The following is a 56805-nucleotide window of genomic DNA, read 5'->3' on the forward strand; positions in this document are numbered from 1 at the left end:
ATGGCACTTCCTTTGTTAGCAGTTGTATTATTGGCTAGTGGTGACCATTGGCAGTTGAACGGTTCGAGCAGCGAGCTGACGATCATCGCAGTAAACCTGCTGTTCCAAGCCTTTTTCCCAGGATTGCTCAGCATGCTGCTTTACTATAAAGGTTTATCTTCTACGAAAGCGTTCTTTGCTACGCTAGCCGAGCTTGCCTTCCCTGCAGTTGGTGTATGTATGAATTGGCTTGTATTTGGTCAAAAGCTGACCTTAGGTCAACTGCTAGGGTTCATACTGATTTGGTTAACACTATGGTTTATGAGTCGGCAGAGTCAGTCTGGTCAGCAGAAGAATTGATGCAATAACGAGAAACCTCTTTTTAAGGTATAGGGTTAAAAATTTGCACTAGTCAAATAATGGCAGATGATTTAAGCTTGACTCATTGATGTGATGAGGAGGGCTTTATAAGATGGAAATCAAATTATTCAAAGCATTGTGGGGCATGGATGGATCACTGGAGTCCCAATTCGAGCGTATTGCTGCAGCAGGTTATGACGGAATCGAAGCACCCATGCCGACTCTTGCGGACGAGGATCAGTTCCGGAAGCTATTGGAATCGTATCAAATGGACTACATTGCCATGGTCTTTACCGCTGGACCTGATCATATTGCTTCATTTGGGGAGCAAGTATCGCGCGCGGTTTCCTTTCGCCCCTTCAGCATAACTTCACACAGCGCTAAGGATTCGATGCCCTTTGAAGAGCAAGTCGCATTCTTCCGTGAAGCAGCTGAAATCGAGAACAAATATGGGATCGCGATTGGCCATGAGACTCACCGCGGCAGAGCGCTCTATAATCCTTGGGAAACCGGAAGGCTGTTGGATGCCGTTCCAGGGATCAAGCTTACAGCGGATTACAGCCATTGGTGCTGTGTAACCGAGACCACCTTGGAGAGTCAAGAGGAGAATCTGCGCAAATCCTTCCCCCGTGTTCAACATATTCACGGCCGCGTAGGCTATGCACAAGGACCACAAGTGCCAGATCCAAGGGCACCGGAGTATGCACACGAATTACAACGGCACATGAGCTGGTGGGACAGCATTGTTCAAGCGAAGCAGGACGCAGGCCAAACGACGATCACCTATACACCAGAGTTTGGACCTCCGGGTTATTTGCACACTTTGCCATTTACGAATCAACCGGTTGCCGATTTATGGGATGTATGCCTTTGGATGGGAAAACATTTCAAAGGACAATATAAGAGTATCTAAACCTATTACTCTCTGTTGAAGGTACAATCATGCTTAGTAAACTACAGAAAATGCCTGCCTCAAGACTTATTGTTATCGCTTATATGATCGGTATATTGCTTATTGCCGTCATTCTGAAATTACCTATCAGTTTACAATCGGGCGCCACAATCTCCTTTGTGGACGCCCTCTTTACTTCCGCCAGTGCAGTCAGCGTGACAGGCCTTACAACAGTAGGCATTAAAGACACGTTAAGCGGCTTCGGCATAGGTGTACTGATCATTGCTTTTCAATTCGGTGGTATCGGCGTCATGACGCTGGGGAGCTTTTATTGGTTGTTGTTCGGGCAGGAGATCGGATTGCTGCAGCGCAAGATGATTATGATTGACCAGAATCGCAACAACCTATCTGGATTGGTTCAGCTAATGAAGCTAGTGCTGGGCTTTACGCTGATTCTAGAGGCGATTAGCACACTGGCATTTGGCTTGTATTTCTATTTGGCTGGTGAATATGGGTCGATTTGGAGCGCCTTGTACTATGGCATGTTTCATACCATTTCGGCGTTTACGAATGCAGGTTTTGATTTGTTTGGCAATTCACTGCTGGATTATTCGGGAGATTATTTCGTACAGGTGCTTACGATCATCTTGATTGTATTAGGCGGGATTGGATTTCCAGTCCTGGCTGAGCTTCGAGAATATTTGTGGGGCGGGCATAAGAATTTCCGATTTTCTTTGTTTACGAAACTTACTATCGTAACGACATCGGTGTTGTTACTGTTCGGTGCGATTGGATTTTGGGTGACGGAGCGAACGCATGCGTTGGCAGGGATGAGCTGGCATGGGAAAATACTCAGCGCACTCTTCACGTCTGTCACATCTCGCAGCGCGGGACTTACCACGATTGATATGTCTACAATTACAGAAGCAAGCTTGCTGCTAGTATCTTTATTAATGTTTATTGGTGCAAGCCCCTCCAGTATGGGGGGCGGTGTTCGAACAACGACCGTAGCCGTTATTGTACTGGCCCTTATTGCTTATGCTCGCGGGGAGAAGGAGCCGAAGGTGTTCGGCCGGATGATTAGTCAGGAGGACTCCCTTAAGAGCTTTGTATTTTTCTTGACGGGTATTGCACTGCTGCTCGGGGGGATATTTGTGCTTCTCTTGGCCGAGCCGAATCGCTGGGGAGTGTCCGCCATCTTATTCGAGGTTGCCTCGGCATTTGGAACGTGTGGTTTATCCACAGGAATCACAGGAGAGCTTGGCAGCGTTAGTAAGATCTCGCTGATTGTGCTTATGTTTATCGGAAGGATCGGATTATTTCTGTTCTATTCCTTATTTACCAACGGAAAGAAGAAACCTCTAATCCGGTACCCAGAAGAAAAGTTGATCATTGGATAAGCAGCTAACCCCATAGTAACCGAGGTGGATCGTAGTAGATCTGCCTCGGTTTTTTCTGCTTTTGTGCTTGGTGTTATAAGCCATCATGTTAAGTGTTTTTGGGTACAACTTTGTTGGTTTTGGATAAATACTTGCCTCATCCTGCTCGGTATAATGGGATTTATTGAGAGTGATCATCCCTGACAATGAGGGGAAAGAGGAGGCAAATACCAGATGCAATATACGAGTTTTGCGAGTTCAAATGTTCAGGTATCACGGCTTGGCTTTGGAGCGATGGGCTTAGGCGGATCATTCGGTACATATGATGAATCCTACTTGATTCAAACTGTACTGCACAGCTTGGAGCAAGGTGTCACCTTGATTGATACGGCGCGTGGCTACGGGGAGTCGGAACGCATTGTTGGTCTGGCGCTGAAGCAGTGGCGGGGGGAACGTCCTTTTGTCACCTCGAAAATACAATCCTTAGGGCCGGGATCGATCGGATGGGGAACGCATATCCCTGTAGAAAGCGCTTACCCACAAGGCTGGCTGCGCGAATGCACCGAAATCTCCCTCAAGCAGCTGGGGCTTGAAACGATCGATCTGATGCAGCTCCATCAATATTGGCCGCAGTGGGATAAGAAGGACTACTGGATGGAAGAATTGCTTCGTCTGAAAGAAGAAGGAAAGATTCGTTTCATCGGAATCTCTATCCCCGATCAACGTCACGATATCGCGCTCACGCTTGTTCAAAGCGGCAAGATTGACGCCGTACAGACCGTATTCAACATATTCGATCCACTACCGCTTGATTGCTTAATTCCTTTCTGTGAGGAGCATCACGTTGCTTTCCTAGCTCGTTGTGTGTTGGATGAAGGCGGTCTGACAGGCTTCTTAACCACGGATACGCAATTTGACAGTAAGGATTACAGGAAATCCTACTTTGAATACGTGCCTCGCGAAATGTATATTGAACGGGTCGATCGTTTGCGCAAGTTCATTCCTGATCACGCAGATAGTCTTGCTGAGCTAGCCATCAAATTTGTGTTGAAGCATCCTGCTGTGACGACAGCGTTAGTTTCCATGCACGTGCAGGAGCAGGCGACTCAGAACATCGCAGCACTTGCGAAAGATCCGCTTCCAGATGACGTATTCGAAGAAATACGTAGATATCATCGTTGGGTACGCAACTTCTATGACACGAAGTTCTGGTAGGCCCATGAAAGTGCTATGGTCAGAGCTGCTCCCTTATGAGTTTAAGGAGCGATTAGCCGCCTGTCCCATCGTCTATCTCCCACTCGGTCTTTGTGAACCTCATGGGCAGATTAGTGCATTTGGATTGGACACACTGAAGGCGGAGTGGCTCTGTGTGGAAGCGGCTCAGCGAGCCGGAGGTATTGTGGCTCCCTCGCTGGGCTACCACATTCACGAGTCAGGCTATCATGCCCAGTGGCTGGAGGAAGTCGTCGGCGAAGAGCAAGCGCATATGACCGCAATGCCACCGCATGTGTTGCTGCACTTCTTCTTGTACCAACTGCGAGCTTTCGCAGGAGCGGGTTTTCGATCCATTGTTGTCTTAACCGGACATGGTGGCGGGAATGAACTCGACTTACGACGAGTAAGTGATGCGTTCACTCGTGAGACGGGGGTAGCGGTTATGGTCAGCACGGATGCTCAGCTTGTTCAGGATCATTATCAGGGGGATCACGCAGGAAAATATGAGATTTCACAGCTCATGTTTCTACGTCCAGAACTCATTGATTTCGCCCAGCTTGAGCGACAAACTGAAGCAGGGGCAGGAGGGCGGCTAGCTCTTGGTGAAGATGCTCTGGAAGCTAGTGCGAAGCTCGGTGCCGACATTATGAAGGTATGTTTAGCGCAGCTGTGCGAGCTTGTTGCGATGCAAGCTGCAGCGTTGCAGCCTAGCGAAAGCTCTTCACGGCCGAGCTTGCTCACTTACGAAGAAACGGAAGCCATATGGCAGAAGGCAAAGGATCAAGGGCCTTGGGCCACATCATTTCCACGAATGGGACAGAAGGCAGTGTCAGAAACGTCCCAATGGAAATCTTTTGAATACCATAAGTTGTAAAATGTTATAATAAGAAGAACACGCAGCCTAGGATCGTCCTGTGGCTGTTTTCTTTTTGAAATCTGGGGGATTTTGACTACTAAAGTCGAATTCACAAATAATTTACCCAGGAAAGTGAAACGTGATTGAATTTTATGCGTATCAGATAAGGGAGTTCACTAAAACAGGTAAGCGAAGGGAGGTGACCTCGTTGACAATTAGTTTAGTCAAAGGTCAAAAGATCGATTTAACAAAGGGTAACGCAGGTCTTTCTAAAGTTGTGGTTGGATTGGGTTGGGATCCTGCTGTTGTTGAGAAGAAGGGGTTCTTCGGCTCAAAGAAATCGGCAGTCGAAATTGATTGTGACGCTTCAGTAATTTTACTGGATGAAAAGGGAAGAATAACGAATCCGAAGCATGTGGTTTATTTTGCTAATCTTCAAAGTCCTGATGGCTCGGTCGTTCACTCCGGTGATAACCGTACGGGCGATGGCGATGGCGATGATGAAACAGTTTCCGTTAATTTAGGACAAGTTCCCGCTGATGTGAGCAAAATTGTGTTCGTTGTAAATATTTATGACTGTGTGAATAGAAAGCAAGATTTTGGGCTCATTCAATCGGCTTACATCCGTGTGTTGAATGGTTCTAATCAACAAGAGTTGGTGAAGTTTAATCTAACCGACAACTATTCAGGTTTGTCCTCCCTTATTGTTGGTGAAATTTACCGACACAGCGGCGAATGGAAATTCAGTGCCATTGGTGAAGGCAGTACAGACACAACCATTGGACAATTAGTCAAAAGATATCAATAAATGGCACAGCCAAATCTTATATAAGAGAGGTATTTCAGATGTCAATTTCATTATCTAAAGGTCAAAAAGTTGATTTAACCAAAACAAACCCAGGCTTGACGAAAGTTATCGTTGGCTTAGGTTGGGATACGAACAAATACGATGGCGGTAAGGATTTCGATTTGGATGCTTCCATTTTTGCAGCGAATGCTGCAGGTAAAGTTAGCAACGAATCTGATTTTATTTTTTACAACAACCGCAAAAACGCAAATGGTTCAATCGAGCACAAAGGTGACAATCGTACGGGTGCAGGCGATGGCGATGATGAAATTATCAGCGTTGATCTTAGCGCAGTACCGGCTGAAACAGAGAAAATCGCTTTCTGTATTACGATTCATGACGCTGAAGCAAGAGCGCAAAACTTTGGACAAGTTTCCAATGCTTATGTGCGCGTACTTAACGAAGGATCTGGCGCGGAATTGATTCGTTTCGATCTTGGCGAAGATTTCTCCATTGAAACAGGTGTTGTGATTGGTGAGCTTTACCGTCATAGCGGTGAGTGGAAATTTAGCGCAATCGGCAGCGGATATAAAGACGGGCTAGCAGGTTTGGCACGCGATTACGGTTTGCAAACTTCCTAAGATCGAAGTTAATAGGGTGGTGCTTTCTGAGCATCACCCTCCCTACTCTTCTGAATCAATTCGACTCGAGAAACGGTGTTCAAATGACCAGCATTGATGCGTTATGAATTGGAAATCAATGATCCGAGGCGACGAAATTTGTTATCGGAGAATGATATAGATAGGGCTAGTTCTTGTAAGTATGAACAGCAAATAAAACAGGGGGTCCACCTTAATGTCAGACTTTTTTCAAAGTTTTGTAGACAATTTTCTTAATTTTTTTAGCTGGGACGTGCTCTCGGCCACACTTACAGATCCCGTAAACTGGGGGATTATCGGTACACTCGTCATTCTAGAGGGATTGTTATCTGCAGATAATGCACTCGTACTTGCTGTGATGGTGAAGCATTTACCGAAGGAACAGCAGAAGAAAGCATTATTCTACGGATTGCTGGGTGCCTACATATTTAGGTTTATCGCCATTGGTGTTGGTACATTCCTAGTACAGATTACCTGGATTAAAGTTCTTGGTGGTGCGTATCTGCTCTGGATTGCTTACAGTAATCTCTTCATGAAGAAACACGATGAAGGCGGAGAAGTCAAAAATAAAGGTCTTTCTTTCTGGCGTACGGTACTCGCGGTAGAAATTATGGATATTGCGTTCAGTGTCGATAGCGTACTTGCAGCGTTCGGTGTGAGCGACAAGGTTTGGGTATTGTTCTTAGGTGGTATCTTAGGCGTTCTCATGATGAGAGGCGTGGCGCAAGTCTTCTTGAAGCTCATTGACAAGATACCGGAATTGGAAAAAACAGCGTTTATTTTAATTATCGTCATCGGTCTTAAAATGATTGCTGGCGCATTCGGTTTCCACATCTCACATGTGATCTTCTTCTCCGTCATTATTGCCTTGTTCGGAGGAACGATTATTCTAAGCATGCTTCGTAAAAAGGACAAGTCTGGATCAGTTAAAGAATCATAAGACAAGTTATTGGACAATCCCTCCGTCAAGTCAAGGAGGGATTGTTTCTTAAAAAGAGGGAGGAATCGGCATGCGATATTTTAATTATTTAACTGCGGATGAAGAGAAAGCTTTATTTTACTTACCGCCGAATTCCTTCCATAATCATTCGCACAAAGACATTTTAGCTCATTCCGTTGGTGCTGCCTTGTACATGCCAGCGACTCGTCGTACGTTCGCAGAAGATATTGCCTTTGGTAAAATCGAAGGTTTGGTTTCAGTTGTTCTTGATTTAGAAGATGCCGTTGGTGATAACGAAGTGCATGCTGCGGAAGAATCGCTGATTGGGCAAATGAGCCAGATTGCCCATTGGATGGATGTTGGCATTTTAAGTTCTGAGAATCTGCCGCTGATATTCGTTCGTGTTAGAAGCGTGAATCAATTGAATTATGTGCTGGAGAGGTTGGAGGACAATGTCGCCCTGCTAACTGGCATTGTGTTCCCGAAATTTACTGTGGAAAATGGCGAGGATTATTTTCAAGTTTTAGAAAATTACAATGATGAGAAATCGGAAAAAGCACCAACCTTGTACGGATTACCGATTCTGGAATCTGCCTCGATTATTTATAAAGAAAGCCGCACTTCTACTTTACTTGCGATTAATGAAATTTTAACGAAGTTTAAAGATTTGGTTTTGAACATACGGATTGGTGCTACAGATTTCTCAAGCTTATTTGGGTTGAGACGAAGTATGGACAGAACCATTTATGACATTGCGCCTATAAGGGATTGTGTCGCTGATATTATTAATATCTTTGGGCGTATGGAGGCTTCCAATGTGATCTCTGGACCCGTATGGGAATATTTCCAGGTAAAAGGGCTCCTACACGAAGTCATGCTGGATAAGGAAAATGGCATGATCGGCAAAACCATTATTCATCCCACGCACATTAAGCCGGTACAATCGCTCTATGCGGTCACGCATGAAGAATATACAGATGCCACGAGTATTCTGATGAATCATCATGGCGACCTCGGTGTGATGAAGAGCGCCTACGGTAATAAGATGAACGAGTTCAAACCCCATTTCAATTGGGCGAAACGCATTCTTTTACGATCACAAATATATGGGGTGCTGCATGAACAACAATCCTTTGAAGGACTATTCATCCAACCAGACCGAGCGTACGTATAAAATCGCAGGCGATCTGGAGCTTCACGTTACCGTGACCTCAAACCCTCATGACATCCCTTTGGATGCGTTATTTGCGATGGCGGCGAGGATTAATAAGAAACGATCCTTTTTGTTTGTAAGCAAAGTGCTGGGCAAACATATCCCTGTGAATCCTTACACTTCACTCTTAAGTGGAACTACACTGGCGTTACTGCTGCAGCAAGCTTTACATGGAACGAAGTCAGACGAGAAGGTGCAACACGCTATTGCGGGGCTCGTATTTCCGGAGCAAGCGGAGAAGGCCTATAAAGCGATTATGTCAGAGCGCATTCACTTGCAACAGCCCATCGCATTCATCGGATTTGCTGAGACTGCAACTGCAATTGGACATGCGGTGTATGAGGCATTTGGGCAGGGAAGCCACTATTTACATACGACACGTGAAGTGATTGATGAATCACCGACCATTCTTCAGTTCGAAGAGGAGCATTCGCATGCCATGGCACACTATGGCTATTCCGATGACCCTGCCATGTTAGCACAGCCCGAAACTCTCGTACTCGTCGATGACGAGATTACGACAGGCAAGACCTCACTCAATATTATTCGCGATTTGCAGGGGAAATATCCCAAAAAGGTTTATTATGTGTTAGCACTGCTTGATTGGCGGACAGATGAAGATCTCTTGCAATTTGCTCATTTGGAGCAGGAATTGAACGTGAAAATTCATGTGATTTCACTCATTCGCGGAAAGACGAAGGTATACGGCTCAAGCGAGAGCTTGTCCCCGCAAACGCCTAGCCCATTGCAAGAAGAGCGTGCTGGTGACTTGCAAATTTCCTATGTGAATCATTTATTCTCACACGCACCTTTTGCAGGTACCCGCCCTTATTTGCAGCATAGTGGCAGATTCGGTCTTACGCCTCCCAATAATGGACAATTGGATCGTTCTATCACGCAAACGGCTGAGAAATTAAAACGTATACGTACAGGGATCAAGACACTCTGTGTGGGTACGGGTGAGTTTATGTATATCCCGATGCGAATTGCAGCTGAGATGGGCGCTGGGGTGTCTTATCAGTCCACAACTCGCAGCCCTATTCATATCATTGAACACGGTGACTATGCGGTAAAATATGGCCATGCTTTTCCTTCACCAGAGGATGAACAGGTCGTGCACTTTTTCTACAATATCCCGTACGGCAAGTATCAGGAGCTCTTTCTTTTTATGGAAAGAGAAGCATCACCATCATCTATGGAACCGATCCTGCGAATCCTTCAAACAAGGGGGCTGCATACCTTGCATATCGTCTTCTTTTCACCTCAAACGGTCGATTGGAAGGAGGTTAAGGTATGGAAGCTTGGCGATCCAGAAGAATAGATGATCCCCAACCGATGGGCAGTTACCCGCCTGCTGATGTGACATTTCTACTGAAGGATATCAGTGAAGTGCAGCTGGAAGTCGCCTTAGATGCTAGAGAACGGGCAATTCAGTCCGGCACGCACTATTCGGAAATGCTTCCCCAAGAGCATCTGCCCTCCTCGGATTATTTGAACCTTTATCAAGAAACCCTGAAGCTCTCAGCTGAGAAAGTAGCTGTATCCGTGGGTGCGGTAGCCGAGATTATTCGTGCAAAGAAAGGACCGAACACAGTCCTTGTTTCCTTGGCACGGGCGGGTACGCCTGTTGGCATTTTGATCAAGCGATATTTACAAGGCATCCATCAAATGAATTTGCCGCACTATAGTATCTCGATTATTCGTGGTAAGGGAATCGATGAGAACGCTCTCTTGTATATGTTGCAGAAGCATCCTGGTGCCAGGCTGCAATTCATAGATGGGTGGACAGGCAAGGGAGCTATTCGTAAGGTACTTACCCAAGCTTGTGGCAAAATGGCAAAGGAATACGGGATCATCCTGGACGATGATCTAGCGGTGCTTGCCGATCCGGGCCACTGTACGGATATGTTCGGAACCCGTGAGGACTTTCTCATTCCGAGCGCATGCCTGAACTCGACAGTTTCTGGTTTAATGAGTCGTACAGTGTTGCGCGACGATCTGATTGGGCCCCATGATTTTCATGGCTCGAAATATTACAAGGAATGGCTGGATCACGATCAGTCCAATCATTTTATCGAAACGATCGTGCCTTATTTCAGCAAGGTGACCAGGGAAGCTCAGGGGATTGCACAAAATATTTTGGCGAATCCACCGGCAATATCTTGGCATGGCTTGCGAGATATTGAAGCGATTCAGGCAACCTACCAAATGGCAGATATCAATTTGATTAAGCCTGGGGTTGGAGAAACGACCCGTGTCCTGCTTAGGCGAGTACCGTGGCGAATCTTGGTAGATCGCATGGATAATCCGCATATTCGCCATATCCTGCTGTTAGCTGAAGCACGCGGTGTTCCAGTTGAGGTATATCCCGGGCTCACGTATTCGTGTTGCGGCCTCATACAATCCGTGAAAGGAGATGCCGAATGATTTATGCCAGTGATTTAGATCAGACCTTAATCTATTCCCAGCCAGTTGATCGTGCGGAGCATTGGGGAGAGCGTATCATGGTCGCCGAACTTATTGAGGGTAAAGTAAGATCATATATGTCCTCACGTACGTATCAACGCCTGCAAGAGCTGATGAATGAACTTATTTTCATCCCTGTGACAACCCGAACCATCAAACAGTATGTGCGGATTCATCTGATCAGTGAAATCCTGAAACCCCAATACGCCGTGACAAGCAACGGGGGAAATATGTTGATCGATGGCAAGGTGGATACGGGTTGGAGAGATCTCGTTAGAACTCGTGTCAGCGAGACGAGTTCTCCTGTCGAGGATGTACTCCCTGTGATGCAAGAGGTGCTGAATCCGGATTGGGTGATCAGCTCTAGTTTTTGCGATGAGCTATTCTACTCCCATATCGTTGATCGCGACCGTATGCCGCTGCAGGAGATAGCCGACTTGAGCGCACAGTTGAAAAAGATGGGCTGGCGCACTTCTATTCAAGGAAGAAAGGTGTACATCGTTCCCGATGCTGTGAGCAAGGGAGCAGCGGTTGTACACTTGAACGAGGTTCTAGGTGGACGAAAAGTCATCGCTTCCGGAGACTCCCTTTTGGATCAGAGTTTGTTAGACATCGCTGATTTTGCCATTGCTCCAGGTCATGGAGAGTTATTCCGACAAGAGCAAATGGGACAGTCAGGCAAATATAGATTTACCGAGGAATCCGGTATTTTTGCAGCGGATGATATTACGTCATTTGTACATTCCACACATAGCGAGCACAAAAAGTTGCTCATAAAGGAGCCCTCATGAAAAAAGTATGGTTTAACCGCTGGTTCTCTGTCGCCTATCATTACATGAACAGCATTCGTGACAATGAGGATGGGGTTCAGTTCAAGATGTATGCTACGCATCCAGATCGCAGTCACATGGCGCTGAGAGCAGCAGATTTTGCGGATACCGAGCCTGTTCTCGGCGACGATGATTATGTGGAGTTCGCGCTGGGCTTTTGCAAGCAGCATGGTATTGATGTATTTATCCCTAGGCTGCATATGTACGCCATCGCCAAGCATATTGATGAATTCGAAAAAATAGGTACGAAGGTAACCGTTTGTCGTGACCTAGAGCTTTTGGAAAGCATTATGGAAAAGCAAAAGTTTTACGAGCGCATTCGCCCGCACAATATCGTTGCGATTCCAGACTACCATGTTGTGAACACAGCGGAGCAGTTTCTTGGGGCCTATGAAGCGCTAACAGCTGCTGGACATGGGGTCTGCATGAAGCCAACAAATGGCGAAGGCGGTAATGGTTTTCGGATTATCAGCAATAAGCGGAATGCGCTGGGTGATATGTTTGGACCGGTAATGCCGTATCTCACGAAAGAGCAAGTGTACCAGAACTTATCGACAGTGGAACGCTTCGATGACGTCATGGTTATGGAATTACTCAATGGCTATGAGTACAGCATCGATTGTTTGGCTTCCGCATCGGGCGAACTGCTTGCCGCTGTTCCTCGTCGCAAGGCGGATGGGCGCTTGAGGCTGTTAGAGGAAGTTCCAGAGCTGATTGAGCTTGCTAATCAAGTAGCTGCTACGTATCGCATACCTTTTAATTATAATATTCAGATCAAATACAGTCAGGGTGTGCCGAAGCTGTTGGAGATTAATCCCAGAATGTCGGGTGGTTTACAAGTTAGCTGCTTGTCAGGCATTAATTTTCCATATTTAGCAGTGAAGTCACTTCTTGGTGAAAAGGTTGACGTCCAAAAGCCTAACTTCGGGATATTGGCGAGTCATCTGGAGCAATATGTTATTATGAATCTCGGTGAATAATAAGTGCCGCGCATCATATCTTTGATAATAGATGATCATTCGTATCAATCAGTCAAAGAGGGTGCGCTGTATGATCGTAGGCGGGATTATCTTATTCGGAATTATTGTAACGCTAATTGTGATTGCAAGTGCAGAGAAAGCGGAATATGTGTCCAATTTTATCGATAAATAGTCATCTTTGAAGCCTGAAAAGGTTTCTTTTTTTTGCTTTGATTTGGTAGAATAGTAGATAGGTAGTTTCATTAGTGAAGGAGATTTAACATGCTGCAATTAAGCGATAGTCAACTTGCAACAATGTGGAGTCAAGGAGATGCGAAAGCGTTTAATCGACTTCTGGAGCTGTATAAGGACAGAATTTATCGATTAGCTTTTCGTATGCTTCGTAATAAATCGGATTCCGAGGATGTTGTTCAGGAGACTTTTTTGCGAGCACATTTGAATTCACATCGATTTGACGCTACCAAGAATTTCTCCAGTTGGATCTTTAGCATTGGCAAAAATGTCACGATTGATTTGATGCGGAAGAAGAAGAAAGAGCTCTCCATGGATACGAGTGCGTTTCCTTCTCAAGATGAACGCCCATTGATTGAGAAATTGGTGAGTCATGAGAAGACACCGGAGCTTCAACTGATCGAGCAGGAAACGTATAGTCAGGTCGAACAAATGATTCAAGATCTACCGGATAAATATAAAGACCTCATTGTTTATAAATATTATTTGGATATGTCCTTAGAAGACATCAGCCGAGAAGTGAATTTACCTGTTTCTACGATTAAAACTAGGCTTTTCCGTGGCCGGAATTATATCAAAAGAAAATGGGGATCCTTATTCTTCATGCTGCATAGCTTAACTTCTGTTATTATTTTTTAGCGGTAAGCCGATAAGGCTTATTTTTTTGCCCATCACCTTATTATAAAGGAGCTTCTTATGAGTAATCCTAAATTAGATGCACCCAAACTTCCTAAAGAACTACCCGTCATTACCTTGCAAGAAGGGAAATTTGAGCCTGAAGATAGCTTTCATACCGGCATTATTAGTGATTGCGTGATTGATAATCAGTCCGCCTATAAAGTCGCGTTCGATAAAATTATTTTCCGCAACGTGACCTTTACACGGATCTCGATGAGAGAAATTGAGCTAACGGATGTTATTTTTGATCGATGTGATTTGTCGAATGTGAACTTTACAGAAGCGACGATTCACAGAACCGAATTTAGAAATTGCAAAATTATGGGCATGGATCTTACCGGGGCAACGTTGCGAAACATCCTTTTTCAAGATTGCTTAGGGGACTTCGCAACATTTCGGATGGCTAATTTCAAGCAGATTTTGTTTCATTCCTGTTCTTTAATCAGTTCTGATTTTTATGAGGCTACTTTGCAAAAGCTACAATTTGAGGTTTGTCAGCTGGATCATGCACAATTTACAGGTGCTAAGCTGGAAGGAATCGATCTAAGCACCTGTGAGTTTACAAGCTTAGGTGTAAGCATTGAGGATTTGCGGGGAAGTATCATTTCTAGAGAGCAGGCCTCGGTATTTGTAAGTCTTTTTGGGATCAAATTAAAGGAATAGAGGCTAGGTGAATGGAGGGGTAGATGGTGAAGCTTGGATTTGATATTGATGATACCCTCATTAATCTAAGAGAGCATGCGTTTCATATTTATAACCAAAAGCTGCAGAAAAACATTGAGCTAGAGGTGTTTCAAGCCCTGCCAACGATGGAAATTCACAGTGCGTTTGGATTATCCAAGGAAGAAGGAGGGAAGCTGTGGCACAGTCTGCGCGATGAGATTTATTATTCGGATTGTGCGACATTCCCCCATGCGCGTGAGGTATTGAATCAGCTGGTGGAGCAAGGCCATGAGGTGTACTACATCACTGCTCGAGCCAAAGAGCATACAGAACGCACGCGGCAATGGCTGCTGGACCATGGATTCCCCGTAGCAGAAGGCCATTTTTTCTGTGGGATGAGTGATTCCGAGAAAGTACATATTATAGAGGCGCTAGAGCTGGATTATTATTTTGATGATAAACCGACGGTTCTGGAGACACTGTCTCACTTGCCTGTCCGCATTTGTGTGAAAGACAGATCCTATAATCGACATCTGGATTTGCCGCGGATTACGTCTTGGGATGAGCTTGCTGAGCTTTTGAAGGGTTAAAAAAAGAAAGGCGCTCTCATCGTTACAAAACGATTCGAGTACCTGGCTGAAGGGAGAGCAGATCTTGCTTTCCCTTTTTTTCAAGCTGTTGGAGCAACTCATCGGTATCACGTTTCGCCTTCGTCTCCAAGCCACATCAAGTCTAACCCCAACCCTCCGTCCCCAACCCCAACCCCCGAACCCCTATTGGCACTATCCCCTTAGCTCAGAAAGAAGAACCAGATAGACTTTTTGAAGAAGTCTCAAATAAGACAATATAGGCATTACTTTGAGGCGGAATGGCTGGGAGTCAAGTAAGTACTGGTTGTAGATAGCTAGGTGCGTCTTCTACTCAAACTTTAGCCATCGCTTTACAAACGTTACTACGAGGATAACAATGCAGAGTTCTGCTTCATTGAGGAAAGTGTACCACCTTGATAATGATGAATACAGCTTTTGATAAGATGTTCAAAGATCGGAATATTGCACCTAATGAGATTAGTCCGATAGCAGAATTCGTCTAAATAGCTTTGTAGATGACGCGCACCAATACCGTGGAAGGTTGCATTTATCGAAGCGCTTGCTTGTTTTGCATTTTCAAGTAAGGGGCGTTGCCTTTTTGGCGTGTAAAAGCCAGTAACCATGTGAATTCCCTGCACGGTAGGATCGATATGGCGCTGCTGAAAGGCGGATGTGTCGACTTTCGTTATATGTTTATTCCTAGGGTGTGAGGGTACAACATGTTTAATTTTGATATAAGTGGGTTCACCGGAAACATGGAGTGAGGCGCCTACGAGCAGGAGATGTTCCTGAGGGTGCTTGTGGACAGTTGAATTGAAGGGTTTTCCATAGATGGCAGAGTTAATTTGAACTGTACCTGTCATCAGACTATGGTTATCTATTTGCGTAATGGAGGTGCGGATTTTATGTAGCATTAACCAAGCTGTTTTGTAAGTAACATGAATAAGTCGTGAAAGCTCCATTGCAGTTGTACCTACATGTGTGCGCGAAATCAGAAAAATTGCGAGTAACCACTTGCGCAGCTCGGTTCTGGAGCCTTCCATAATCGTGTCCGAGAGTAAGGAAACTTGGTGACGACAGCGGGAACATTCATATAAAGGTAAACGCCGAGTTGTGGTGATATAAGCATGACGATACGCACAACGCGGGCATCGAAAGCCCTGTGGCCATTTCGTTTGAAAAAGGAAGTCGATGCAGATCTCTTCAGAGGAAAAATGGGTTTGAAATTGTTCGTAGGACAAGTTTGAAAAATCCATGTATAATCTCCTCTGTTGATACAGAAATGGAAACATTTGTTCTAATTTCATTATACCGAACATACGATCCTGTTTCAACAAGTCCTAAGAATTAATTGGGCTATTTTTCCTGAGTATAGGGGATAGTGGCGATAGTGTTTGCCTGAGTAGAAGTAGTGGGGAATAAGAATAGGGGGAGGGGGTATAAAAAGTGTAACAGGAGTATGGCAATAGCATAGAAAGGGGAAGGCGTGTGGAATCAATCTTCTTTTTCATATCATGTCCGCATAAGGTAGTACTAAAGAATTGTGGCGTATCAAATAGAACTGGGCAATAGAGAAAGGGGGAACAGAATGCTACAGAGACGACGATGGAGAAGCAGACCAACTGTGAAAACAAGCCGAAAAAAAGTACTTTGGATTGGTCTGCTCATCTTTGTCTTGTTTTGCATACAGTTTTTTATTTTCGTAGAACGAAATCTTAGACCTCCTTTGATGAATTTGGCCAAGGTTAGAGTTAAACAGATTGCAACACAAGCGATTAATAGTGCAATTGCCGAACATGTGGCAGGAGGAACGAATGCTGAGCAATTGATTGATTGGAAAATGGATAAAAACAATAAAATTACAGGTTTCATGTTGAATTACAATGAGCATATGAGGATTACTTCAGAAGCTATTAAAACGGTCCAAGGTGAGTTGAATGGTTTAGAAAGTATTTCTGATCATATTCCCATCGGGCAAGCGATGAATAGTGCGATTCTCGCTTCTTTTGGACCCGATATTCCGATTAGATTGCTTCCTGTAGGAAGTGTGAAGGTGGATTTAAATACACGTACGCAAAATGTCGGCATTAATATGGTTATGTTCGAAGTCTATGTGCACATTGTTGCTGAGGTTTCTGTGATTATTCCATTTGATTCGGAAACGGAAATCGTAGAAACGGAAATCCCAATTTCCTACTCGCTTGTTGTGGGGGATGTTCCTACTTATTATTATGATAATAAGGGTAATCCAGTTGGAAGTTCGAAGGAAGGCAGTCCGCCAAGTATAACATTACCAACAATACCCAACTCAGGGGCTGCGAGTTCTACTCCCCAAGGGGGCGTTTCCAAATAAAAAAAGAAGTAAATCCACCCGAAGGGGTGGGTTTACTTCTTTTTGCTTCGATCTTCGCGCTCCCATCTGCGTAAGGACGGATAAGGGTCATAGCTCCATTCTGTTGTGCCATTATCACGATATAAACCAAAATGGAGATGAGGCGGAAATTTGCCTGATGTACCTGGTTTTCCATAACCCGAGCTGCCAACCCAACCAAGGGTTTGTCCAGGTTTGACAATATCGTTTATCTTGATTGTTTTTTGAAAGCCAGATAGGTGGGCGTAATAGTGATAAATGTTGTTTAGATCGCGAATGCCGATTCGCCATCCACCATAGGGATTCCATCCTTTAATTTCAACGATGCCATAGCAAGTGCTTCTTACAGGAACACCATAGCCAGCGAAAAGATCTGTGCCTTCATGGGTCCGGTGCCCGCCCCAACCGCGGCTATCCCCCCAGGTGCTACGATAGGAGTAGTTGGATGTAACAGGTAGAGGGAAGGCATGAGTATTAGCTTCTAGGCTGCCCAAAGACTCATAGATCGCAGCGAATTGCCGTATGCGTTCTACACTTCGTGCGTTTTGATAATAATTCCAGAGATTTACCTGTAAATTATCAATTTTCGTTCCATTGTTGCTTAAGATCGCAGCCATAGCCGCTAGTACATCTAAATCGTTGGTACGGTCAGCGATGCCATCTCCCGATCCATCCCGCCCTAATCCATGGAAAAAGGAAACACTTTTCAAATTTGAATCTTGTGGATCTGGATTGAGCATCCCCGCCCAAACTAGCTCAGAAAAATAAATGTTCGTGATACCTTGTTGAACTGTTCTTTTTTTGACGGTGTTCATCGTTTTTTCATATTGATCTACAGCAGCTAGGTACGTCCAAGGGATACCCGAGAGTAAGCCGATTTTTTCAAAAAGCTCTTTTCGCTCCGCCTGTGAAGGTTTTGTGGGTTGGGAGCTTGGGAGTGGAGTCATTTGGTCATTTGCCATAGCAAGTGATTCATCCAGATGTGTAAAAGGCGGTAATGTGACTGTTGATAGGAGGAGGCTAAGGACGAGAACCTTTGACCAAAATGCTCTGCTTTGCATCTCTATCATCCTTCCTGAAATGTTAGTTCTTAGGATGTACGGATGTCTTGTTGTTTATCCTTCGATCTTTCGTTGTTGAGGGATATTTGCTATGATGCCAATAAGAGGTGGGAATAGTGACTTTTAACCATAGAGAAGAGCACGTTGACGATCACATGTTGTTAGTTCAAGCTAATTTGGATGATATGAATCCTGAATGGATGACTTATGTGATAGATAGGCTTTTTGATGCAGGAGCCAATGATGTATACATGGTGCCCATTATTATGAAACGAGGACGTCCCGGTACCATGTTGAATGTACTTGTGGACGAGGAACGACTCTCTTCCATTGAGGAGATTATTTTTAATGAAACAACTACGCTTGGGATAAGGTATCTACATGCTTCTTGTCATCGATTAGCAAGAGAATTTGTACACGTTGAGACACCTTGGGGGCCTCTAACTGTAAAGGTTGGTTACCACGCTGGTAAATTAGTGCAATTCGCGCCTGAATTTAAGGAATGTGAACAAGTGGCAAGGCTGCATGAAATTCCGCTGAAGATGGTCTACGAAGAAGTCAGGTTGTTATTTTTGCAACAACAAAGAAAAAAAAACGCTCTTCCACAGTGATGGAAGGGCGTTTGTCATGTATATGCCTATTGTGGGGTGCCAGGTATGGCATCGCCATGGTGCGTGTGTGTTTGAGAGTGACCATGATGATGGTCGTGGTGATGATCGTGTTTATGATCATGGCTGTGTGAATGGTCATGATGGTCATCGTGCGTGTGCGTATGTTCATGATGGTGATGATGGTCATCGTGTGTATGTGTATGTTCATGACTATGATCATGCGCTAGATGTTCATGACTAACTTGCCACTTCCCAATAAACGGGTCAATCTTACCAACTACTACGCGTAGAACATTAGGCTGTTTCGGCAAATCTCTAGTGCCTGCGCCATAGCCTATATGATCAACGACCATGGGTGGGAAGCTTTTGGAGAATTCATCAACAATGCCAGAAATAATACCGGCTCCAGTTGGCGTTGTCATTTCTAAGCTATAGGGAGTTGATGCGATTGGTAAACCTCTCATCATTTCCAGTGTGGCAGGAGCGGGTACCGGATAAATACCATGATCGATATGTATCGTTCCAGATCCTAATGGTACAGGAGAAGAGAAGATACGCTCGATTTGTAAGGAGTCGATGGCTAATGCCACACCAACGATATCAACGATGGAATCAATGGCACCGACTTCATGGAAATGAACTTTTTCAATCGGTGTCCCGTGAATCTTAGCTTCAGCCATCGCAATTTTTTCGAAAATAGCTAAGCTAAGTGCTGTAACTCGCTCATTGAATTCTGCTTTTTGAATGACATTAACGATTTCTGAATAATGTCTGTGCTGCTTCGGTGGATGTTCAGGATCTAGAATGACATCCAGCTTTAGAGCGGATATTCCGCGTTTCATAACGCGCTTCCATTCCAAGGTGTAAGGCTCTAGTTTGATTTTGGAAAGCTCATCCTCAATATAAGCACGATCTGCTCCCGCATCTACTAGAGCGCCTAAGGTCATATCGCCGCTTATGCCAGAAAAGCAGTCCAAATATAAAATGCGCATGGTTGTTATTCACGCTCTTTTCGACATATTTTTGTTAATGAGTCCCGCATAGTAGCCTGCGCCAAAGCCATTGTCGATGTTGACGACAGATATGCCGGGCGAGCAGCTATTCAGCATGGACAGCAGCGGTGCGATACCTGCAAGGTTAGCACCGTACCCAATACTCGTCGGCACAGCGACGATGGGTTTAGACACAAGCCCGCCCATAACGCTGGCGAGTGCGCCCTCCATGCCGGCCACAACTACAATCGCGTTAGCACCGCGAATGAGTTCGAGCCGGCGGAAGAGCCGATGGATGCCAGCGACACCCACGTCGAACACGCGTTCAACGTGGCTGCCTAGGCATTCTGCCGTAAGTGCTGCCTCCTCCGCCACGGGGAGGTCTGAGGTACCTGCGCACACGACGGCGATATAGCCGTCGTGGACTTTGAGCAGCGGGCGCTTAAACCAAGTGAGCGCCCGCGCTGTCTCGTGGTAGGTGACACCTGCCACGTTGGCAACGACATGAGCGGCTTTGGCCGCATCGACGCGTGTGGCTAGCACGCGGTCGGTATGCTCCATCAGCCGCCGGAAAATGGCCTCGATCTGCTCGGGCGTCTTGCCTTCCCCGAAAATGACCTCGGGAAAGCCTGTACGCTTCTCGCGATCGATGTCGAGCTGCGCAAATCCAAGATCAAGGTTGGCGGGACCTGAGCCGCCTTCCTTGATGATTTGCTTTTTGGCTTCTTCTATATCCAGATCACCGGTCTGGACGAGTTTTAAGATCTTCTCTAAGTCCATCATAAGGAAGCTTCTTTCACCTTATCTTTCGTTTCTTGAGACAGCACTTCATTCATACTGCCCGTGCGGTAGCCTTGCAGGTCTAGCGTGACATACGTAAAGCCAAGCTTGCTGAATTTTTCATAGATCGCATCGCGGTGTTCAACGACCTTATGAATTTCATCTGGCATCACTTCGATCCGAGCAATCTTCTCGTGATGACGCACGCGTACCTGATAGAGACCAAGCTGGGAAAGGAAGTACTCGCCTTCGTCCAATTGGTCAATCTTCCACTTCTCAATTTGTGTGCCGTACGGGATACGAGAGGATAAGCATGCAAAGGAAGGTTTATTCCATGTGCTCAGACCAAGCTCTTTGGAAAGCGCTCGGATCTCGTCTTTGGTCAAGCCGGCTTCTTGCAGCGTACTGCGGACACCTTGTTCATTCTTCGCTTGAAGACCTGGTCTGTAGTCGCCTAGATCGTCTACATTGGAACCATCTAGGATATACGGATAGCCCAGTTCTTTCGCGATATCTTGCAAATGGGAATAAAGCCCCGTCTTGCAGTGATAACAACGGTCAGGATTGTTGGCAACGAAATTCGCGTTCTCCAATTCCTTTACCTCTGTTTTGTGCAAGCGAACGCCAAATTGTTCGGCTAGTTGGGCAGCGGCATCGAACTCCCTCGTGGGAAATGTTTCAGATGCAGCGGTTACGGCAAGGACTTGGTCGCCAAGCTCTTGCTGTGCACGTTTAAGGACGAATGTACTGTCAACCCCTCCAGAGAAAGCGACGATGACACGGCCCATGTTTCTTAAAATTTCGCCAAGCTTGCGATCTTTCTCGCGCGTTACTTCTTGTATGCTCATGTTTCTATCCTCCCATACAGCCTTTATGTAGTAAGCTGAGCTGTTTTGGTCCATCTAAACAAGTGTATCACAACTGACCCCCAAAGTGGATTGTTTTGTCAGTCATTCATGTTATAATAACATCATTGAGAAACCAAATAAAAAGGCGGGAATTACAGTGCCTAGAAAAGTATTAGAGAGAAAACCAGACTGGTTAAAGATCAATCTCAAAACCGATGAGAATTTCAAAGAAATTAAATCCATGATGCGTTCCAAGACGTTGCATACCGTGTGTGAAGAAGCCAAGTGTCCGAACATTCATGAATGCTGGGCGAATCGGACAGCGACTTTTATGATATTAGGCGATATTTGTACGCGCGCTTGTCGCTTTTGTGCAGTCAAAACAGGTCTCCCTACGGAGCTTGATCTGGAAGAACCGGAACGTGTTGCAGACGCAGCGCTGCAAATGGGTCTTCGTCATTGTGTTGTTACTTCTGTGGCACGTGATGATTTAACAGATGGCGGTGCCATGATTTTCGCAGAGACGATCAAAGCGATTCGGCGTAAGCTGCCATTATGCACTGTTGAGGTGCTGATTCCTGACTTCCTAGGTCGAGAAGAGTCACTGGCTACTGTGCTGGAGGCAAAGCCTGATATTCTTAATCACAATATGGAAACGGTTGAGCGGATGTCAGATCGTGTCCGTTCCAAAGCGAAATATCGCCGTTCACTCGAGCTGTTGCAGCGTTCTAAACAGATCGCTCCGAACATTCCAACGAAATCCAGCGTCATGATTGGTGTAGGGGAAGAATGGGACGAGTTGCTTCAAACGATGGAAGACCTGCGCGAAGTAAACTGTGATATTATGACGATTGGTCAATATTTGCAGCCGTCCACGACGCATTTATCTGTATCCAAGTATTACACACCTGAACAGTTTGCGATGCTGAAGGAAGAGGGTATGAAGCGCGGCTTTAAGCACGTGGAATCAGGCCCATTGGTCCGCAGCTCCTATCATGCACATGAGCAGGTTAAAGCCGCATCTAGCGTCTAGAATTCATTGAACGGATCATAGAAAGGAGAGCTTCCTACCACCATGATTCATATTGCAAATAAAACATACGAGCTTGTTACCGATCACAAAAATGGTTGGAATTTTGAAGTGTTCAAGGAACGCTTCAGCGAAGTGTTAGAGCGGTACGATTATATCGTGGGCGATTGGGGATATAGTCAATTGCGTCTGAGAGGGTTTTTCAAAGAAATTCATCCAAAGGCGACCAAAGAATCCTCCATCGCGGCTCTTCAAGATTACTTGAATGAGTATTGCAACTTCGGCTGTGCGTATTTTATTATCGAAAAAGTAAACGCGCCTAAACAGCAAACACCAATAGAAGTGATCAGTTCAACAACTGTTTAATCCGCATGAACCAAATAACGCCATCTGAACTCCAATAATTATGGAGAGCAGATGGCGTTTTGTTATGCCGGTGTCTGTTTTGTTGTTCATTGTCCTACTTCACTTCGAGACCAACGAATGCCTCGCGAACACGATTCCAGAAAGGAAACGGACGGAACCGAGCAAATTTTACTTTCACATTGGAAGCAACACGACAGCGAATGGATACGACATCAGCACGCTGCATATATAAATGATCCAACGACAGGAGCATATTCTGTTGTGCTTTCGGGTAAATGTCACAATGGTGATGCTTTGGCAAAATCATCGATGAACCTAGTGTACGGTATACACGATTGTTAATCGACGCAATCTCGGCAATTTGAATAGCTTCTAGTGATGGATGGACCATGGCTCCGCCTAAGCTCTTGTTGTAAGCGGTACTGCCTGCAGGAGAAGAAATGCAGATGCCGTCTCCACGGAACATCTCGAACATTTCATCGTTCACGTGAAGTCTTGCGACCAGTGACACTTCAATCCCGCGAATTGTAAACTCGTTAAGTGCCAGGTGCGTTTCCACACCCTTATCCGTTGTAATCTCGATCTCGACAACGGGGTATCGCACGACTTGCAGCTCCTCAGGTGTTGCCACATTGAACATAAGTGAAGCCAGATGATCTAGCTCGTCAGGCTTCCAATCCGCAAAAAAGCCAAGATGCCCCGTGTGTATCCCAACGAATGCGATATGATCTAACTTGTCCACATATTTATGAAAAGCTTGAAGCATCGTGCCATCTCCACCAATGGACAGGACGATATCGGGATGTTCTTCATCCCTTGGCATACCTTGCTTAGCGGCGAGGGCGTGGAACCGTTCGGTTAGCCCCTTGGAGATGTCATCGCCTCGTTCAATGACGTTATATTTCAATCTTGTTCCTCCTAAGAGTTTTCGTAGAATTGTCTTCTTAATAAGTTGAGCAGTAGGCATCGATTTCTTGGAGAATGGATTCAGGTGTATGCCGGAATTCCGCGGCAACGCGATAGCTATCGTTGCTGAAATGCGTAACTCGTATTATTTCGCCATAGACCGTGATGGGTTGGTTGACATTCGGGAGAATAAAGCTGAACTCCAGAATCAAAGGAAAGAAAAGTCGGTTGGATGTGACAAAGGATAATCCACCAACACTAATATCGAGGAGTTGTCCGGTAAAAGCGACACCCTTCTGTGCAGATAAGCTTCGTATGCCGGCGACACGCAGAGTAATCGGTGTACGGAGGGTAAGCTTAGCACGAGGATATCGTCTGTTTTGATGCTGAAAAACTTCCTCAGGAAGCGATAAGGTTAGGGAACAGATTGTCTTTTTGAGTTCAAGCTGAAGCAAATCGACATATGCGTAATATAAAATGGCACCGTCTTTGAAAGAAAATTCAACGAATGAAACATGTTCAAGCTTGTCGAGTGGGTATACGCCCAATTGTTCAAGACATACCGTTATCGAATCTTCACTTATTTTGTCGATAGTAAAATTATCTTCAAAACAGAAAGGTTGTCCATCTTTACTTTCACCAACAATGATAATATGACAATCCTGATTTGGCGAAAAGGAAGCCAATTCTAGTACCTTATTCCAATCCATAGCATCACCAAGTCGTTAGATTTACATTCACATCTGCCTGTACATCCTGTAAATTCTCCTTCTCATCATAATTTATCTAAGTCAATAAGAAAAGCCCCAAACGGGGCTTTATCTAAGGTTTTACGATTTTATTGTTAAGACAAGGTGCTCGTAACAAGAGAGAGTTCGAACGAATGAGCAAAGTTAGTTGAGATGGGGCGTACACGAATCGAGAAGTGGGGTCCATGAACAAGATGTGATGGAATCGTCGCTTGGAAGCGCTGCGATTGATCGATAAGTTCCCCAATAGGAGCCATGAGGATGATTTTCTGCTCCCATGTTTCGCCATTTTCTGCATAATAAATGACTTCTACTGCCGTATCCTGCGGCCAAATAGGTCCGAAGTGTATGTGTGCCGAAATCATTTTCGTTGAGGGTGGAATCTCATCTAAGGGGACGTCGGACGTCGATTTATTCGCGTGATCATCAATACTCATAATTCGGACCTGATGCCAATTCGTGCGGATGAACTGCTTATAATCGGCAACCTTGGTAGCCACATCATAATGGTCAGCTACAAAAAGTCGAGCACGTTTGGCGGTGGGAACATACGTAAGATTCGTATAATCCTGCACCATACGGTGTGTATTATAGACAGGTGTTAATGATTGAACAGACCGCTTCATGCGTCCAATCCACTGGTGGGGGATCTCGCCTTGATTGTAGTAGAGAGGAATAATCTCATTCTCTAAAATGTGATAAATCGCTTTCGTGTTTTCTTTTTCCTGTGCTGCCCAGTCCGCGGTTCCCGTGGATCCGATAGCCCAACCATTCATGCCGTTGTAGCCTTCTTCCCACCAGCCGTCCAGCACACTGAAATTAAGGACGCCATTCATGGCTGCTTTCTGGCCGCTGGTTCCGCTAGCCTCAAGGGGTCTACGAGGGTTATTTAGCCACACGTCTACACCTTGAACGAGATACCGAGCCATATTGATATCATAATTCTCGAGTATTACAATTTTACCGAGAAATTCTTTCAACTGTGAGATGCGGTAAATTTCGCGTATTAAATCTTGACCTGGGTAATCAGCAGGGTGGGCTTTACCCGCAAAAATAAATTGCACGGGTCTCTCAGGATCATTAATTAATTTCTTGAGCCGATACAAATCGTTGAAAATTAGATTCGCCCGTTTGTAGGTCGCGAAGCGTCTCGCGAATCCAATTGTAAGGGCTTTAGGATTTAAGTAGTGTCGAACCTCTTCGATCCGTTCTTCGGATTCTCCGTTACGTTTGCGCTGCTCCATGAGACTATTGCGAGCATAACGTACTAAATCTTCCTTCAAATGCTGATGAACCTTCCAAATGGATTCATCGGGAATGACCTCGATTTGAGCCCATTGATGCTCGTTGGACTGCTCTGTTCGCCATGTGCCAGGGAGGAAGCGATCGAAGAGCTCTTTCCAAGCAGGTGCTGTCCAAGTATCCAAGTGAACACCGTTCGTGATAGAGCTGATCGGGACCTCGCTGGCATCGATATGTCCATGAAATTCTTTGAACATTTCGCGTGAAACCTGCCCGTGCAGCTTGCTGACACCATTACGCAGCCCCGCCGTATTCATGGCCAAATGTGTCATATTGAATTGACCGGACTTATGATCAAGTCCTAACGAAATAATGCTTTGTTTATGCTTAGGCAACTCGCTGAATAAGTGACCCAGATAGTGTTCCACCATCCCGACAGAGAAGGTATCGTGACCCGCGGGAACGGGGGTATGTGTTGTAAATACCGTGGCGGAGCGGACAGTCTCTACGGCAACGTGAAAAGGAAGGCCTAAGTGAAGCAGTTCCTTCAAACGCTCTAAGGTAAGGAAAGCGGCATGCCCTTCATTGATATGGTAGACATTTGGGTAAATGCCTAGCGCTCGGAGTACCTTGACTCCACCGATACCCAGCACCATTTCCTGGGCTATCCGCATATCTTGATTGCCCCCATACAACTGTGCAGTCAGTGCTTTATCTGCGTCATTATTGGCTTCATGGTCGGTATCCAACAAAAAGACCAGATTGCGGCCTACCCGAGCAGCCCAGACCAAAAGGGTAATACTGCGACCAGATATATCTAACGAGACCGTGAGCTGTTGGTCATTTTGAAGAACGGGACGAATCGGTAATTGCTTGAAGTCATAGGGGAATAATTCACTTTGTTGACTTCCGCTTGTATCAATCTTTTGTGTGAAATAGCCTTTTTTATAAAGAAGGCCAACTCCTGCAAGGGGTATTCCTAGATCACTGGACGATTTGATATGGTCACCAGCAAGGATCCCAAGCCCACCCGAATAAATCGGGAGTGATTCATGAAAACCAAATTCTGCAGAGAAATAAGCAATTTGCACAAAGCCTTCGTCTGAATGGTTGTTCTGGAACCAGCCGGGTTCATTCATATACGTATCGAATCTCTTCATGACATGGAGATAGCGTTCGATAAATACATTGTTCTGACTAAGTGCCTCTAGTTGTGATTCGTCTAGTTCATGCAGCAGTCTTACGGGATTATGACCGAAGGCTTTCCATCGATCAGGGTCGATGCTTTCAAACAGCTGCAGGGCATCATGGTTCCAGCTGAACCATAAATTATAGGCGAGCTCGCTCAATCGCTCAATCGCCTGCGGTAAACCTTTGGCCTCTTGGGGGACGGCTGCTATCATATCTGAATATTCTCTCCCTTTATAAACATGATCGTAGTTTCCCATATTATCTTGTTCCACCAACCTTTTCATACACCAGTTTAAGTAAGGAATATGCGAGGAACAGACCCATGATGACTGTAAAAGCACCAACAAAGACCATCGCACTTATCGGGAAAATAAGCTTTAAATAGCTCATAATGGGTGCTGTTGCATCATAGTGAGGCGAGAATACGGCTTGTGGACTTCGAAATCGCTGCATAGGCTCCCAAATCAGGAGAACAATACCAGCAGAGAGAAATCCATGAAGGAGGCGGGCAAAAAGAAAAGGAAGATAGCGCATGTTCGTATGACTTAGCAAGCTGACAATTTGAGCATGGACGGACATTCCTGCCCAGGAGAGGATGAAAGCGCCTATCGCGACTTTGCTGGAGAGGGCTAGATCAGCCGGGGCACCCCCTGCAGCCTTAGCACCCAGTGTAACTTCGAATAACCCATTCATGACAGCTTGCGAGAGCTCGTGAGGTAACCCTGTGATGGTTAAAAGGGACGTGATCAGCATATAGAATACATTCATGACCTGGGCAGAGGTGAGGACCTGTAGAACGACGGAGAAGAAGACAACAAGTCCACCTACAACAAACATCAACCGGAGAGAGTGGAGAATAGATTCACTTAACAAAATACCTACAGATCTTCCATCCCTTATTCTCGCGTTATGCATAGTCTCAAAGGCTTGTTCCCATACAGGGCCCCTCTCCCTAAGTGGTTGAGGAGTAGGTAAGGCTTTCCTGCCGTGAAACCGCATGATGAGGCCAATCATGAACGAGCCACCATAATGGGCAATGGCCAAAATAAAAGCTAAGGTGGCGTCATGGAAAAAGCCAATTGATACAGCTCCGATTAGAAATATCGGATCTGAGCTTGTTGTGAAGGCAACAAGTCGTTCGCCTTCTTCCCGATTAACCAGCTTCTGTTCCCAGAGCTGTGCAGTTAGCTTAGCTGCTACGGGATATCCAGCAGCGAAGCCCATCGCCATGACGAATCCGCCGATGCCAGGAATACGAAAGACCGGACGCATCATGGGATCAAGCAGCGTGCCAAAGAAGTGAACAATACCGAAGCCCAGCATTATTTCGGAGATAACAAAGAATGGGAATAGGGCTGGGAAGAGCACATCCCACCAAATGGAAACGCCGCGCAAGGCAGCTTGAAACCCGTCATGCGGGAAAAGAATTAAGCATACAATGATGCCAATAATTACGAATGACATAAGTAAGGCTGGGGTGAAGTTTTGCTTCGGCATAGACGATAGATACCTCCTCTTATTCAACTATATGAATAAGCTTGGACATACATGCCGTCCCGAATTTCTTATAAAAGTAGGTTGTATACGTTCCGCAACTTACATTTGCTTTATTTCTAGATAAACGTCTACGTCCAAGTAGGACTGTGTAGTCGTTTATTTTGGTCCATGGGACTGTTCAGTCCTTGTTTTTATGGTAAAATAGAACTAGTAAAACTTAAATCCTATACATCGGGAGTGATTCAAATGACAGGTGTCATTGCCGGATTGGTTGTCTGTATGTTCGTGTTTGTCATTCGAGAAACGCTCATGCACGCAGGGGATGAGGATTTAGAGAACTATTGAATATGAATTGCGAGGTTCCTTTGTATGTCAGAGAGCAAGAACAGAACAATTTTTGAGTTGATGGGGGGGGCGGAGACGGTAAGTCGTTTGGTAGAGGCCTTCTATCCGAAAGTACAGCAGCACCCGCTACTTTCGCCGCTCTTTCCAGCTAATATAGCACCAGTTATTGAGAAACAGAAGCTGTTTCTTACCCAATTCTTCGGTGGCCCAACCTTGTATTCCGATAGCCACGGTCATCCGATGATGCGAGCTAGGCATATGCCATTTCCGATCACAAGAGAGCATGCGGATGCATGGTTAGCTTGTATGACAGAAGCGATGGTAGATGTAGGCCTGCCGGAGGACTTAAAGGCTTTTCTCATAGAACGGCTTAGAGGTTCTGCGTATCATTTCATTAACACACCTGAGGAAGACTAGTCCGTTCTTCCTAAACCACATTAACTAGGGAAAAAGGCGGGATTTGAAGTGGTCGAACCCTTATATGAGATATCAGTGACTTGCACTTACTGTACCAATTCGTTCAAATCGAAGAAGGTTCGACCAAGCTTCAAAAAAGCGAGTAAATCAGATACGGATTTCTGCCTTCACTACAAGGATATTAATCCCGATTACTACGTTGTACGGATTTGCCCTTTTTGCGGGTATGCACATACGGAGAACTTTTCGGATAAATGGACTTCGACGGAACGAGTCATGTTCCATGAAAAAGTAGCTCAGAACTGGTTGATGCGCGATTATTGCAGGGAGAGAACGTGGGAAGATTCGCTTCAGTGCTTCAAACTGGCGCTTCTAAGCGCGCAAATCAAAAACGAGAAGTCGCGAGTGGTCGCTGGTTTATTGCATCATTTGGCTTGGCTGTACCGGGTGAAGGGTGACTGGGAACAGGAAGAACGGTTCCTTTCATTTGCATTAGATGCTTATATCAATGTATTTGAAACGGAAGGCATGGATTTGAATAATGCGAAGCTTATGTATCTAATGGGAGAACTGAGCCGAAGATTGAAACGTTTTCCAGATGCGATTAAATGGTTTTCACGTATCATTAATGATCGCAAGATTATGGATGCCGGGATGATTAGAGCTAGTCGTGAACAATGGGTAATAACGCGAGAAGATATGCTCGCTATGCGTCTAGAATTGCCGGATGAGATGAAACAAGCTACTTAAAGGAAGTATGTATAAGCAGGTAAATAAATGAACGCTCAACCATGATACGGTTTTCAGCCGAATGGTTAAGCGTTCATTTTTTGTTCGATAACTTGCGAATGTGTATAAAGAGTGGGACGGTTCTTGCCCATATGCTTGGACTGATAGAGCGCGTGATCAGCTTCTGAAATTAGTGTTCTAAGATCTATGTGCGGGGATTCAGCCGTTGAGATCCCAATTGAAATGGAGATAGGTGCTGCTTCCAGCCCATTCTTCTTATATAGAAACAATTCCGCAATCGAGGTACATAAGGTTTGGCCATAGCTGAGGACTCGAGCAGGATCTGTTTCTGTACAAAGCAGAATAAATTCTTCTCCACCATATCTGGCCAGGTAATCTTGTTCATGAATCAAATGACGTAGAACCGAACTTACTTCCTGTAGGAGTTGATCGCCTTCCAAATGCCCGAATCGATCGTTGTACAACTTGAAATTATCGAGATCAATCATCATGATAGACACTTTCCGCTTATGTAGGGCACTCTGTGCGATGGGCATAAAACTTCTCAAATTGGGCAACTTGGTTAAACCATCTTGATTCGCTTGCAGTTCAAGCCTTCGTTGCAGTCGCCAATTGTTATTCTCGTCATTCACCATAATGATGATCATGAAAAGGGTGGCAGAAGTAAGGGAGAACATGAATAATTGATCAAGGGTATAAGACCAAGAAAAGCCGCGTGTCAGGAAGCTGTGTGTAACTAGGCGCAGAATGAATACGAACCCACATATTTGAAGGGCAAAACGAATAGGAATGTCCAAGAAGCCGTTGCGATATTCTTTGTTATGGAAAAAGGAGCTAATGAAGGCTGGGGCAATGAGGTCTTGTGCGATGATGAACCAGGCTTGATTTTCATGTGAGATGAGACTAGAACCAGCAGGCAATATGGTCGAAAAGAGGGCAACAGGTAATCCATACCGCAATCCGGCCATGAAGATGGGTAACGAGCGAAGATCAATTAAACCAAATGTCTCTGGCAGAGGAACCAGCATCATGATGATGCTGGCCAAACCAGTGAGCAACGATGCAAATAGATGTTCGTGCGAATCGATTAGCATTTTGCTATGAACTTTCAATGCTAAATAATTTAAGGTCACTAAGGTACATGCGCTTGTCAAAGGAATGAGGTACTCATTCATAAAGGTTCGTTTGCTCCTTGCAATGAACTACGAATTATGTTTGTTTCGTACCGCGGTGTCCGCTAATAAATAATCTCGATCCGTATCCACAAGTGTCAGCTTGTTATGACAACAAGGGAAAACGAGGAGTTTCTTTTTACCTTCGTGAATGGAGGTGAGTTCATGAATCTTGAGCGGCAGTAAGACATTAGAGCTTAGACAGAATGGACATTGGGCCACGTAAATGTCCTTCATGATGATGTCGTAAGGCCACGTATTGGCAAAAGGTATCAAGGGCTACTTCGTTTCCGGTTCGCTCGTGTTGGAGGAAGAACTTTTCGCGAGCTCTGCTAACTTCTGCAGAAGAATATGTTGTGGCATATGCATGAGGTGTTCTAAAGGTACTTTAAGCTGTTCAGCTAACTTCACAGCTGTTTCAGGAGAAATTTGCAACGGTTTCATAATTGTGAAATCACCCATCCTGTTCCGATTTAGTCCGAAGGAACTATACATAATTGAATCATACTTTTTGAAGAGAAGCAATGAGGAAGATGAGGATAGTTGGCGAATGGCTAGCGGATATGATTTAATTATAGAGGAAAGGATAGGTGATCGCATTGTTAACATTACCTCTTAATCAAACATGGAATCTTGAAACATTTTTCCCTGGAGGAAGTGACTCTCCTGCATTCGCTGCACACCTGAAGAAGCTTCAGGAATCCATTGCATCTTTTCAAGAGCAAGTACGTAAGACAGCTTCTCCACAAAGTCTAGAGGATACCTCGGCGCTGGCACATTTGATTGACTTGCTCCAGCACAATGTGATGCATATTCACGAGGCAGATTCCTTCGTAGGTTGCTTGCAAGCGGACAATCAGAAGGATAAAAAAGCGCCTGTGCTAAGTGGACAAGTGAAAAGCTTATATGCCGAGCATTTATCTTCACTCACACATTTTGATCAGATCCTTACAGGGGTGCCAGATCAGGTGTGGGAAGGGATACTGCAGCAAGAGCCTTTTCAAGCTATCGCCTTTTCGTTGGATGAACGTCGCGCACTGGCTAAGGAGAAACTCCCGCCTGAGCAAGAGGCATTAATTAATGATTTGGCCGTAGATGGCTATCATGGGTGGAGCGATTTGTATAATTCGACCGTAGGTCAATTCAGCATGGCTGTTGAAGTCGATGGCAAGCAGGTTGAATTATCCGCAGGCCAAGCCTTTAATAAGCTGCATACGGAGAATCGTGAAGAACGATTAGACCTATTTGATAAATGGGAACAAGCTTGGACGGATAAAGAAGAATACTGTGCAGAAGCATTGAATCACTTGGCTGGCTTCCGTCTTCAGGTTTATAAAGCAAGAGGCTGGAAAAGCATACATAAAGAACCACTTGCGATTAATCGCATGGAAGAGAAAACATTGAATGTCATGTGGGACGTCATTGACCGCAATAAAGGTCTTTTCGTGGAGTATTTAAATCGAAAAGCGAAGCTGCTTGGCGTTGACAAATTGGCATGGGTTGACGTGGATGCGCCACTTGGCGATTCATCCAAGAAGATTTCCTACGACGAGGGTGCGAGTCTGATCATTGATCAATTCAAGCGCTTTAGTCCGAAGCTAGCTGCCTTCTCTGAGGAAGCTTTTGAGAAGCGCTGGATCGAAGCGGAGGATCGTCCTGGTAAGCGCCCTGGCGGCTTCTGTACCTCATTCCCGCTAGCGGGTGAGACACGTATCTTCATGACGTATGGCGGGACGCTGAATAACGTCTCTACGCTCGCTCATGAGCTAGGCCATGGTTACCACCAGCATGTCATGACGGATATGCCGGCTCTTGCGCAGGAGTATGCGATGAATGTGGCAGAAACGGCTTCGACCTTTGCTGAAATGATCGTAGCCGATGCGGTTGTGAAGAGTGCTTCGACAGATGATGAGCGCATTGTATTGCTTGAGGATAAAATTCAACGAGCTATCGCGTTCTTCATGAACATTCATGCGCGGTTTATTTTTGAGACGAACTTCTATGCTGAACGCAGTCAAGGCTTAGTCAGTGTGGAGCGCCTTAACGAGCTCATGGTTGATGCACAAAAGCTCGCTTACAAGGATGCCCTAAGCAGCTATCATCCGCATTTCTGGGCTGCAAAGCTCCATTTCTATGCGACGGATGTGCCTTTCTACAATTTCCCCTATACATTCGGATACATGTTCAGTGCCGGCATTTATGCAAGAGCCGTGCAAGAAGGGGCAACCTTCGAAGACAAGTACATCTCACTGCTTAGAGATACAGGCAGCATGAATGTAGAAGAGCTTGCGCAGAAGCATCTCGGCGTTGATCTGACAGAGCCGGATTTCTGGCAAAGTGCCGTCGACATGGCAGCGCAAGACGTGAAGCAGTTTATGGAGCTAACGGAAGCTAAGGTTCGCGCGTAACCTGGTGGCAGGGAGTCTTCCCGCATTGTCCCGTAAGAGCACATTGAACAAAGAAACAGCCCCTCTGAAGTAGGGCCTCAGAGGGGCTGTTTCTGCTTTCGTTAAAGCTTGAATATCTGAATCGTCTGCTGCAGCTGGGTCACAACCCGCGTCATTTCTTCCGCTTGCGTAACGATACCCTGCACAGTTGAAATTTGCTCATTCATGGAAGCGGACACTTCTTGCGTACCAGCCGCGGATTCTTCCGTAATGGCTGAAATATTTTCCATGGCAGCAGCAATTTGTCCCGAGCTTTGAAGCATGCTTTCGCTTTCTTCAGCGAAGCGTGTAATCTCTTCTGAAATGAATCCAACACTGCCAACAATCTCAGCAAATACAATTTCCGTTTGATCGATTAAGACGGTTTGTTTCTTAACGACGTCTTCATTAACTTGAATGCTGCGAATCGCATCCTGAATGCCTTGCTCAATACTCTTAACGAAGCCGAATACTTCACGCGTTAGGGAGGTGGATTCTTCAGCAAGCTTACGTACTTCTTGCGCTACGATCGCAAAGCCTCGTCCATGCTCGCCAGCTCTAGCTGCTTCAATAGACGCGTTGAGGGACAATAGGTTCGTTTGTTCAGCAATCTCGGAAATGGAACGAGTAACATTCGTAATACCAGCGGCTTGGCGAGCGAGCATGTCAATCGTATCGGAAACCTGTCTAGTTACTTCGACATTTCGTTTCATACCAACGCCTTGGCTCTCAACCGACGTACGTCCCTTTTCAACAAGGGTCATCATTTGATCCGAACGGTTTTTCATTTCTTTAGCGGATCCAGCATAATTTACGATTTTCACTTCAATATCTTTGGAGGTGATGGAAACGCCTGAAATCTCCTCGGAGATTTGTCCCGCACCAGCAGCCAGCTCATGGGCAGAAATACTCACTTGCTCAAGAACGGTACGGAAGCTCTCATTTTTCACATAGATATCACGGCTTGTCTGGAAAACTTGCTTCGAAATAGTCCCTGTATCACGTAAAATATCGCGGAGTTTGTCAATCATCTTATTAAAGGATTGGCCTAGTTGACCGAGTGAATCGTCACTCGTGATCGCAACCTTCTGGGAAAAGTCACCTTTGGAGATGTTAAGCGCAATGCGGGAGATATCTGCAATGGGCTCTGTAAGTTGTCCTTCAAACCAACGGATGAACGGTAAGCTTCCAGCTAGGATGATTATCAGGAAAATAATGCCAAGTAAGCGGTTCCAGTCTGAGGCAAAAGTTACAATTAACATGAATAGTGAGTTTAAACCAATTAGTGCAAAACAACCAAGTTGTAGTTTCTTTCTAAACGATAAGGATGAGATTTGTTCCAATCCGATCGACTCCTCTGCGAAATTTGTATACTTATGGAGAAAATAATTGGTGTATTTGAAAATTATATCACCGAACATGGAAACATTCTACATTTTTTCGACAATAATCGTTCGGTGTTTACAAAGAAAATTGACATTTATATTATTTGAATATAAAGAAAATAGCGAATTATTCAAATATTGGAAATAAACTGTTGAATTATGTAAATTGTATAGGTATAATAGGTCTAGAGTCACAAAATTAACATAATTAGTAAATTAGAGTAATTTAAGGAGGGGGCGTACAATGTTGGAACAGTTTACACTCGCGAGACAAATTGATGTGGTATTTCGTAAGATCAAGGAAGAGCTTTCTCATGTGAACTCAGGCACAGTTTTTGTCCATATTCGCAACAATGAAATTGGGAAATTTGGCATTAAACACCTGCCGTTTGAAAGCTCGGAGGGCGCATTGCCTGCAGCGGCTAACGCGGGGCTGACTGAATTACAATTTCAGTCTTTTCGTCAAATGGCGATCGAATCATTGAAGCGCAAGATGAGCTGGACGCACGGGGAGATTTTGTTCGACTTCGCGGTAAGAAAGAATGTCATTTCAATTAGTATCATGTTTGAGAGCAATTACAATATGGCTACATACGCACGAACGATTTAGCACTTATACCTATACTATTTAATTAAAAGAACCCCGATCACAATTGTGATTGGGGTTCTTTTTGCAGCAAAATGCGACCCTTGCCGTACGGGATGCACATGGGGGTTCCAACCACAAATGGGAAAGTTGTCCTTGAGGGGGAAGCGTGGGTTATCAAACAGTCCCAATCTAATTGTCCAATTTTGAGTAGAATTTACAATACTCCAGCAGTTCCGTGTAATTGCCGAGCCTGACTGCCGGTCCTTGCTTAGTCGCGAATTCGTAGCTTCTTAGACCAGTGCTTACATGAAATGTACTCATTCCTAACTTATTCCCGCATTCTATATCGATTTCACTATCTCCTATGATCACATCGTTGCGTCTCGCGATATTCATTAAAGCTCGCTGCTTTGGATTTTCTCCCTTAAGTGGCGTAACAACGTAAATATGATCGAACAAGTCATAAATCCTTAGACGTTTAAGTTGAAGATAGACATGTTCATTATGATTTCTTATCGTAATCAGAGCAAGATGGTATTTCCCCTTCACGTTGGCGGCAAAGCTGGGGAAGTCTTCTATCATCGTATCCAGATCTAGTAAGTCCTTACTTTCCAAGCGGTTGCTTTTATAATGCTTATAGCGCTGCATCGTGTCCTGCTGGTTGGCAACTAGCTTACCATAAATACGATGGACGATGGATGTATCGTCGGTTAAAGACAGCTTCAACCGCTTATAATCCGCCAAGGAAGGGAACGGCAGCCCCGTCTCATTTTCAAAAAAGGAGCTCATGATGCTATAGTATCGGTGCCATACATCAATGATCGTTCCATCGAGGTCAAAAAATATGGTCGGCTTCATGAAGGTTCCTCGGTGAAATATTCTTGAAAATAGCGGTACATCGTTAATTGGTCCTTCTTGTACTTGATATGCTCATCGATGGGGTCGCCCAGCATGAGGCGAATCATCAAATTTGGAATATCATAACCGGAAGCGATTGTTAACGGGAGCCCTCCGGAAGCAAATCGGGTATTAAAATCGATAATAAACGGCTGATTATGCCTATCGAGAATGTACTGGAAATTGACGGGGCCTTCCAAATGGATATGTTTAGATATGGAGCGAATGTAATCTCTTATTTCCAGAGGATGCTGATTTTGGCAGATGACAGCTCCTCCGCCTAACGTTTTCAATCTTTCTCTTTGATTGCAAACAATCAACAGTCCCTTCTGATCAAAAAGGCAATCCACCGTGTATTCCTTGCCGCTGATGTAATCCGTAACGACATAATCTTTCATTTTTACACTCCAATAGTCGAGGTCCATACGATCTTCGAGCTTTCGAACCTCTTTGCTCCCGCTGCTTTCGCATTTTTTGATGATAGCCGGATAAGTAACGGCTTCTTTCGTCTCAAATACCTCGGGAACGGGCAGCCCAATGTTCTTCATAAATAGATACATCTTTTGCTTATGGTGAAGTATTTCATGGGTGTTCACATCGCAAACAAGCAACTGAACCCCCTTTTTTAATAAGTCCGCTTTGTGTTTGGAGTAAAATGGCGTGTCATATGAGGTGGTTGGAAATATGATATCAACGTGTTCTTGTTCGACTAGGGAAAGAACAATGTTTTCGTAACTCGGGTCACTGCTGGCAGGCACTTTATAAAACGAGTCGACCACATGTTTAGCGTACACGTATTCGCTGCTATCCACAGCTACGATATGATACTTATATCCTTGAATGGGATGTTGCAATAAGTGTTTTATTAAGAACGTTCCAGTTAGCCCTCCTGCTGAGGTAATCAATATGGTTAAGTTTTTAATCATCGTCGCTCAGCCTCCCAGGTTAAAACTAACCATAAAATGCTTTGACTTCTCTTTCAATCTGAGGCCATACTTTAGCAATCGTGTTTTGGTAGGAAGCCTGTTCGCGTACATACTTTAATCCGTTTGCAGCCTTTTTTTTGCGTATATCTTCGTGCTCCAAATAATATTTGATTTTTTTGATTGTTTCTTCCGGTGAGCTTGAGACTGCACAATCATTCTCCGATGACAATTTGGCCCGGACTCCCGGACTGTCCGATGTCAGCAAAAAACCGCCTGATGCCAAAATATCGTAAGTGCGGCTGCTGATTTGGTCCTCAACGGTTTGCACGCTAATATTGATCTTGGCCGAATTATAAACTTGAGGCGTCAGGTGATAAGGAATACTACCTTGCATCATCTCGCTTCGCGGCGATACGCCAAGATAGTCTTTCATCTCATGCCAATCGCGCCCCCATATTTTCGTATGAAAGGGAGCGTCCAATAACGGAGCCACCAAGTTCATGATGCTTTTTCGGCGAAAAATATCCCACATGAACTGCCCGTTCACGATCACGGAAACATCACATGCATACTTTGGATTGGGAGGCATGGGGCGGTGAAAATGCGGATTGCAGCCCACGTCTAAATATTCGGCTTTTATCCCCATTGTTCGATAAGAAGAAATTTTATCGGCGCTACGGGTCATTACAAACTGGGGGGATGTCTTGGAAACATACGGTTTGGACCAACGTTCAAAATGAAACCAATCCTCTTCCGCGAAATATAAATGAAAAATACGATGGCGTTTTAAAAACTCCGCAAAAACATCTGTTTTAGTATGCAGCACATCCCATCCGATCGTTACGATCATGTCGGGTCGAAATGTGTGAATCGCCTGCTCCAGCAGTTCCTCACTAATATCGTTGAGATGGTATACCTGGTGACCATTTGATTCCAGTGCCCATCCGAATGTCAAGCGGAACATATCCAGAGTCATTAGTGAAAGTATTTTCATAACGTTATCCCCTCTCTTACAAGCTGTGATTTTGGTGACGCAGCCATTGATAGGTACTATCGAGGCCTTCCTGCATGGAGTGTTTTGGACACCATTGTAAATCATTCATGATAGCGCTTATATCAACAGAACGATGGCTGACATTGTCGATCACTCTCTTCTGTCTGTAAGTAATCGGATAATTCGGACGTCCCGCGACGTCGGATATCATGGTTGCGAGCTGACGGACAGCTGTTTCCTTTCCTGTGCCAATATTATAAAGCTTCCCAAGGCTGTTTGGATGAGTGATGGAAGCAAGCAAAGCTTCTATAGCATCTTCAACATACGTAAAGTCCCTGGTTTGTTCCCCGTCCCCGTATATGTCCATCGGCACATTGCTCTCCAACGCTTCAAAAAATCTGGCCACGACACCGCAGTATGGATTAGATGGCAACTGACCGGGCCCAAAAACGTTGGACAACCGTACCGTCGTGACGGGGAAACGATACATGTGATAAAACACTTCGCAATAATGCTCGACGGAAAACTTGCTGGCGGAATAAGGCGTAGTCAGCTGATACCAGTGTTCGGGTGTAGGACGAACGGATGCATTTCCATAGACAGAGGCTGTAGACGTATAGAGCATCCTTTTTAAATGGGGACAAAGCTCTTTCGCTTTATGAAGCAGTAAAAAACCGCCGTAGAGGTTTGTGTGGAAATCTTCATGCAAATTCAGGACAGATCGAGTAAGACTGCGGCATGCCAGATGGAAAATCCATTCCACTTTAGGGAGTACTTCTTCCAACAATTTTTCATTTGTAATGCTATCCTGATAGAAAGTGATTTTGTCGGAATTCATAACGGAATTTCGGTTCCCGGCGGACAAATCATCGATGACATAAATATGTTCTGAGATAGGCTCTAATTTGCGGACGAGCTGCGAACCGACAAACCCAGCCCCTCCAGTTACCAAGACATGACTAAAGCGCATTAACAACATCTCCCTTCGTTTATGAGAGTATGCGAACAGAGTTGCAGATGTTTGTACGATTACCTAAATCAAAGAGAAAACTGGAAATTGCTGCACGAATAGCCGTTGTCCCCCCATCTATTAGGCTAACAAGGGAGGAGATATGTCCATACGCACTAGCTTACATTGACATAAGCATATACAGAGTGAACTAGGTTTTTAGTTAACGGATATCTTTTGATAAAGGAGATGAAACATTTGAAGGTCATACATTGTGCTGCCGAAATTGGGGGGCAGATGGAACTATTCATGAAAGGATTAAAGAATCTAGGACACGATGCTTCAGTTTATCGAGCTGAGGATCTGCGGCATCTATTGAATGTCGCCAATCAGACCGCCGACATTTTTCATTTTCATAACGGACTGTATTTTTCAGAGCAGCTAACCGGCCCAGAATTTGAAAAGCTAGACCATGCAAAAAAGCTATTTCAATACTGGGGAAAAGATCTTCGATCCGAAGAAAAAGCCATCATTCATAATCCTTATATCAGACTCGGATATGATTTTGAGGATGAGAAGATTAAACAAACCTTGGATATGATTTCGAAAAAATTCCCCGCTTGTATTGTCAAAGATTATGAATTACAAGCCTACGCATCCAAGGTGCACGATCGGGTATATGTTCTCCCGCTTGCTGTAGACTTACAAGAAATAGACAATCTGGCCCCGTCCACATCGGCGCATAGAAGCGAACCGCTTATTATCCATGCTCCGATGGAAGGCAAAGGAACTGAATATGTTGAGGAAGTATTGGACCGGCTTCGCAGTGAAGGATATTCCTTCCATTATGAACGAGTTGAGAGTTTGAACAGAGGTGAAGCATTACAGCGATATCGGCAAGCCGATCTCATTATTGATCACCTGTTAAGAGGATCATACGGTTTAGTGGCCATCGAAGGGATGGCTTTGGGAAAACCGGTTATTTCCTATATCAGGGAGGATCTTAAGCATCGTTATCCGTCAGATTTGCCGATTATTTCCGCCAATCCTGCCAACCTATACAATGCTGTAGCCTCTTTGCTTCAGAATCCTGCGCTTCGTAAGGAAAAAGGTAGAGCAGGAAGGGAGTATGTCGAGAGAGAGCATGCGCTTCCTGAAGTAGCCCGCCAACTGGACCGAATTTATGAGAGAGAGCATGCGCTTCCTGAAGTAGCCCGCCAATTGGACCGAATTTATCAAAGTGAAAGGGCAACGATTCCGAATAAACCAAAGACCAATACTATTTCTTTGCAACCCAATCGATTTTTTACGAGGAAAGGAAAGATGAGGGTGGCATCATATTTTTCCTTTAATTTGGCACAAGTCCCTTCATCCGTGTCGATCGTAAATGCTGTTATGCATTTCCCCGTCATAGTCGGCAAACAAAAAAACGTATCGGTATTTCGCGTAAAAACAGGTTGGGACCGCAAGAGAATTCCTTATAAACGGCCGATGCTATATCGAAAGCCTATAAAAAAATTGATCGCTCAGCGCGGAAAGAAGAAGTCTATTCGCTCCGTTGTAGCTTGGGATTGCACTCTTTTAACCAAAAGCTGGCACAACGGCCAATTGAGAAACCACGGTGTCTACATTTCAAAAAAATTGTGGAGACATCCTTCTCTTATATTAACTTTGGCTGATTAGAAAGTATTCTGACACTAAAGCGGTGAGAGAGCCTGTATCGGCAATCCCACCGCTTCTCTTAAAACGTATTTGGTGTTTTCGGTCCGGTATCTTTCATCATGTTTGTCGAAAAGGAATCTATCGGTAATGTTTGAGGATTACCTTTAATGGATGATATATATTGCGCGAAAATGATTTCAAGAGCTCGTTTCCCTTCGATAGCATCAATCAGAGTCGGATGGTTTTGTGCCAACACAGCATCAATGAAACTTTGATACATATATAGATGTTCATCCGTATCGTCCATTAGTTTCATCGCTTCATCCGTACTGATCGCGGCCTCTTCCATGTGCCACCGTTCCAGCTTATTCAAGGAAGTGCCGCCGATGCATATCGTCCCTTTTTCGGCAAATATGGATATCGAATTTTCCAGATTATTGGGAAGGGTAACGGAATTCGCCTCGATGATCCCTTTCGCGCCATTTTCAAAAGTAAGGATGCCCAGAGCAATATCCTCCGTCTCTTTTCGGATATTTCCATTAGACAATTCTCCATAAACACACTGAACACCGCCAAGAAACCATTGAAGCAGGTCGATGACGTGGATACCTTGATTAAGCAGCATTCCGCCATCCTGCGACCATGTTCCCCTCCAGGAAGCCTCGCTATAATAGTTGGATGACCGATTAATTCTTAGCGTTGCCGATCCCATGTAAATCCGGCCAAGAGCACCGGTTGCAATGATCTCCTTAATCTTTTTCATGATCGGCCGATATCGGAGCTGGTGGCATACTTGGACGAAGCGATGCTGAGCGGCTGCCAGTTCAATAATTTCATCTGCGTCCTTTAGTGATAACGTCATGGGCTTCTCCAACACGATATGTTTGCCCATAAGAAGTGCCGCTTTGGCCATTTCCGCATGCATTCCTGATAAAGTGGAGATGATGACGGTTTGAACGGAGGGATCGGCAAGCAGGACTCGGTAGTCGGTCGATTTTGCCAACGTAGCGCAGCTGTCCGTCGTTTGTTGCCACAATGCTTCTGCCTGTTCCATTCGTTCCTCGGCGACATCGCTTACCGCAATCAGCCTTGCCTCCTTGCAGCGGGCGAGCGTACGAAGGTGACGTTCGGCGATCCTGCCGCAGCCGATGATGCCGAAGGTCACGCTCATGTCGCTTCACTACCATAGCTTTTCAGTACAGAAATAATGTAATCTTGTTCACTTTCCTGTAAGAAGGGGCTCATCGGGATTGCAAACAACTGGAGTGACAGCTTCTCTGCCACTGGAAAATCATCTTTCTTGTAGGAAAGATGAGCGTACGCCTTTTGCAGATGAAGCGGACAAGGATAGTAAACACCCGTTTGTATGCCAGACTGTTTGAGCTTAGCGGTGATCGCTTCCCGTTCTGCGGACTCTATACAATAGAGATGATAAATATGCGTGTTGTCGTCATTTTCATACGGTATCCGTAGATATGACAGATTTTCCAACCCTTCTCGATAGCGAGCCGACAGCTTCCTGCGCATGCGGTTCCATTCATCGATGTGGTCCAGAGCGACGTTCAGAATCGCAGCATGCAGTTCATCCAGGCGGCTATTGTACCCAAGCATATCATGATAATACTTCATGGAACTTCCGTGTTGGCGCAGCTTGCGGATTTTTGCGGCAATTTCCGGATTAGACGTGGTGATCATCCCGCCATCTCCGATCGTTCCCAAATTTTTGGTAGGAAAGAAGGAGAAGCAGGCCGCATCACCCAGGCTTCCTAGAGGCTTTCCTTTATATGCTGATCCAAAAGCTTGGCAAGCATCTTCAATGACGATTAAATGATGCCGCTTTGCTACCTCTATCAGTACGTCCATTTCGGCGGGTTGGCCGAATAAATGAACGGGTATAATCGCTTTTGTTTTCGGTGTAATGGCCTTCTCTACCCTCAAAGGATCAATGTTATAAGTGAGTGGATCAATATCAACGAACACCGGCTTGGCGCCTAATCTGGATATGGCCTCAGCGGTAGCGAAAAAAGTAAAAGGAGTCGTGATTACTTCGTCCCCTTCCCCGATGCCATACGCATCCAAAGTCATGATTAAGGCATCCGTTCCATTTCCTACGCCTATCGCGAAGGCTGTACTTGTCTTTTCCGCAATCCGCTGCTCTACTTGCCTCACATGATCACCGATTATATATTTGCCGCTGTCGATCACGCCCTCCATTTGCTGCAGTAATTCTTTTTTGATGGATTGAAACTGGCGAGCGAGGTCCACTAAAGGAATCATCCCCCATTCACTCCCTTTTGTTTTCTAAATTCGTACAATATGATCGCCCTTATAGGAGGCCGTTACATTTCTCGTATCGATCACGCACCGGCTATGGTTGACTACATCATTCCATTTGATGCAAGAATGATCGACAAGCACTACGATGGCGTCCAACTCCTGTAACTTCAATTGCTCTATGTGAAGGATAGGCAAGTTAAAAGGGACGTTCCCCTGATAGACCGGATCATGAACGGAGACTTTCATTTTTTTATTGAGCAAAAGTTCAATCACCTTCATGGAAGCCGATTCTCGAATATCGTTTACATCTTTTTTGTAGGTGAGGCCGATGATACCAATATTTGCTTGCTGGGCGGAAACTCCTCTTTCCGAAAGAATCTGCGTGATCCGTTTGACTACAAAGTGGGGCATCATTTCATTCACAATTCCAGCCTGCTGAATCATTGTTAAAGGAAATCCCTCCTGCATGCCAATCCATGTTAAGTAAAATGGATCGACAGGGATACAGTGCCCGCCGACTCCTGGGCTGGGATAAAATGGGGTAAAACCGAAAGGTTTCGTGGATGCCGTTTGAATGACTTCCCATATATTGATTTGCAGCAAGTTTGCCAGCATGTTGACCTCGTTGATAAACGAAATATTAATAAGCCGTTGGCTATTTTCTAAGATTTTTACGAACTCCGCAATACGAGGGGAAGATACAGGAACGATTGTTTGGAAAACGTCTCTATACAGCTTTGCTACTTTCTCGAGACAACAATCCGTCACCCCACTCACAATTTTCGGAATTTGCTCCAGAGTAAACTGCATGTTGCCCGGATCAATTCGTTCCGGAGAATATCCAAGAAAAAGATTAGAACCTATTGTAAAGCCATGGTTTTCCAAAAGCGGCTTAATGATATCCTCTGTAGTTCCAGGGTAAGTGGAGCTCTCGAGTACTACTAATTGTCCCGGCTGCAGATAAGGTGCCATCTGATTAATAGTTGAGTACACATAAGATAAATCCGGCTCTTTATTTCGCAGGGGAGTTGGTACACAGATAATAATATGATCCGTTTTACTTAGAACAAGGTAGTCCGTTGTTGCTTCAAATTTTTTGCAATCTATGAGTCCTCCGATCTCATCATCACTTATGTCAGAAATAAAGCTTTTTCCATTACGCAATACCTCGATTCTCTTTTCGTTAATATCAACACCGAATACCTTGTAGCCTTTTTTAACAAAAGCAATGGCGAGCGGCAGCCCCACATAACCTAAGCCAATAATGGCAACAGTTTCCCTATTGTTGGACATAAGTGCCAGACCTCCTTCAGGACGTTCTCATTGTAGTACAAGAAATATCTAAAAGTGATGAAGATGAAATTTCTATTTATTCAATTATTTTTACTGGTCATTGAAACGGGGACAGCCATCCAATCAAAAACATACAGGATAACACTAAAGGCGTGTTACTTCCGAAGTGAAGGCGTCAATAGTCTATTTCAAACTGCGAGACGGAAAGCTCATGGTTACACATCAAGAGAACATCGTAGTTATGGTCATCTTACTGGCTGTCAACAACACCATAACCTACTCCGCTCATATTTACTCATTCCTCTCAGTAAGTGAATTTTCATTACGGTATAATTTACGCTCGGTACATAGTGATTGCTTGGACATAAGTCAGGCTGCATATAAAATAAACCGTCGTTTTTGCCTTTCTGTCCAATAGATGGAGAGAGGGCGATTGTGGCCGGAGATCCTGCTAGGAGATCAGGAATAATTTTGGCAAAATGCCCAATCGCTAAAAGCTTTGGAATCAGTACAGCACAGCGGCTAGGGGAGGCGCTGCAACTATGTCCAGACGCTATCGTAATGCGTCCGCACATGCAGCGGTATATTGATGTTTCACTAGCGATTACAGACATTTACAAGGAGTATACGGATCTTGTAGAGGTGTTTTCAATTGATGAACAGTTCTTGGACGTGACAGGATCACTTAATCATTTCCACACCACACCAGAAGAGTTGGCAGTCATGATTCAAAAAAAGTTGCAGCATCCATAAACATACGTGTCCGCGTGGGTATCGGGCCGACTAAAATACTTGCAAAGCAAGCGACAGATAATTTTGTAAAGAAAAATGCAAACGGTATTTTTACACTTGGTAAAGAAAACGTAGAACGCGATCTATGGCCTCTAACCGTGGATAAGATGTACGGGGTGGGATCTAGGATGACGAAGCACTTTGTGGCGCTTGGAATGACGACGATTGGTCATGTTGCTAGAACTCCTCTTGCCGCCCTCAACCAGAAGTTTCGAGCTCGCTTTGGTAAGCAATCGGACATACAAGCAGAGGTTATGTGGCGGACTGCCAATGGTCTCGACGATAGTCTGGTTACGCCAGGGACATTTAACGTAGCACCAAAGTCCATCGGCCATGCAATGACGTTGCCGCGAGATTACACGACAGCGGAAGAAGTTGATATCGTTCTCCTGGAATTAACGGAAGAGGTGTGCCGCGATGCGAGAACTAAAGGATTCAACAGCGGAACCGTCCATGTATTTTGCATGTGTTCACCTTACGATGCCCCTACAGGATTCAGTCAGCAACGAAAAATGCCTTACAGTACGAACAATACACTTAAAGTTTTCGGTTCAGTCCGCGAGATATTTCACCGCAATTGGAACGGTCTACCAGTCCGAAAAGTTGGTGTCACACTTGGATCAATTGAAGATGAGGAAGTGACACAACTTGATCTCTTTGAAGACATAACGAAGCTTCGAAAACTTGATAGCGTTCTTGATGGGATTAAAGACCGTTTTGGGAATACAGCAATTATTCGCGCTTCGAGTTTAATGAAAGCTGGTCTAGCTGCGGATAGAGCTGGAAAAATTGGAGGTCATTATAGATGAGCAAGAAATTAGAACTGAATGGTCTCTGGGAGTCCAGTCGGATGATGCTTCCCCAACATAAAGAGTCAGCAATTAGAAATCAAAAAGAAAGCCAACGAATCTCGCGTCCTTTACATGATGAGCAAGAAATACTAAATATATCAGCGGTGCTGAGTCTGTCACAGATGTACAAGAAACCGATCGAGCTAACATTATATGAAGAATTTAAGACTCGCTCAATTACCGGTATCGTAGCGCGTAGCAAACATGGAGAATTTCGATTAGACACTGTTGAACCGTTTAGTGGAGCAAAGGATTGGGAATGGATTGGTTACAGAGATGTTCTGAAGGCAGAGTTAAGTAAAGAATGGACCGAGGATGAAATGTTCGATCCTTGAGACCAAGGTTGCTAAAACTGCCAGCCATTATCACAACCTTAAAAGGGCAAAGAAAAACGACCTCTTGTTTGGGGATGTACCCTACCCCCCATATCTATGGATATAGAGCAACTATCCAGACCACGTGACAACATTCAAAAAATATAAATGGCTTACGCGAGAGTCCCCTTCCTAAAAAATTCACAGGGCCACTTCTACTTGACCCCCTCTTGCATCAATATACGTCCATATAGCCGCTCTATGGCATTATAAGAACTTATCCCGTAGGTTGCTATATTAACGAAAAACGCTTGTACGGGCTTTCTAGAGCGCGCCTAGAAGGCAAGCCTGTAACAAGAGAAAAGAGAGCCCCTAAAAAGGCTCTCTCTTTCTTTATGTCTACGAATGTAGTAATTGTGACCACCAAGTTTGTTTGACCAAGTAATTGACCACGAACTTAAAATTATCAAGTTGATTTCATCGTACACAAAATACAAAAAGCTTGATTTATAAGGAATATTCAATACTCATTGTATTTATAAAACCCCAACATTAGTTTGAGAGCAATTACAATATGGCAACATACGCACGAACGATTTAGCACTTATACCTATCCTATTGAAAGAACCCCGATCACAACTGTGATTGGGGTTCTTTTGTTAACAAAATGCGACCCTTGCCGTACGGGATGCACATCGGTGTTCCGAAGATCGGATCGGTCGTCACCTGACAATCCATATCAAACACCTCTCGCAGCAAGGAGGCATTCACGATGTCTTCTGGCTTTCCTTCAGCATAAATAGAGCCCTTCTTGATGCTAACGATGTGGTGCGCATAGCGACAAGCTAGATTAATGTCATGAAGGACCATGACGATTGTGCGCTGTTCTCTCTCGTTAAGTTCGAATAATAAGTCCAGCACCTCAATCTGATGAGTAAGATCGAGATAGGTGGTAGGTTCGTCTAGGAGTAAAGTAGGAGTGTCTTGAGCTAAGGTCATCGCAATCCACGCGCGTTGGCGTTGTCCGCCAGAGAGTGAATCTACGGTGCGATCGGCAACTTCTAGCATATCGGTAAGCTCGAGCGCCTTCATTACCTTGCTCTCATCCTCTTCACTCCACTGCTGCAGCCAGCTTTGATAAGGATAGCGCCCTTGTTTGACGAGTTGTCTGACTGTGAGGCCTTCTGGCGCTGAAGGCCCTTGAGGCAAGATGGCCATTCGTCTGGCGACCTCTTTCGTAGAGAGCTTAGCAATTTCATTGCTGTCCAATAGGATGCTGCCCGAGTTTGGCTTCATTAGACGGGCAAGTGAGCGCAGCAGGGTGGATTTTCCACAGCCGTTGCTGCCGATAAATACGGTTATTTTCCCCTTGGGGATTTGTAGATTTAAGCTTTGGAAAATCGTTGTATCGCCATATGTCAATTGAAGCGATTGGGCCTCGAGTGCTGGATCTAAGGTTGTCATAAGCTCATTCTCCTTTGTCGTAGACATGGGTAGGTTAACCGCGATTTCTACTGCGATATAGGACGTAGATAAAAATGGGCGCTCCGATAGCTGCCGTGAAGACACCTGCTGGAATATCAAGCGGCTTGAAGAGGAAACGACCTGCTAAGTCTGCAAGCAACAGCAGTAGGGAGCCAGTGAGTGCAGAGACAGGAATCAAAGAGCCGAAGCTAGGACCGACCAGTTTACGTGAAATGTGCGGGGCCATGAGCCCGATGAAGCCGATCGCTCCGCCAAATGCGACAGCAGCTCCCGACAAGGCAACACTAAGCATGATTAACAGAAACCGTTGACGTTGGACACGACTGCCGACACTCATCGCGATATCCTCGCCTAAGGATTGAACGGTAATATGCCGCGCGCAGAAGAAGATGACCGGGATTAAAACAATAACCCAGGGTAACAAGGGATAAACGGCTTTGGTCCATGATACACCGTAAATGCTGCCCGTCATGAAAGTAAGTGATTGTTGAGCAAGCACAATAGGGCCCGTAAGCATTAAGAGATATGAGATTGCACTCATCGCAGCTGTAAGCCCCGTTCCAATAAGTACGAGTCGCAGCGGGGTTATGCCATTTTTCCATGAAAAAATGTACACCAGTAAGGTTGCAACGAATGCACCTAGAATGGCGGCGACTGGAAGCCAATGGATGCTGAGTTTGTCCGCGAAAAAGAAGAAAAACGAAACAGCGCCAAGCGATGCCCCGCCTGTTGTCCCAATCGTATCCGGTGAGGTCAGAGGATTGCGCACGATCCCTTGGAGAATCGCACCAGCGACGCCTAATGATGCACCGATGAGGACTGCCATGATGACACGTGGAAGGCGCAAAGTTCGCACAATCATCGTACTAGAATCAGTTCCATACCCGAATACGGCCTTAACAACATTCAAAGGTTTAATCGTAATACTGCCGACACCTGTGCTTATTATCATCATTAGGATGACAGCAATTAACAGAGATAGTGTGATGATGATGGCTTTTTTGCTTATTAAAAAGGAGTAACTTTTGCTTCGGATCGTAACATCTCGCTTGGAAGTACTCATTTTAAGAGTCCCCCTTTGCGCGCAATATAAATAAAGAACGGAACGCCTAGAATCGCTGTCATAACTCCGACATGAACTTCCTTCGGCATAATAATGAATCGAGCACCAATATCTGCGCTAACCAAGAGGATACCACCAAGCACGGCGCAATAAGGAATGACCCATCGATAATCAATGCCTACAAGGAAACGAACGATATGAGGAATCATGAGTCCGATGAAAACGATGGGACCCGCAACAGCGACGGAACCGCCAGCAAGAATGACGATAATAATTGCAGTGATTACTTTTATGTAAACAGTTTGTTGTCCAAGCCCTTTGGCAATGTCGTCACCCATCGATAGAACATTAATATGAGGCGATAACACGATGGCTCCGATCCAGGCAAGCAACATATACGGATATACGGATTGGAGCATGGCCATTGTACGTCCTTCTACCGAACCAACAAGCCAGTACAGAACTTGCTCAAAAGCTTTGCCATTACCAAGAAGAATCCCTTGTGTGAGTGAAGCGAAGAATGCTGTCATCGCTGCACCAGCGAGCGTAATCTTCATGGGTGTTAAGCCGTCGCGTCCTAGCGATCCAAGCCCATAGACCAATGTAGCACTCACGGCAGCACCGAAAAAAGCAATCCATGTAAATTGCGTAAGGCTAGATGTGTTGAAAAAGCTAACAGCTATAACAATCGCAAACGCAGCTCCGGAATTAATTCCGAAAATACTTGGCGAAGCGAGTGGATTTCGAGTCATCGCTTGCATGAGGGCACCGGCAACTGCCAAACTGCCACCAACGAGTGCGGCAATCAAAGCTCTAGGTATGCGTACAGTTTGAATGATAATTGATTCATTCGTTCGTATGTCAGAAGGATTAAATGAAGTGATGATTTGATCCCAGGAATACGTTTTGAGGCCAAATCGGACACTGCTGAGTATTAAGGCAATGAGAACACAAACGGCAGCTAGTAATCCGATACTTTTGTAAATATGAGAGAGTCGTTCTTTTGTTGATGTATTCATGTTGGTTGTCTGCTTCCTTCCTACCTTCTCGCTTAGTTTATTTTAAAGTTTACCGTAGTTGAAGTCAACGATTATGAGAATCATTATCAAATATATTGACAAATCTAGTTCAATTCTAGTAGTATGTGTTAGAGAATGAGAATCGTTATCATATTTATAGTCAACTAAGGGGGAACACGAACATCATGGTAAGTAAAAAACGTCGTACAATAGGAAGAGCTTGGGCTCTTATTGCATGTTTATTCGTATTGAGTATGCTTGTAACAGCTTGTGGAGAGAAAGCAGCGTCGACTACGACTGCTTCTACGGCACCGCAAGAAACAGCGAAATCGGATGCTCCGCGTACAATTAAGCACGCTATGGGAGAAACACCAGTACCTGCTAATCCAAAACGTGTTGTCATTTTAACGAATGAAGGAACAGAAGCATTACTCGCACTAGGAATTAAGCCAGTTGGGGCTGTTGAATCCTTTTATGGCAATCCTTGGTTTGACCATTTCAAAGCGGACATGCAAGGTGTTACAACAGTCGGTGTTGAAGGACAACCGAATTTGGAAGTCATCGCATCACTTAAACCTGATTTAATTATTGGTAATAAGCTTCGCCAAGAAAAAGTATATGAGCAATTAAAGGCGATCGCACCGACTGTATTCTCAGAGACACTTCGTGGTGAATGGAAGAACAACTTTAGTTTGTATGCTGACACATTGAATAAGAAAGCTGAAGGCGCCAAAGTTATCGGGGATTACGATAAACGTATTGAAGATTTCAAATCCAAGGCTGGCGACAAGCTTAAGGAGAAAATTGCTGTTGTCCGTTTTATGGGTGGTAAGTCGAGATACTATTACGGTGATATGTTCTCTGGGGTTGTTTTCAAACAACTGGGCTTCGCACGTTCGGATGCTAAAAGTGATGAGAAGTCTTTCGAAGACATTACCAAAGAACGTTTAACTGAACTGGATAATGCTGATCGAATTTTCTACTTTACGTATGAAATCGGTGATGGCAAAGGAAATAAACAAGAGCAAGAGTGGATGAATGATCCGCTTTGGAAAAATCTTAAAGTGGTGAAAGATAACAAAGTCATCAAAGTAAACGATGCAACTTGGAACACAGGCGGCGGAGTTAGATCGGCTAACATCATGTTGGATGATTTGTACAAAATCTACGACATTAAATAATGTGTGAAAAAAAAGGGCTTTCTCCGAGTATCTACCCGGATGAAGGCCCTTTTGTTGCTTAAGTATTTTGGATCGAAATTATCTGCTGAATTTATTGCTTGTACCAGCAAGTTGTTGCTCAGCAATTTGAACGAGACGACGAGTGATGCTGCCTCCGATAGAACCTGTGTCATAAGACGTCATATAACCGTAGTAGCCATCTTGAGGAATTTGGATGCCCAATTCTTGAGCAACTTCATACTTCAATTGGTCTAGGGCTGATGAAGCTTGAGGAACTACTAAGGAGTTACTGCTGCGAGATTGTCCTGTAGCCATCTGATATCACCTCCAGTAATAGGTAGTATGAACAGTTTTGTTAATATTACTCATTTTTTTATTGGAAATTTTAACCTTTTTTAAAAAGCGTAAAAGCAGGAATGTTTCGACTTTGTTATAATGGAAAAATGACGTCGGGAAAGCGGGGAGAAAGCATGTTTGAACTAGCGATTAAGGGCTGGTCCTTAGATAAAGATTTACAAATTATTCAAGCGGATGTTCATTTGTCTGTGGATGATAGTCTAATTATAGAAGAACCTCTATGCATTGATGTTGGCCTGCCTGCTATGTTATACAGCGCGTTGCATGATACAGCACCGAACCGCTTTGCACCCGCCGATCAGTGGGAGCGAATGCCGTTCTTCGTTTGCGGCTGCGGTGACCCGGAGTGTCGAGGCTTCTCATTCGTTGTACGACATTTGGCGGATGAACAGCTTGAGCTTTCTTCTGTAGAAGAGAGAACGAATGGTACGTACCGCGAGCTTGAGACGCATGTCATTCCAAGTCGTGAATACCGCCAGCAGCTTGTAGACATCGGTGAGACGTATCTGCGATTTGTCGCTGATCTGGATTACCGACCGTATTTTCAGGATACGGTGAAGGTCGTCGAAGATCTGGTTGAGCAATTACATCTTAAATTACGGAGTGAATGATATGGCTGCAACGAAATTTTATGTGGTTTGGGTAGGGCACAAGCCAGGCGTTTACCGTTCATGGGCCGAATGCCAAGCGCAGACGAATGGGTATCCACAAGCGAAATTCAAGTCTTATGAATCTGAAAATGAAGCGCGTCAAGCACTTGAGAAGGGCTGGCAGAAGTCTCTTAATTTTGCAGCTAAAGGAACTGGAGCTCAGGGTGCTGGTAAAAAGTCAGCGACTCCGGAGTCTGCGCCAGAGGTCGATTATGATAGTATTTCTGTGGATGTAGGCTGCTCAGGAAATCCAGGAATTGTGGAGTACAAGGGCGTAGATACGCGGACTGGCGAAATCATTTTCTACCAAGGACCGATTTCGAAGGGAACGAATAATCTGGGTGAGTTTCTAGCTATCGTACATGGACTAGCCTATTTAAAGAAAAAAGGAAGCAAACAAACCATTTATACCGATTCGGTTACTGCTCTGAGTTGGATTCGCAGGAAGGAAGTTTCGACAAATCTAGTTCGGGATGCATCTACTGAAGAAATTTGGACCATGGTGGATCGGGCGTTGAAATGGCTGCATACGAATACGTACACGAATAAAATCATGAAGTGGGATACGAAAAAATGGGGCGAGATTAAGGCGGATTTTGGCAGGAAGTAAGTTGATGGATGCTGCTCACGTATAGCTGACAAGCTGATTTACACTTACTTTGATGCGTTATCACACTAAAGGGAGAAATATTGCGAGAAGTGTGGTATGATAGTTTCATTGTTTTCATAACAGATATGAATTCTAGGAGGAATAAAGAATGGCACATCCAAAACAGCGCAGTGATATGATTAAAAAAGGTTTCGACCGCGCTCCGCACCGTAGCTTACTACGTGCAGCCGGCGTTAAAGAGGAAGATTTCGGCAAGCCGTTTATCGCGGTTTGTAACTCTTATATAGACATTATTCCTGGACATGTTCATTTGCAAGAATTCGGTAAGCTCGTGAAAGAAGCTATTCGCGAAGCAGGCGGAGTTCCTTTCGAGTTCAACACAATTGGGGTTGACGATGGTATTGCGATGGGTCATATCGGTATGCGTTATTCTTTGCCAAGCCGTGAGATTATTGCGGACTCCTTGGAAACTGTAGTAAACGCGCACTGGTTTGATGGTATGGTCTGTATTCCTAACTGTGATAAAATTACACCTGGTATGATCATGGGTGCACTTCGCGTTAACATCCCAACGATGTTAGTAAGCGGTGGACCGATGAAAGCTGGTAAAGATAAAAACGGTAAATCCATTTCCCTTTCATCCGTATTTGAAGGCGTTGGTGCTTTCCAAGCGGGTAAATTGGATGAAGCGGGTCTTGAAGAGCTAGAACAATACGGTTGTCCAACTTGTGGATCATGCTCCGGTATGTTCACAGCGAACTCCATGAACTGTCTGGCTGAAGGTCTTGGACTGGCAATGCCAGGTAACGGTACGATTCTTGCTGTTGCGGAAGAGCGTAAACAATTCGTCAAGGATTGTGCGAAACAGCTGATGGTTCTAATCGAGAAAGACATCAAGCCGCGTGATATCGTAACGATTGATGCAATTGATAACGCATTTGCTTTGGATATGGCGATGGGTGGTTCCACGAACACAGTTCTTCACACATTGGCTATCGCGGCAGAAGCGGGTATCGAGTATCCGATCGCTCGTATTAACGAAGTGGCTGAGCGTGTTCCTCACCTTGCAAAAATCGCTCCAGCTTCCGATTACCACATTGAAGATGTGCATTTGGCAGGCGGTGTGAGTGCAGTAATCAATGAGTTGCTCAAAAAACCAGGTGCTTTCAACGGTGACTGTTTATCCGTTACGGCACAAACACTTCGCGAGAACGTGGCTGGTTGTGAAATTCAGAACTTTGACGTGATTCGTCCACTTACAAACCCGCACAGTGAGCGCGGTGGTTTGGCAGTTCTTTTCGGAAACCTAGCTCCTGAAGGCAGTATCGTAAAAGTTGGCGCTGTTGATAAGTCCGTTGGTGGACGTCACGTAGGCCCAGCGATTTGCTTTGACTCCCAAGACGAAGCATTGTATGGTATCGCAAATGGTAAAGTAAAAGAAGGACACGTTGTTGTCATTCGTTACGAAGGACCGAAGGGTGGACCTGGTATGCCAGAAATGTTGGCACCAACTTCCCAAATCGTAGGTATGGGTCTAGGCGCGAAAGTTGCCTTGATTACAGATGGACGGTTCTCCGGCGCATCCCGCGGCATCTCGCTTGGTCATATGTCACCTGAAGCTGCTGAAGGTGGACCACTTGCTTTCGTACATGATGGCGACATCATCGACGTAGACATGGATGGACGCAAAATCGAATTGCAAATCAGCGATGAAGAGTTTGCAAAACGTCGTGAGACTTGGACAGGATTCCAACAGAAGATTACTTCTGGCTACTTGGCTCGTTACACCAAAATGGTTACGAATGCTAGTGCCGGTGCGATTTTGAAAATCTAATTGATATAAGACAAAAGCCCTCCTCTCATGCAACGGAAACGTTGGTGAGAGGAGGGCTTTTTATGTTGTAAGAAATGGAGCAATCATCATAATTGCTAAGCAAGGAATAGGCGCATGAACAACAATGACCCTGTGAGCACTGTTATAGCGACGACAATGGAAAGCGTCAATACAAAGCGGGCCTTGAAGATCGAAAGCATCATAAGTGTACTCTTCACGTCAATCATAGGACCGAATACTAGGAAAGCAAGCAGGGAGCCAGGTGAGAACGACTTGGCGAAGGAGAAAGCTACGAAGGCGTCTGTCGTTGAGCATAAGGAGAGCAGGTAGGCGAAGCCCATCATGAACACATGGGAAACGAAGGCGCCTTGCCCGATGGCGCTCAGACTGTCCTGTGCCACGAAAGTTTGAATCAGTGCTGTCAGCAGTGCGCCTAGCATTAAGTACTTACTCATCTCGAGCAGCTCGGAGGAGCCATGGCTGACCATCGTCAAGACGCGACTATCGCCGTGGGAGTGGTTGTGACCATGATGATCATGCTGATCATGGTGATGTCCGTGGTCATGATGCACATGAGCGTGCTCGTGTTTGTGATCATGATCATGATCATGGTTGTGATGGTGGCCGTCATGGTGGCCATGGCCACTTGCCATGCTTGCAGCGGGCTCAATCGGGTGCCGTAAAGGATTGCTTTTGATAAATCGCGTGAGCAGGAAGCCGATCACTAGCGCAACGCCAAAAGTGAGCCCCATGCGTGAATAGGCCATGGCTGGGTTGCCGCGGAAAGCCATCCAAGTGGAGGCAAAGACGATGGGGTTAAGGATAGGTCCCACCAGAATGAAAATGACGGCGATGTAGACCGGCATTCCTTTGCGCATCAGCCTGCGGACGAAAGGGATCATGCCACATTCACAAAGGGGAAACATAATTCCCAGTACACAAGCAAATAACACACCACCGAGGGGGTGTTTAGGTGTCATTCGCTGGATAACGCCTTCAGGAATGAAGTTTTCTACGATCGTAGACAGCAGCACGCCGAGAACCATGAAAGGAAGGGCATCTAAGAAGATGTCCATGAAGGCCATGAATACATGGCTGATTGGATTCATGATCATCCCCAGTGGGGGGAGTTGTCTTGTTGTCACGATCAAAAACAGGAGAAAAACGCAAATCACCGTGGAAACGGGAAGGCTCCATCGGTATAGAGTTGAGGACAATGCATTGACACCCCTTTGCCGAAAGGATTGGTATGTATCTATCCTATGTACATGCTAGGCTATCTAGGACAACGTCCTCGATTGACATTGATCTTTAAGGGTGTATAATTATAGGAAATCAATTGCGATGATAGGAACAAGTACGTTTGTCTCCCGTTTCTCAGAGAGCCGGTGGTTGGTGCGAACCGGTGAAACAAGCAAACTGAATGGATCCTTGAGCTTGAAGCTGAACACTGTGTAGAATCACCGGAACCTAGGCCGGATTAAAACCACAGTTAACTATGCTAAACGGTAGCTCTCCGTTATCAGAGCCTGAAGGTTTACATGCGCTTAACTTTAGTTAGGCAGGTAGACAAATTAGGGTGGTACCACGGTCTCTCGTCCCTTGCGGAGGGAGGCTTTTTTGTTGTCTTTTTTAGCAATACGAATTGGAAATAGTGAAATTTATAGGAGGTTTTTAAAATGAAACGAGTACTTTCCGGCATGCAATCCAGCGGTCAGCTGACGATTGGCAATTATATTGGCGCACTTCGCAATTTTGTGAAGCTGCAAGAACTGCATCGCTGTTATTTCATGGTGGTTGATATGCATGCGATCACAGTGCCGCAAGATCCAGCAGCGTTGCGGGAACAAACGGAGTCCATTGCTTCGCTATACATTGCTTCTGGTCTAGACCCGAACAAGGCTTCTGTCTTCCTGCAGTCTCATGTTCACGCACATGCTGAGCTGGGCTGGATTATGACGACGCTAACCCATATGGGCGAGCTGGAGCGCATGACACAATTTAAAGACAAGTCAGAAGGCAAAGAATCTGTGGGCGCAGGCTTGTTCACATATCCGTCTCTGATGGCAGCTGATATTTTACTGTATAACGCAGATCTAATCCCTGTTGGTGACGATCAGAAGCAGCATTTGGAGCTGACACGTGATTTGGCGAACCGTTTTAATAACCGTTTCGGAGATATGTTTGTGATGCCACAACCCTACA

The 56805-nt window shown here is 45.0% G+C and carries 58 protein-coding genes and 1 other annotated feature (2 of these 59 only partly in view); of the genes, 33 read left to right on the forward strand and 25 right to left on the reverse strand.

Annotation, left to right across the window (positions count from 1 at the left end; translation table 11 throughout):
- The 16 genes from AC58QG_RS27900 to AC58QG_RS27975 form a co-directional block, all read left to right on the forward strand.
- On the forward strand, window positions 1–339 hold the 3' portion of the coding sequence (locus AC58QG_RS27900) for a DMT family transporter (protein ID WP_497365546.1). The gene continues 573 nt to the left of window position 1, outside the view; the window shows 339 of its 912 coding nt (coding positions 574–912); the start codon falls outside the window, past its left edge; its stop codon occupies window positions 337–339.
- A gap of 112 nt (window positions 340–451) precedes the next feature.
- Window positions 452–1252 carry a sugar phosphate isomerase/epimerase family protein gene (locus AC58QG_RS27905; RefSeq protein WP_497365346.1) on the forward strand — a complete coding sequence of 267 codons (801 nt, stop codon included), beginning with the start codon at window positions 452–454 and terminating at the stop codon, window positions 1250–1252.
- 29 nt (window positions 1253–1281) lie between these two features.
- A complete protein-coding gene (locus tag AC58QG_RS27910; protein ID WP_497365347.1) occupies window positions 1282–2631 on the forward strand; it encodes a TrkH family potassium uptake protein in 1350 nt (449 codons plus the stop codon).
- Window positions 2632–2844: 213 nt separating this feature from the next.
- Window positions 2845–3825 carry an aldo/keto reductase gene (locus tag AC58QG_RS27915; protein WP_497365348.1) on the forward strand — a complete coding sequence of 327 codons (981 nt, stop codon included), beginning with the start codon at window positions 2845–2847 and terminating at the stop codon, window positions 3823–3825.
- Window positions 3826–3829: 4 nt separating this feature from the next.
- A complete protein-coding gene (locus AC58QG_RS27920; protein ID WP_497365349.1) occupies window positions 3830–4699 on the forward strand; it encodes a creatininase family protein in 870 nt (289 codons plus the stop codon).
- A gap of 190 nt (window positions 4700–4889) precedes the next feature.
- Window positions 4890–5489: a TerD family protein gene (locus tag AC58QG_RS27925; RefSeq protein ID WP_497365350.1), complete on the forward strand. Its 600-nt coding sequence runs from the start codon at window positions 4890–4892 to the stop codon at window positions 5487–5489.
- A gap of 38 nt (window positions 5490–5527) precedes the next feature.
- Window positions 5528–6109 (forward strand): TerD family protein, encoded by a 582-nt coding sequence (locus tag AC58QG_RS27930; protein ID WP_497365351.1) that lies wholly within the window; start codon window positions 5528–5530, stop codon window positions 6107–6109.
- A 214-nt stretch (window positions 6110–6323) separates the two neighbouring features.
- Window positions 6324–7067 (forward strand): TerC family protein, encoded by a 744-nt coding sequence (locus AC58QG_RS27935; RefSeq protein WP_497365352.1) that lies wholly within the window; start codon window positions 6324–6326, stop codon window positions 7065–7067.
- Window positions 7068–7137: 70 nt separating this feature from the next.
- Window positions 7138–8241 carry an HpcH/HpaI aldolase/citrate lyase family protein gene (locus AC58QG_RS27940; protein WP_497365353.1) on the forward strand — a complete coding sequence of 368 codons (1104 nt, stop codon included), beginning with the start codon at window positions 7138–7140 and terminating at the stop codon, window positions 8239–8241.
- Window positions 8186–9601, forward strand: a complete 1416-nt coding sequence (locus tag AC58QG_RS27945) for a phosphoribosyltransferase family protein (RefSeq protein WP_497365354.1) — start codon at window positions 8186–8188, stop codon at window positions 9599–9601. Before AC58QG_RS27940 ends, AC58QG_RS27945 begins: the two co-directional genes overlap by 56 nt.
- Window positions 9574–10707 (forward strand): cysteine protease StiP family protein, encoded by a 1134-nt coding sequence (locus AC58QG_RS27950; RefSeq protein ID WP_497365355.1) that lies wholly within the window; start codon window positions 9574–9576, stop codon window positions 10705–10707. The genes AC58QG_RS27945 and AC58QG_RS27950 overlap by 28 nt, the downstream gene beginning before the upstream one ends.
- Window positions 10704–11537, forward strand: coding sequence for an HAD family hydrolase (locus AC58QG_RS27955; RefSeq protein WP_497365356.1), 834 nt, complete (start codon window positions 10704–10706; stop codon window positions 11535–11537). The genes AC58QG_RS27950 and AC58QG_RS27955 overlap by 4 nt, the downstream gene beginning before the upstream one ends.
- Window positions 11534–12556, forward strand: a complete 1023-nt coding sequence (locus tag AC58QG_RS27960) for an ATP-grasp domain-containing protein (protein ID WP_497365357.1) — start codon at window positions 11534–11536, stop codon at window positions 12554–12556. Before AC58QG_RS27955 ends, AC58QG_RS27960 begins: the two co-directional genes overlap by 4 nt.
- A gap of 261 nt (window positions 12557–12817) precedes the next feature.
- Window positions 12818–13426, forward strand: a complete 609-nt coding sequence (locus AC58QG_RS27965) for a sigma-70 family RNA polymerase sigma factor (protein WP_497244109.1) — start codon at window positions 12818–12820, stop codon at window positions 13424–13426.
- 57 nt (window positions 13427–13483) lie between these two features.
- Window positions 13484–14128, forward strand: a complete 645-nt coding sequence (locus tag AC58QG_RS27970) for a pentapeptide repeat-containing protein (protein ID WP_497365358.1) — start codon at window positions 13484–13486, stop codon at window positions 14126–14128.
- 26 nt (window positions 14129–14154) lie between these two features.
- Window positions 14155–14718, forward strand: a complete 564-nt coding sequence (locus tag AC58QG_RS27975; protein ID WP_497365547.1) for a 5' nucleotidase, NT5C type — start codon at window positions 14155–14157, stop codon at window positions 14716–14718.
- A gap of 362 nt (window positions 14719–15080) precedes the next feature.
- Here AC58QG_RS27975 and AC58QG_RS27980 read toward each other — a convergent pair whose 3' ends face one another.
- Window positions 15081–15974 carry a transposase gene (locus AC58QG_RS27980; RefSeq protein WP_497365359.1) on the reverse strand — a complete coding sequence of 298 codons (894 nt, stop codon included), beginning with the start codon at window positions 15972–15974 and terminating at the stop codon, window positions 15081–15083.
- Window positions 15975–16306: 332 nt separating this feature from the next.
- Here AC58QG_RS27980 and yunB point away from each other — a divergent pair, with 332 nt between their 5' ends.
- Entirely contained in the window at window positions 16307–17071 is a 765-nt protein-coding gene (yunB, locus tag AC58QG_RS27985; RefSeq protein WP_497365360.1) for a sporulation protein YunB, read from the forward strand.
- A 32-nt stretch (window positions 17072–17103) separates the two neighbouring features.
- Here yunB and AC58QG_RS27990 read toward each other — a convergent pair whose 3' ends face one another.
- Complete coding sequence (locus tag AC58QG_RS27990; protein WP_497365361.1) at window positions 17104–18150, reverse strand: M23 family metallopeptidase; 1047 nt, start codon at window positions 18148–18150, stop codon at window positions 17104–17106.
- A gap of 116 nt (window positions 18151–18266) precedes the next feature.
- On the opposite strand from AC58QG_RS27990, the gene larC2 reads away from it, so the two are divergent.
- Window positions 18267–18761 (forward strand): nickel pincer cofactor biosynthesis protein LarC2, encoded by a 495-nt coding sequence (gene larC2, locus AC58QG_RS27995; RefSeq protein ID WP_497365362.1) that lies wholly within the window; start codon window positions 18267–18269, stop codon window positions 18759–18761.
- A 26-nt stretch (window positions 18762–18787) separates the two neighbouring features.
- On the opposite strand, the gene larC is transcribed toward larC2, so the two are convergent.
- From larC to larE, 3 genes are read right to left on the reverse strand one after another with little or no spacing between them, the layout of a single operon-like run.
- Window positions 18788–19753: a nickel pincer cofactor biosynthesis protein LarC gene (gene larC, locus AC58QG_RS28000; protein WP_497365363.1), complete on the reverse strand. Its 966-nt coding sequence runs from the start codon at window positions 19751–19753 to the stop codon at window positions 18788–18790.
- Window positions 19754–19762: 9 nt separating this feature from the next.
- On the reverse strand, window positions 19763–20536 hold the full coding sequence (gene larB / locus AC58QG_RS28005) for a nickel pincer cofactor biosynthesis protein LarB (RefSeq protein WP_497365364.1): 774 nt from the start codon (window positions 20534–20536) through the stop codon (window positions 19763–19765).
- Window positions 20533–21381, reverse strand: coding sequence for an ATP-dependent sacrificial sulfur transferase LarE (larE, locus tag AC58QG_RS28010; RefSeq protein ID WP_497365365.1), 849 nt, complete (start codon window positions 21379–21381; stop codon window positions 20533–20535). Before larE ends, larB begins: the two co-directional genes overlap by 4 nt.
- A gap of 85 nt (window positions 21382–21466) precedes the next feature.
- Between larE and lipA the strand changes: the two genes are divergently transcribed.
- Window positions 21467–22414, forward strand: coding sequence for a lipoyl synthase (gene lipA, locus AC58QG_RS28015; RefSeq protein ID WP_497365366.1), 948 nt, complete (start codon window positions 21467–21469; stop codon window positions 22412–22414).
- 42 nt (window positions 22415–22456) lie between these two features.
- Window positions 22457–22777 (forward strand): YutD family protein, encoded by a 321-nt coding sequence (locus tag AC58QG_RS28020; RefSeq protein ID WP_497365367.1) that lies wholly within the window; start codon window positions 22457–22459, stop codon window positions 22775–22777.
- A gap of 94 nt (window positions 22778–22871) precedes the next feature.
- Here AC58QG_RS28020 and AC58QG_RS28025 read toward each other — a convergent pair whose 3' ends face one another.
- The 4 genes from AC58QG_RS28025 to ylbJ form a co-directional block, all read right to left on the reverse strand.
- On the reverse strand, window positions 22872–23684 hold the full coding sequence (locus AC58QG_RS28025; protein ID WP_477590437.1) for an NAD kinase: 813 nt from the start codon (window positions 23682–23684) through the stop codon (window positions 22872–22874).
- Between the two features lie 37 nt (window positions 23685–23721).
- Complete coding sequence (locus AC58QG_RS28030; protein ID WP_497365368.1) at window positions 23722–24393, reverse strand: flagellar brake protein; 672 nt, start codon at window positions 24391–24393, stop codon at window positions 23722–23724.
- 134 nt (window positions 24394–24527) lie between these two features.
- On the reverse strand, window positions 24528–27122 hold the full coding sequence (gene glgP / locus AC58QG_RS28035) for an alpha-glucan family phosphorylase (RefSeq protein ID WP_497365369.1): 2595 nt from the start codon (window positions 27120–27122) through the stop codon (window positions 24528–24530).
- Window position 27123: 1 nt separating this feature from the next.
- Entirely contained in the window at window positions 27124–28362 is a 1239-nt protein-coding gene (gene ylbJ, locus AC58QG_RS28040; RefSeq protein WP_497365370.1) for a sporulation integral membrane protein YlbJ, read from the reverse strand.
- Window positions 28363–28731: 369 nt separating this feature from the next.
- On the opposite strand from ylbJ, the gene AC58QG_RS28045 reads away from it, so the two are divergent.
- Both AC58QG_RS28045 and AC58QG_RS28050 read left to right on the forward strand, forming a co-directional pair.
- A complete protein-coding gene (locus AC58QG_RS28045) occupies window positions 28732–29124 on the forward strand; it encodes a globin domain-containing protein (protein ID WP_497365371.1) in 393 nt (130 codons plus the stop codon).
- A 48-nt stretch (window positions 29125–29172) separates the two neighbouring features.
- Window positions 29173–29874 carry a DUF2225 domain-containing protein gene (locus AC58QG_RS28050; protein WP_497365372.1) on the forward strand — a complete coding sequence of 234 codons (702 nt, stop codon included), beginning with the start codon at window positions 29173–29175 and terminating at the stop codon, window positions 29872–29874.
- 65 nt (window positions 29875–29939) lie between these two features.
- On the opposite strand, the gene AC58QG_RS28055 is transcribed toward AC58QG_RS28050, so the two are convergent.
- Genes AC58QG_RS28055 through AC58QG_RS28065 form a run of 3 tightly spaced genes read right to left on the reverse strand, consistent with a single transcriptional unit; the run spans window position 29940 to window position 31490 of the window.
- Window positions 29940–31049, reverse strand: a complete 1110-nt coding sequence (locus AC58QG_RS28055) for a GGDEF domain-containing protein (RefSeq protein ID WP_497365373.1) — start codon at window positions 31047–31049, stop codon at window positions 29940–29942.
- A 27-nt stretch (window positions 31050–31076) separates the two neighbouring features.
- The gene (locus AC58QG_RS28060; protein ID WP_497365374.1) at window positions 31077–31322 is read right to left on the reverse strand and encodes a hypothetical protein; all 246 of its coding nucleotides are present in this window, start codon (window positions 31320–31322) and stop codon (window positions 31077–31079) included.
- A 3-nt stretch (window positions 31323–31325) separates the two neighbouring features.
- Complete coding sequence (locus AC58QG_RS28065) at window positions 31326–31490, reverse strand: YycC family protein (RefSeq protein ID WP_497365375.1); 165 nt, start codon at window positions 31488–31490, stop codon at window positions 31326–31328.
- A gap of 146 nt (window positions 31491–31636) precedes the next feature.
- Here AC58QG_RS28065 and AC58QG_RS28070 point away from each other — a divergent pair, with 146 nt between their 5' ends.
- Window positions 31637–33454 (forward strand): M3 family oligoendopeptidase, encoded by a 1818-nt coding sequence (locus AC58QG_RS28070; RefSeq protein ID WP_497365376.1) that lies wholly within the window; start codon window positions 31637–31639, stop codon window positions 33452–33454.
- Between the two features lie 101 nt (window positions 33455–33555).
- On the opposite strand, the gene AC58QG_RS28075 is transcribed toward AC58QG_RS28070, so the two are convergent.
- Entirely contained in the window at window positions 33556–34815 is a 1260-nt protein-coding gene (locus tag AC58QG_RS28075) for a methyl-accepting chemotaxis protein (protein WP_497365377.1), read from the reverse strand.
- Window positions 34816–35101: 286 nt separating this feature from the next.
- Here AC58QG_RS28075 and AC58QG_RS28080 point away from each other — a divergent pair, with 286 nt between their 5' ends.
- Window positions 35102–35467, forward strand: a complete 366-nt coding sequence (locus tag AC58QG_RS28080; protein ID WP_497365378.1) for an O-methyltransferase — start codon at window positions 35102–35104, stop codon at window positions 35465–35467.
- A 168-nt stretch (window positions 35468–35635) separates the two neighbouring features.
- Here the strand turns inward: AC58QG_RS28080 and AC58QG_RS28085 are convergent, their stop codons facing one another.
- Genes AC58QG_RS28085 through AC58QG_RS28100 form a run of 4 tightly spaced genes read right to left on the reverse strand, consistent with a single transcriptional unit; the run spans window position 35636 to window position 39233 of the window.
- Complete coding sequence (locus AC58QG_RS28085) at window positions 35636–36304, reverse strand: HAD family hydrolase (protein ID WP_497365379.1); 669 nt, start codon at window positions 36302–36304, stop codon at window positions 35636–35638.
- A complete protein-coding gene (locus AC58QG_RS28090) occupies window positions 36301–37269 on the reverse strand; it encodes an ATP-grasp domain-containing protein (RefSeq protein ID WP_497365380.1) in 969 nt (322 codons plus the stop codon). The genes AC58QG_RS28085 and AC58QG_RS28090 overlap by 4 nt, the downstream gene beginning before the upstream one ends.
- 25 nt (window positions 37270–37294) lie before the next feature.
- Complete coding sequence (locus tag AC58QG_RS28095) at window positions 37295–38263, reverse strand: CgeB family protein (RefSeq protein WP_497365381.1); 969 nt, start codon at window positions 38261–38263, stop codon at window positions 37295–37297.
- 16 nt (window positions 38264–38279) lie between these two features.
- Complete coding sequence (locus AC58QG_RS28100) at window positions 38280–39233, reverse strand: NAD-dependent epimerase/dehydratase family protein (RefSeq protein ID WP_497365382.1); 954 nt, start codon at window positions 39231–39233, stop codon at window positions 38280–38282.
- Window positions 39234–39470: 237 nt separating this feature from the next.
- On the opposite strand from AC58QG_RS28100, the gene AC58QG_RS28105 reads away from it, so the two are divergent.
- The gene (locus AC58QG_RS28105) at window positions 39471–40895 is read left to right on the forward strand and encodes a glycosyltransferase (protein ID WP_497365383.1); all 1425 of its coding nucleotides are present in this window, start codon (window positions 39471–39473) and stop codon (window positions 40893–40895) included.
- Between the two features lie 58 nt (window positions 40896–40953).
- Here the strand turns inward: AC58QG_RS28105 and AC58QG_RS28110 are convergent, their stop codons facing one another.
- The 3 genes from AC58QG_RS28110 to AC58QG_RS28120 are packed head-to-tail and all read right to left on the reverse strand — an operon-like array spanning window position 40954 to window position 44444.
- On the reverse strand, window positions 40954–42045 hold the full coding sequence (locus AC58QG_RS28110) for a Gfo/Idh/MocA family protein (RefSeq protein WP_497365384.1): 1092 nt from the start codon (window positions 42043–42045) through the stop codon (window positions 40954–40956).
- Window positions 42042–43151 carry a DegT/DnrJ/EryC1/StrS family aminotransferase gene (locus AC58QG_RS28115; RefSeq protein WP_497365385.1) on the reverse strand — a complete coding sequence of 370 codons (1110 nt, stop codon included), beginning with the start codon at window positions 43149–43151 and terminating at the stop codon, window positions 42042–42044. The genes AC58QG_RS28110 and AC58QG_RS28115 overlap by 4 nt, the downstream gene beginning before the upstream one ends.
- Before the next feature lie 24 nt (window positions 43152–43175).
- Window positions 43176–44444: a nucleotide sugar dehydrogenase gene (locus tag AC58QG_RS28120; protein WP_497365386.1), complete on the reverse strand. Its 1269-nt coding sequence runs from the start codon at window positions 44442–44444 to the stop codon at window positions 43176–43178.
- Window positions 44445–44915: 471 nt separating this feature from the next.
- Here AC58QG_RS28120 and AC58QG_RS28125 point away from each other — a divergent pair, with 471 nt between their 5' ends.
- Genes AC58QG_RS28125 through AC58QG_RS28135 form a run of 3 tightly spaced genes read left to right on the forward strand, consistent with a single transcriptional unit; the run spans window position 44916 to window position 46422 of the window.
- Window positions 44916–45197 (forward strand): Y-family DNA polymerase, encoded by a 282-nt coding sequence (locus AC58QG_RS28125; RefSeq protein WP_497365387.1) that lies wholly within the window; start codon window positions 44916–44918, stop codon window positions 45195–45197.
- A gap of 14 nt (window positions 45198–45211) precedes the next feature.
- Window positions 45212–46045: a DinB/UmuC family translesion DNA polymerase gene (locus AC58QG_RS28130; RefSeq protein ID WP_497365388.1), complete on the forward strand. Its 834-nt coding sequence runs from the start codon at window positions 45212–45214 to the stop codon at window positions 46043–46045.
- Window positions 46042–46422, forward strand: coding sequence for a YolD-like family protein (locus tag AC58QG_RS28135; RefSeq protein WP_497365389.1), 381 nt, complete (start codon window positions 46042–46044; stop codon window positions 46420–46422). Before AC58QG_RS28130 ends, AC58QG_RS28135 begins: the two co-directional genes overlap by 4 nt.
- Before the next feature lie 612 nt (window positions 46423–47034).
- Here AC58QG_RS28135 and AC58QG_RS28140 read toward each other — a convergent pair.
- The 3 genes from AC58QG_RS28140 to AC58QG_RS28150 are packed head-to-tail and all read right to left on the reverse strand — an operon-like array spanning window position 47035 to window position 49968.
- The gene (locus AC58QG_RS28140) at window positions 47035–47865 is read right to left on the reverse strand and encodes an ABC transporter ATP-binding protein (RefSeq protein ID WP_497365390.1); all 831 of its coding nucleotides are present in this window, start codon (window positions 47863–47865) and stop codon (window positions 47035–47037) included.
- Between the two features lie 34 nt (window positions 47866–47899).
- Entirely contained in the window at window positions 47900–48949 is a 1050-nt protein-coding gene (locus AC58QG_RS28145) for a FecCD family ABC transporter permease (protein ID WP_497365391.1), read from the reverse strand.
- Window positions 48946–49968, reverse strand: coding sequence for a FecCD family ABC transporter permease (locus AC58QG_RS28150; RefSeq protein ID WP_497365392.1), 1023 nt, complete (start codon window positions 49966–49968; stop codon window positions 48946–48948). The genes AC58QG_RS28145 and AC58QG_RS28150 overlap by 4 nt, the downstream gene beginning before the upstream one ends.
- 185 nt (window positions 49969–50153) lie before the next feature.
- Between AC58QG_RS28150 and AC58QG_RS28155 the strand changes: the two genes are divergently transcribed.
- Window positions 50154–51149, forward strand: coding sequence for an ABC transporter substrate-binding protein (locus tag AC58QG_RS28155; RefSeq protein ID WP_497365393.1), 996 nt, complete (start codon window positions 50154–50156; stop codon window positions 51147–51149).
- A gap of 78 nt (window positions 51150–51227) precedes the next feature.
- On the opposite strand, the gene AC58QG_RS28160 is transcribed toward AC58QG_RS28155, so the two are convergent.
- Window positions 51228–51464: an alpha/beta-type small acid-soluble spore protein gene (locus AC58QG_RS28160; protein WP_056613391.1), complete on the reverse strand. Its 237-nt coding sequence runs from the start codon at window positions 51462–51464 to the stop codon at window positions 51228–51230.
- 128 nt (window positions 51465–51592) lie between these two features.
- On the opposite strand from AC58QG_RS28160, the gene AC58QG_RS28165 reads away from it, so the two are divergent.
- The 3 genes from AC58QG_RS28165 to ilvD all read left to right on the forward strand — a co-directional run bounded on the left by AC58QG_RS28165 (window position 51593) and on the right by ilvD (window position 54600).
- A complete protein-coding gene (locus AC58QG_RS28165; protein ID WP_497365394.1) occupies window positions 51593–52117 on the forward strand; it encodes a hypothetical protein in 525 nt (174 codons plus the stop codon).
- 1 nt (window position 52118) lies between these two features.
- The gene (gene rnhA, locus AC58QG_RS28170; RefSeq protein WP_497365395.1) at window positions 52119–52766 is read left to right on the forward strand and encodes a ribonuclease H; all 648 of its coding nucleotides are present in this window, start codon (window positions 52119–52121) and stop codon (window positions 52764–52766) included.
- A gap of 148 nt (window positions 52767–52914) precedes the next feature.
- Window positions 52915–54600: a dihydroxy-acid dehydratase gene (gene ilvD, locus AC58QG_RS28175; protein WP_497365396.1), complete on the forward strand. Its 1686-nt coding sequence runs from the start codon at window positions 52915–52917 to the stop codon at window positions 54598–54600.
- A 95-nt stretch (window positions 54601–54695) separates the two neighbouring features.
- Here ilvD and AC58QG_RS28180 read toward each other — a convergent pair whose 3' ends face one another.
- Window positions 54696–55709, reverse strand: coding sequence for a permease (locus tag AC58QG_RS28180; protein WP_497365397.1), 1014 nt, complete (start codon window positions 55707–55709; stop codon window positions 54696–54698).
- Window positions 55710–55935: 226 nt separating this feature from the next.
- Window positions 55936–56206, forward strand: a binding site (T-box leader).
- A gap of 73 nt (window positions 56207–56279) precedes the next feature.
- Between AC58QG_RS28180 and trpS the strand changes: the two genes are divergently transcribed.
- Window positions 56280–56805, forward strand: partial view of a tryptophan--tRNA ligase gene (gene trpS, locus AC58QG_RS28185; protein ID WP_497365398.1) — the 5' portion only. 458 nt of this gene lie beyond the right edge of the window; the window shows 526 of its 984 coding nt (coding positions 1–526); its start codon is at window positions 56280–56282; its stop codon lies beyond the right edge, outside the window.

The sequence above is a fragment of the Paenibacillus sp. J22P169 genome, assembly GCF_059691995.1.

What these genes read in the sequence shown, in the direction of transcription:
- glgP (WP_497365369.1), bottom strand. Translation starts at nt 27,122, where the DNA reads ATGGGAAACTACGATCATGTTTATAAAGGGAGAGAATATTCAGATATG.
- AC58QG_RS28180 (WP_497365397.1), bottom strand. Translation starts at nt 55,709, where the DNA reads ATGAATCCAATCAGCCATGTATTCATGGCCTTCATGGACATCTTCTTA.
- AC58QG_RS28150 (WP_497365392.1), bottom strand. Translation starts at nt 49,968, where the DNA reads ATGAATACATCAACAAAAGAACGACTCTCTCATATTTACAAAAGTATC.
- AC58QG_RS28080 (WP_497365378.1), top strand. Translation starts at nt 35,102, where the DNA reads ATGTTGGAACAGTTTACACTCGCGAGACAAATTGATGTGGTATTTCGT.
- AC58QG_RS28140 (WP_497365390.1), bottom strand. Translation starts at nt 47,865, where the DNA reads ATGACAACCTTAGATCCAGCACTCGAGGCCCAATCGCTTCAATTGACA.
- AC58QG_RS28030 (WP_497365368.1), bottom strand. Translation starts at nt 24,393, where the DNA reads ATGGATTGGAATAAGGTACTAGAATTGGCTTCCTTTTCGCCAAATCAG.
- AC58QG_RS27950 (WP_497365355.1), top strand. Translation starts at nt 9,574, where the DNA reads ATGGAAGCTTGGCGATCCAGAAGAATAGATGATCCCCAACCGATGGGC.
- AC58QG_RS28100 (WP_497365382.1), bottom strand. Translation starts at nt 39,233, where the DNA reads ATGCGCTTTAGTCATGTCTTGGTAACTGGAGGGGCTGGGTTTGTCGGT.
- AC58QG_RS28020 (WP_497365367.1), top strand. Translation starts at nt 22,457, where the DNA reads ATGATTCATATTGCAAATAAAACATACGAGCTTGTTACCGATCACAAA.
- AC58QG_RS27990 (WP_497365361.1), bottom strand. Translation starts at nt 18,150, where the DNA reads ATGCAAAGCAGAGCATTTTGGTCAAAGGTTCTCGTCCTTAGCCTCCTC.
- AC58QG_RS27960 (WP_497365357.1), top strand. Translation starts at nt 11,534, where the DNA reads ATGAAAAAAGTATGGTTTAACCGCTGGTTCTCTGTCGCCTATCATTAC.
- AC58QG_RS27965 (WP_497244109.1), top strand. Translation starts at nt 12,818, where the DNA reads ATGCTGCAATTAAGCGATAGTCAACTTGCAACAATGTGGAGTCAAGGA.
- AC58QG_RS28085 (WP_497365379.1), bottom strand. Translation starts at nt 36,304, where the DNA reads ATGAAGCCGACCATATTTTTTGACCTCGATGGAACGATCATTGATGTA.
- AC58QG_RS28045 (WP_497365371.1), top strand. Translation starts at nt 28,732, where the DNA reads ATGTCAGAGAGCAAGAACAGAACAATTTTTGAGTTGATGGGGGGGGCG.
- larE (WP_497365365.1), bottom strand. Translation starts at nt 21,381, where the DNA reads ATGAGCATACAAGAAGTAACGCGCGAGAAAGATCGCAAGCTTGGCGAA.
- yunB (WP_497365360.1), top strand. Translation starts at nt 16,307, where the DNA reads ATGCTACAGAGACGACGATGGAGAAGCAGACCAACTGTGAAAACAAGC.
- AC58QG_RS27980 (WP_497365359.1), bottom strand. Translation starts at nt 15,974, where the DNA reads ATGGATTTTTCAAACTTGTCCTACGAACAATTTCAAACCCATTTTTCC.
- AC58QG_RS27935 (WP_497365352.1), top strand. Translation starts at nt 6,324, where the DNA reads ATGTCAGACTTTTTTCAAAGTTTTGTAGACAATTTTCTTAATTTTTTT.
- AC58QG_RS28090 (WP_497365380.1), bottom strand. Translation starts at nt 37,269, where the DNA reads ATGATTAAAAACTTAACCATATTGATTACCTCAGCAGGAGGGCTAACT.
- AC58QG_RS28135 (WP_497365389.1), top strand. Translation starts at nt 46,042, where the DNA reads ATGAGCAAGAAATTAGAACTGAATGGTCTCTGGGAGTCCAGTCGGATG.
- AC58QG_RS27970 (WP_497365358.1), top strand. Translation starts at nt 13,484, where the DNA reads ATGAGTAATCCTAAATTAGATGCACCCAAACTTCCTAAAGAACTACCC.
- rnhA (WP_497365395.1), top strand. Translation starts at nt 52,119, where the DNA reads ATGGCTGCAACGAAATTTTATGTGGTTTGGGTAGGGCACAAGCCAGGC.
- AC58QG_RS27955 (WP_497365356.1), top strand. Translation starts at nt 10,704, where the DNA reads ATGATTTATGCCAGTGATTTAGATCAGACCTTAATCTATTCCCAGCCA.
- AC58QG_RS28065 (WP_497365375.1), bottom strand. Translation starts at nt 31,490, where the DNA reads ATGAAACCGTTGCAAATTTCTCCTGAAACAGCTGTGAAGTTAGCTGAA.
- AC58QG_RS28055 (WP_497365373.1), bottom strand. Translation starts at nt 31,049, where the DNA reads ATGAATGAGTACCTCATTCCTTTGACAAGCGCATGTACCTTAGTGACC.
- AC58QG_RS28155 (WP_497365393.1), top strand. Translation starts at nt 50,154, where the DNA reads ATGGTAAGTAAAAAACGTCGTACAATAGGAAGAGCTTGGGCTCTTATT.
- AC58QG_RS28110 (WP_497365384.1), bottom strand. Translation starts at nt 42,045, where the DNA reads ATGAGCGTGACCTTCGGCATCATCGGCTGCGGCAGGATCGCCGAACGT.
- AC58QG_RS27940 (WP_497365353.1), top strand. Translation starts at nt 7,138, where the DNA reads ATGCGATATTTTAATTATTTAACTGCGGATGAAGAGAAAGCTTTATTT.
- AC58QG_RS27930 (WP_497365351.1), top strand. Translation starts at nt 5,528, where the DNA reads ATGTCAATTTCATTATCTAAAGGTCAAAAAGTTGATTTAACCAAAACA.
- AC58QG_RS28115 (WP_497365385.1), bottom strand. Translation starts at nt 43,151, where the DNA reads ATGATTCCTTTAGTGGACCTCGCTCGCCAGTTTCAATCCATCAAAAAA.
- AC58QG_RS27910 (WP_497365347.1), top strand. Translation starts at nt 1,282, where the DNA reads ATGCTTAGTAAACTACAGAAAATGCCTGCCTCAAGACTTATTGTTATC.
- AC58QG_RS28165 (WP_497365394.1), top strand. Translation starts at nt 51,593, where the DNA reads ATGACGTCGGGAAAGCGGGGAGAAAGCATGTTTGAACTAGCGATTAAG.
- AC58QG_RS27945 (WP_497365354.1), top strand. Translation starts at nt 8,186, where the DNA reads ATGAACAACAATCCTTTGAAGGACTATTCATCCAACCAGACCGAGCGT.
- AC58QG_RS28160 (WP_056613391.1), bottom strand. Translation starts at nt 51,464, where the DNA reads ATGGCTACAGGACAATCTCGCAGCAGTAACTCCTTAGTAGTTCCTCAA.
- AC58QG_RS28095 (WP_497365381.1), bottom strand. Translation starts at nt 38,263, where the DNA reads ATGAAAATACTTTCACTAATGACTCTGGATATGTTCCGCTTGACATTC.
- ilvD (WP_497365396.1), top strand. Translation starts at nt 52,915, where the DNA reads ATGGCACATCCAAAACAGCGCAGTGATATGATTAAAAAAGGTTTCGAC.
- AC58QG_RS28120 (WP_497365386.1), bottom strand. Translation starts at nt 44,444, where the DNA reads ATGTCCAACAATAGGGAAACTGTTGCCATTATTGGCTTAGGTTATGTG.
- larC (WP_497365363.1), bottom strand. Translation starts at nt 19,753, where the DNA reads ATGCGCATTTTATATTTGGACTGCTTTTCTGGCATAAGCGGCGATATG.
- larB (WP_497365364.1), bottom strand. Translation starts at nt 20,536, where the DNA reads ATGATGGACTTAGAGAAGATCTTAAAACTCGTCCAGACCGGTGATCTG.
- AC58QG_RS27915 (WP_497365348.1), top strand. Translation starts at nt 2,845, where the DNA reads ATGCAATATACGAGTTTTGCGAGTTCAAATGTTCAGGTATCACGGCTT.
- ylbJ (WP_497365370.1), bottom strand. Translation starts at nt 28,362, where the DNA reads ATGCCGAAGCAAAACTTCACCCCAGCCTTACTTATGTCATTCGTAATT.
- AC58QG_RS28145 (WP_497365391.1), bottom strand. Translation starts at nt 48,949, where the DNA reads ATGAGTACTTCCAAGCGAGATGTTACGATCCGAAGCAAAAGTTACTCC.
- AC58QG_RS27905 (WP_497365346.1), top strand. Translation starts at nt 452, where the DNA reads ATGGAAATCAAATTATTCAAAGCATTGTGGGGCATGGATGGATCACTG.
- AC58QG_RS27920 (WP_497365349.1), top strand. Translation starts at nt 3,830, where the DNA reads ATGAAAGTGCTATGGTCAGAGCTGCTCCCTTATGAGTTTAAGGAGCGA.